50 protein-coding genes (2 of these 50 cut by a window edge) are annotated in these 57,671 nt (G+C 62.7%); 19 read left to right on the top strand and 31 right to left on the bottom strand.

The window, feature by feature from the left end; genetic code table 11:
• From glgA to FQ746_RS11110, 3 genes are all read right to left on the bottom strand, one after another.
• Positions 1–573: the 5' end (the start) of a glycogen synthase GlgA gene (gene glgA, locus FQ746_RS11100; RefSeq protein WP_144109374.1), read on the bottom strand. Its footprint begins 1,032 nt before the window's first position; the window shows 573 of its 1,605 coding nt (coding positions 1–573); the start codon lies at positions 571–573; its stop codon lies off the left edge, out of view.
• Positions 574–898: 325 nt separating this feature from the next.
• Positions 899–2,371 (bottom strand): sodium:solute symporter, encoded by a 1,473-nt coding sequence (locus tag FQ746_RS11105; RefSeq protein ID WP_144109376.1) that lies wholly within the window; start codon positions 2,369–2,371, stop codon positions 899–901.
• Positions 2,368–2,583, bottom strand: coding sequence for a DUF3311 domain-containing protein (locus tag FQ746_RS11110; protein ID WP_144109378.1), 216 nt, complete (start codon positions 2,581–2,583; stop codon positions 2,368–2,370). Before FQ746_RS11110 ends, FQ746_RS11105 begins: the two co-directional genes overlap by 4 nt.
• 329 nt (positions 2,584–2,912) lie before the next feature.
• Here FQ746_RS11110 and FQ746_RS11115 point away from each other — a divergent pair, with 329 nt between their 5' ends.
• Positions 2,913–3,593, top strand: coding sequence for a MarC family protein (locus tag FQ746_RS11115; protein WP_144109398.1), 681 nt, complete (start codon positions 2,913–2,915; stop codon positions 3,591–3,593).
• A 9-nt stretch (positions 3,594–3,602) separates the two neighbouring features.
• Here the strand turns inward: FQ746_RS11115 and FQ746_RS11120 are convergent, their stop codons facing one another.
• The 3 genes from FQ746_RS11120 to FQ746_RS11130 all read right to left on the bottom strand — a co-directional run bounded on the left by FQ746_RS11120 (position 3,603) and on the right by FQ746_RS11130 (position 9,046).
• Positions 3,603–5,348 carry a cobaltochelatase CobT-related protein gene (locus tag FQ746_RS11120; protein WP_144109400.1) on the bottom strand — a complete coding sequence of 582 codons (1,746 nt, stop codon included), beginning with the start codon at positions 5,346–5,348 and terminating at the stop codon, positions 3,603–3,605.
• Between the two features lie 19 nt (positions 5,349–5,367).
• A complete protein-coding gene (locus FQ746_RS11125; RefSeq protein WP_144109402.1) occupies positions 5,368–6,591 on the bottom strand; it encodes an AAA family ATPase in 1,224 nt (407 codons plus the stop codon).
• Between the two features lie 94 nt (positions 6,592–6,685).
• On the bottom strand, positions 6,686–9,046 hold the full coding sequence (locus tag FQ746_RS11130; RefSeq protein WP_144109404.1) for an FdhF/YdeP family oxidoreductase: 2,361 nt from the start codon (positions 9,044–9,046) through the stop codon (positions 6,686–6,688).
• 331 nt (positions 9,047–9,377) lie between these two features.
• Between FQ746_RS11130 and FQ746_RS11135 the strand changes: the two genes are divergently transcribed.
• On the top strand, positions 9,378–9,623 hold the full coding sequence (locus tag FQ746_RS11135; RefSeq protein WP_144109406.1) for a DUF6723 family protein: 246 nt from the start codon (positions 9,378–9,380) through the stop codon (positions 9,621–9,623).
• A 31-nt stretch (positions 9,624–9,654) separates the two neighbouring features.
• Here FQ746_RS11135 and FQ746_RS11140 read toward each other — a convergent pair whose 3' ends face one another.
• Entirely contained in the window at positions 9,655–9,891 is a 237-nt protein-coding gene (locus tag FQ746_RS11140; RefSeq protein WP_144109408.1) for a hypothetical protein, read from the bottom strand.
• Between the two features lie 160 nt (positions 9,892–10,051).
• Between FQ746_RS11140 and FQ746_RS11145 the strand changes: the two genes are divergently transcribed.
• Together FQ746_RS11145 and FQ746_RS11150 are read left to right on the top strand one after the other, a co-directional pair.
• The gene (locus FQ746_RS11145; RefSeq protein ID WP_144109410.1) at positions 10,052–10,294 is read left to right on the top strand and encodes a hypothetical protein; all 243 of its coding nucleotides are present in this window, start codon (positions 10,052–10,054) and stop codon (positions 10,292–10,294) included.
• 50 nt (positions 10,295–10,344) lie between these two features.
• Positions 10,345–10,902: a cupin domain-containing protein gene (locus FQ746_RS11150; RefSeq protein WP_144109412.1), complete on the top strand. Its 558-nt coding sequence runs from the start codon at positions 10,345–10,347 to the stop codon at positions 10,900–10,902.
• Position 10,903: 1 nt separating this feature from the next.
• Here FQ746_RS11150 and FQ746_RS11155 read toward each other — a convergent pair whose 3' ends face one another.
• From FQ746_RS11155 to FQ746_RS11180, 5 genes are all read right to left on the bottom strand, one after another.
• Entirely contained in the window at positions 10,904–11,998 is a 1,095-nt protein-coding gene (locus FQ746_RS11155; RefSeq protein WP_144109414.1) for a hypothetical protein, read from the bottom strand.
• A gap of 175 nt (positions 11,999–12,173) precedes the next feature.
• Positions 12,174–13,247, bottom strand: a complete 1,074-nt coding sequence (zapE, locus tag FQ746_RS11160; RefSeq protein ID WP_144109416.1) for a cell division protein ZapE — start codon at positions 13,245–13,247, stop codon at positions 12,174–12,176.
• Positions 13,248–13,249: 2 nt separating this feature from the next.
• On the bottom strand, positions 13,250–15,592 hold the full coding sequence (locus FQ746_RS11165; RefSeq protein ID WP_144109418.1) for a PAS domain S-box protein: 2,343 nt from the start codon (positions 15,590–15,592) through the stop codon (positions 13,250–13,252).
• Positions 15,593–15,596: 4 nt separating this feature from the next.
• Positions 15,597–16,400 (bottom strand): alpha/beta fold hydrolase, encoded by an 804-nt coding sequence (locus tag FQ746_RS11170; RefSeq protein ID WP_144109420.1) that lies wholly within the window; start codon positions 16,398–16,400, stop codon positions 15,597–15,599.
• Between the two features lie 254 nt (positions 16,401–16,654).
• Positions 16,655–17,557, bottom strand: a complete 903-nt coding sequence (locus FQ746_RS11180; RefSeq protein WP_144109422.1) for a YihY/virulence factor BrkB family protein — start codon at positions 17,555–17,557, stop codon at positions 16,655–16,657.
• Between the two features lie 196 nt (positions 17,558–17,753).
• On the opposite strand from FQ746_RS11180, the gene FQ746_RS11185 reads away from it, so the two are divergent.
• From FQ746_RS11185 to FQ746_RS11195, 3 genes are all read left to right on the top strand, one after another.
• Positions 17,754–18,830, top strand: coding sequence for a ligase-associated DNA damage response exonuclease (locus FQ746_RS11185; RefSeq protein ID WP_144109424.1), 1,077 nt, complete (start codon positions 17,754–17,756; stop codon positions 18,828–18,830).
• Positions 18,827–20,509, top strand: coding sequence for an ATP-dependent DNA ligase (locus FQ746_RS11190; RefSeq protein ID WP_144109425.1), 1,683 nt, complete (start codon positions 18,827–18,829; stop codon positions 20,507–20,509). Before FQ746_RS11185 ends, FQ746_RS11190 begins: the two co-directional genes overlap by 4 nt.
• A gap of 426 nt (positions 20,510–20,935) precedes the next feature.
• Complete coding sequence (locus tag FQ746_RS11195) at positions 20,936–21,406, top strand: response regulator (protein WP_409932395.1); 471 nt, start codon at positions 20,936–20,938, stop codon at positions 21,404–21,406.
• An 18-nt stretch (positions 21,407–21,424) separates the two neighbouring features.
• Here the strand turns inward: FQ746_RS11195 and FQ746_RS11200 are convergent, their stop codons facing one another.
• Complete coding sequence (locus tag FQ746_RS11200; protein ID WP_144109427.1) at positions 21,425–22,759, bottom strand: Gfo/Idh/MocA family protein; 1,335 nt, start codon at positions 22,757–22,759, stop codon at positions 21,425–21,427.
• A 262-nt stretch (positions 22,760–23,021) separates the two neighbouring features.
• Between FQ746_RS11200 and FQ746_RS11205 the strand changes: the two genes are divergently transcribed.
• A complete protein-coding gene (locus tag FQ746_RS11205; protein WP_144109428.1) occupies positions 23,022–23,288 on the top strand; it encodes a hypothetical protein in 267 nt (88 codons plus the stop codon).
• Positions 23,289–23,333: 45 nt separating this feature from the next.
• On the top strand, positions 23,334–23,594 hold the full coding sequence (locus FQ746_RS11210) for a hypothetical protein (protein ID WP_144109429.1): 261 nt from the start codon (positions 23,334–23,336) through the stop codon (positions 23,592–23,594).
• 14 nt (positions 23,595–23,608) lie between these two features.
• Here FQ746_RS11210 and FQ746_RS11215 read toward each other — a convergent pair whose 3' ends face one another.
• From FQ746_RS11215 to FQ746_RS11235, 5 genes are all read right to left on the bottom strand, one after another.
• Positions 23,609–24,571 carry an ABC transporter substrate-binding protein gene (locus FQ746_RS11215; protein ID WP_260853980.1) on the bottom strand — a complete coding sequence of 321 codons (963 nt, stop codon included), beginning with the start codon at positions 24,569–24,571 and terminating at the stop codon, positions 23,609–23,611.
• Positions 24,568–25,074, bottom strand: coding sequence for a flavin reductase family protein (locus tag FQ746_RS11220; protein ID WP_144109430.1), 507 nt, complete (start codon positions 25,072–25,074; stop codon positions 24,568–24,570). Before FQ746_RS11220 ends, FQ746_RS11215 begins: the two co-directional genes overlap by 4 nt.
• A 14-nt stretch (positions 25,075–25,088) precedes the next feature.
• Positions 25,089–26,411 (bottom strand): LLM class flavin-dependent oxidoreductase, encoded by a 1,323-nt coding sequence (locus FQ746_RS11225; protein ID WP_144109431.1) that lies wholly within the window; start codon positions 26,409–26,411, stop codon positions 25,089–25,091.
• Positions 26,412–26,473: 62 nt separating this feature from the next.
• Positions 26,474–27,280 (bottom strand): amino acid ABC transporter ATP-binding protein, encoded by an 807-nt coding sequence (locus FQ746_RS11230; protein WP_260853998.1) that lies wholly within the window; start codon positions 27,278–27,280, stop codon positions 26,474–26,476.
• Positions 27,280–28,203, bottom strand: coding sequence for an amino acid ABC transporter permease (locus FQ746_RS11235; RefSeq protein ID WP_144109432.1), 924 nt, complete (start codon positions 28,201–28,203; stop codon positions 27,280–27,282). The genes FQ746_RS11230 and FQ746_RS11235 overlap by 1 nt, the downstream gene beginning before the upstream one ends.
• Positions 28,204–28,379: 176 nt before the next feature.
• On the opposite strand from FQ746_RS11235, the gene FQ746_RS11240 reads away from it, so the two are divergent.
• Positions 28,380–29,318: a LysR substrate-binding domain-containing protein gene (locus FQ746_RS11240; protein ID WP_144109433.1), complete on the top strand. Its 939-nt coding sequence runs from the start codon at positions 28,380–28,382 to the stop codon at positions 29,316–29,318.
• Between the two features lie 27 nt (positions 29,319–29,345).
• Here the strand turns inward: FQ746_RS11240 and FQ746_RS11245 are convergent, their stop codons facing one another.
• Positions 29,346–29,750 (bottom strand): PRC-barrel domain-containing protein, encoded by a 405-nt coding sequence (locus tag FQ746_RS11245; protein ID WP_186310710.1) that lies wholly within the window; start codon positions 29,748–29,750, stop codon positions 29,346–29,348.
• A 417-nt stretch (positions 29,751–30,167) separates the two neighbouring features.
• On the opposite strand from FQ746_RS11245, the gene glgX reads away from it, so the two are divergent.
• A complete protein-coding gene (gene glgX / locus FQ746_RS11250) occupies positions 30,168–32,384 on the top strand; it encodes a glycogen debranching protein GlgX (protein WP_144109435.1) in 2,217 nt (738 codons plus the stop codon).
• A 97-nt stretch (positions 32,385–32,481) separates the two neighbouring features.
• Here the strand turns inward: glgX and FQ746_RS11255 are convergent, their stop codons facing one another.
• Genes FQ746_RS11255 through FQ746_RS11265 form a run of 3 tightly spaced genes read right to left on the bottom strand, consistent with a single transcriptional unit; the run spans position 32,482 to position 35,665 of the window.
• A complete protein-coding gene (locus tag FQ746_RS11255) occupies positions 32,482–33,294 on the bottom strand; it encodes an IclR family transcriptional regulator (RefSeq protein ID WP_144109436.1) in 813 nt (270 codons plus the stop codon).
• 58 nt (positions 33,295–33,352) lie between these two features.
• Complete coding sequence (locus FQ746_RS11260) at positions 33,353–34,696, bottom strand: MFS transporter (RefSeq protein ID WP_222105864.1); 1,344 nt, start codon at positions 34,694–34,696, stop codon at positions 33,353–33,355.
• 54 nt (positions 34,697–34,750) lie between these two features.
• Positions 34,751–35,665: a TauD/TfdA dioxygenase family protein gene (locus FQ746_RS11265; RefSeq protein WP_144109437.1), complete on the bottom strand. Its 915-nt coding sequence runs from the start codon at positions 35,663–35,665 to the stop codon at positions 34,751–34,753.
• A gap of 273 nt (positions 35,666–35,938) precedes the next feature.
• On the opposite strand from FQ746_RS11265, the gene FQ746_RS11270 reads away from it, so the two are divergent.
• A complete protein-coding gene (locus FQ746_RS11270; RefSeq protein ID WP_144109650.1) occupies positions 35,939–36,127 on the top strand; it encodes a DUF2934 domain-containing protein in 189 nt (62 codons plus the stop codon).
• A gap of 48 nt (positions 36,128–36,175) precedes the next feature.
• Complete coding sequence (locus tag FQ746_RS11275) at positions 36,176–38,317, top strand: AI-2E family transporter (RefSeq protein ID WP_144109438.1); 2,142 nt, start codon at positions 36,176–36,178, stop codon at positions 38,315–38,317.
• A 40-nt stretch (positions 38,318–38,357) separates the two neighbouring features.
• Here FQ746_RS11275 and FQ746_RS11280 read toward each other — a convergent pair whose 3' ends face one another.
• The 5 genes from FQ746_RS11280 to FQ746_RS11295 all read right to left on the bottom strand — a co-directional run bounded on the left by FQ746_RS11280 (position 38,358) and on the right by FQ746_RS11295 (position 44,883).
• On the bottom strand, positions 38,358–40,010 hold the full coding sequence (locus tag FQ746_RS11280; RefSeq protein WP_144109439.1) for an efflux transporter outer membrane subunit: 1,653 nt from the start codon (positions 40,008–40,010) through the stop codon (positions 38,358–38,360).
• 1 nt (position 40,011) lies between these two features.
• On the bottom strand, positions 40,012–41,598 hold the full coding sequence (locus FQ746_RS11285; RefSeq protein ID WP_144109440.1) for a DHA2 family efflux MFS transporter permease subunit: 1,587 nt from the start codon (positions 41,596–41,598) through the stop codon (positions 40,012–40,014).
• The gene (locus FQ746_RS11290) at positions 41,595–42,836 is read right to left on the bottom strand and encodes an HlyD family secretion protein (RefSeq protein ID WP_260853981.1); all 1,242 of its coding nucleotides are present in this window, start codon (positions 42,834–42,836) and stop codon (positions 41,595–41,597) included. Before FQ746_RS11290 ends, FQ746_RS11285 begins: the two co-directional genes overlap by 4 nt.
• A 237-nt stretch (positions 42,837–43,073) precedes the next feature.
• Positions 43,074–43,244, bottom strand: coding sequence for a hypothetical protein (locus FQ746_RS34760; RefSeq protein ID WP_186310694.1), 171 nt, complete (start codon positions 43,242–43,244; stop codon positions 43,074–43,076).
• 76 nt (positions 43,245–43,320) lie between these two features.
• On the bottom strand, positions 43,321–44,883 hold the full coding sequence (locus FQ746_RS11295; RefSeq protein WP_144109441.1) for an FAD-dependent oxidoreductase: 1,563 nt from the start codon (positions 44,881–44,883) through the stop codon (positions 43,321–43,323).
• A gap of 322 nt (positions 44,884–45,205) precedes the next feature.
• Here FQ746_RS11295 and FQ746_RS11300 point away from each other — a divergent pair, with 322 nt between their 5' ends.
• From FQ746_RS11300 to FQ746_RS11315, 4 genes are all read left to right on the top strand, one after another.
• Positions 45,206–47,359: a hybrid sensor histidine kinase/response regulator gene (locus FQ746_RS11300; RefSeq protein ID WP_186310695.1), complete on the top strand. Its 2,154-nt coding sequence runs from the start codon at positions 45,206–45,208 to the stop codon at positions 47,357–47,359.
• A gap of 176 nt (positions 47,360–47,535) precedes the next feature.
• Positions 47,536–47,817, top strand: a complete 282-nt coding sequence (locus FQ746_RS11305; RefSeq protein WP_144109443.1) for a hypothetical protein — start codon at positions 47,536–47,538, stop codon at positions 47,815–47,817.
• Between the two features lie 275 nt (positions 47,818–48,092).
• Positions 48,093–52,310, top strand: coding sequence for a CheR family methyltransferase (locus tag FQ746_RS11310; protein ID WP_144109444.1), 4,218 nt, complete (start codon positions 48,093–48,095; stop codon positions 52,308–52,310).
• A 152-nt stretch (positions 52,311–52,462) separates the two neighbouring features.
• Entirely contained in the window at positions 52,463–53,485 is a 1,023-nt protein-coding gene (locus FQ746_RS11315) for an alpha/beta hydrolase (RefSeq protein WP_144109445.1), read from the top strand.
• 103 nt (positions 53,486–53,588) lie between these two features.
• On the opposite strand, the gene FQ746_RS11320 is transcribed toward FQ746_RS11315, so the two are convergent.
• The 4 genes from FQ746_RS11320 to FQ746_RS35165 form a co-directional block, all read right to left on the bottom strand.
• Complete coding sequence (locus FQ746_RS11320; protein WP_144109446.1) at positions 53,589–54,608, bottom strand: class I fructose-bisphosphate aldolase; 1,020 nt, start codon at positions 54,606–54,608, stop codon at positions 53,589–53,591.
• Between the two features lie 150 nt (positions 54,609–54,758).
• Complete coding sequence (locus FQ746_RS11325) at positions 54,759–55,178, bottom strand: secondary thiamine-phosphate synthase enzyme YjbQ (protein WP_144109447.1); 420 nt, start codon at positions 55,176–55,178, stop codon at positions 54,759–54,761.
• Positions 55,179–55,187: 9 nt separating this feature from the next.
• Positions 55,188–55,508, bottom strand: a complete 321-nt coding sequence (locus FQ746_RS11330; protein WP_144109448.1) for a thioredoxin family protein — start codon at positions 55,506–55,508, stop codon at positions 55,188–55,190.
• 295 nt (positions 55,509–55,803) lie between these two features.
• Positions 55,804–56,001, bottom strand: coding sequence for a type II toxin-antitoxin system VapC family toxin (locus tag FQ746_RS35165; protein WP_144109652.1), 198 nt, complete (start codon positions 55,999–56,001; stop codon positions 55,804–55,806).
• Between the two features lie 107 nt (positions 56,002–56,108).
• On the opposite strand from FQ746_RS35165, the gene FQ746_RS11340 reads away from it, so the two are divergent.
• Positions 56,109–56,426 (top strand): DUF2628 domain-containing protein, encoded by a 318-nt coding sequence (locus tag FQ746_RS11340; RefSeq protein ID WP_144109449.1) that lies wholly within the window; start codon positions 56,109–56,111, stop codon positions 56,424–56,426.
• Positions 56,427–56,611: 185 nt separating this feature from the next.
• Positions 56,612–57,671 carry the 5' portion of a sugar efflux transporter gene (locus tag FQ746_RS11345; RefSeq protein WP_144109450.1) on the top strand. The gene runs 263 nt beyond the window's last position, so the window shows 1,060 of its 1,323 coding nt (coding positions 1–1,060); it begins with the start codon at positions 56,612–56,614; the stop codon falls past the right edge of the window.

The raw sequence follows: 57,671 nt of genomic DNA on the forward strand, positions 1-57,671 counted from the left end.
AGCCGGCGCGAGCAGTTCGGGCGGCACGCCGATCCACGCGCCCATCGCCAGCGGGTGATTCCCCTGAAACGCGAGGTTGTGAATCGTGAATACGCTTTTTGCTGCGACGCCCGCGAGCCGCATGTAAAGCGGCGTGAGCCCTGCATGCCAATCGTGCGCGTGCACGATGTCGGGGCGCTTCACGTTGCGCACCCCGCGCGCAATGCGCGTGGCCGCTGCGGCGAGCGAAGCGAAGCGGGTGAGGTTGTCGAGATAGTCGCGTCCCTGCGGATCGCGGTACAAGCCTTCACGTGCGAACAAATGATCCATCTGCAGCAGCAACACCGTGACGCCCGTATCGGGCATCTGGGCGCGCAGCAGTTTGGCATCGCCGCCGGGCAGACCGGTCATGCGTGCAACGTAAGTGACATCGACCGCCTGTTCGAGTGCGGCGGGATAGGCAGGCATCAGAATCGAGACGTCGACGCCGGCGTCGCGCAACGCGGCGGCGTAAGCACTGACCATGTCGCCGAGGCCGCCGGACTTGGCGAGCGGCAGCGCTTCGGAAGCGACAAGAAGAACGTTGAGCGACAAAATGGCCCCCCAGGGACGGGTTTTGTGCACTTGCACAGTGCAGTGGAATTCGCGAATGGCTTTATTTGAGCAAGGGGTGTGCCTGAGGGTGAGTTCTAATTATTTTTCGGCGCGAGGTTTGTGCTGCAGTGCAAAGCGAGGGTTTGCCCCGAGCACCCTTGAATAACACCCAGCGCTTTTTTGCATTGATGTGTAGATTTGACGTTCGACCAGCGGGCAAGACTGGCATACGCCGGATTGAAACGCGAAGACGTCGGGCGCAAAAGAGAAAAGGCCGTCGCTGCGAAGCGACGGCCTCTTTCAGGCGAATCTGCGGGAGCAGTTTTTAATGCGCTGCAGCAGGCTTCTGTTCGACCGGTTGAGCCTTCGTTACGGCGCTAACCACCACGAACACCACGATGTTCACGGCCAACGCCACGAAGCCGATATTGATGTCCTTGAGCGAATCCGACAGGAACGGCAGCATCTGCCCGACGCTCAGATGCATCGTGGTCGTTGCGGCCACAACGGCTACCCCTGCCAGAATCCCGCAAAACGCGCCTTGCTTGGTGGCGCGGTTATTTGGACGCAGGCTGCAGATCACCGCGGGCAGGAGTTGCGTGACGAAGCTGTAGCCCATCAGCAGCAACGCCACGATCGTTTCGCCGCCTTGCAGCGTGAAGCCCACGGCCACCAGCGCGACCACCGGCACCAGGAAACGCGCGAGGTTGGCGACCGACGCGTCGCTGGCCTTGCGGTTCAGCATGCCGCGGTACACGTCGTTGGCGAGCAGGGTAGAGGCGGAGGTCAGGATCATCGAGCCCGGCACCAGAGCGGTCAGAATGCCCGCCGCGCCGATCACGCCGACGAACCACGGATCGAAAGTCTGCAGCGACAGGCGGAACAGCGACAGGTCGATGTTGCCGCCGGTCAAACCCGGCACCTTCAGCGTGGCAGCGAAGCCGACGAAGAACACGAACAGCAGGATGAGCTGATAGAGCGGCAGCACCATCGCATTGCGGCGGAAAATGCGCTCGTCCTTCGCGGTGAAGATCGAACCGAAGGTGTGCGGCCACATGAAGAAGCCCAGCGCCGTCAGCAGCACGGTGGACTGGAACCAGATCACGCTCGAGCCTTTTGCCGGGAACGTAAGAAAGCCGGGTTTCGCGGCGTCGATGGCGCGGAACATGTTGCCGAAACCGCCGTAGTAGTGCAGCGGCATATAGATACCGAGGAACAGCACGATGGCGAGAATCATCAGGTCCTTCACCACCGAGTTCCACGCCGACCCACGCACGCCGGAGACGATCACATAGGCTGTCACCACCGCTGCGCCGATCCAGACCGCCGCCGTCGACGAAATCATCCCGTACGACGCGGTGGCGACGATGATGCCCAAGCCCTTCAGTTGCAGCACGAGATAGGGGATCAGCGCGGCCACGCCCACCAGCGCGACGAGGGTGCCGAGCGCCGGGCTGTCGTACTTGCGCGAGAAGAAGTGCGGTTGCGACACCAGCCGGTGAGTTTTCGCGTAACGCCAGATGGGCGGCAGCATCCAGTACGAGAGGATGTACGCGAGCGTGCCGTACGCGAGGATGTAGTAGACCGGCGCGCCCTTGCCATAAGCAAAGCCGCTGCCGCCGAGAAAGGTGAAGGTGGTGTAGATCTCGCCCGCCATCAGCAGGAACACGAAGGCAGTGCCGAAACTGCGGCCGCCCACGGTCCATTGCTCGAGGCTCATGTCGTGACCGCGCCGCGCGCGCACGCCGAGGTAGAGGGCGAACACCGTAATCGCCGCGATGATGATGAGTGCGCTCATGGGCGAGCCTCCTCGGCCTCGACGGCAAGTTGACGGTTGGTGGGGTCGAGCCAGTAGATGATCGCCATGATCACCGCGCTCAGCACGACCCAGAGAACGATCCAGGTCAGCACGAACGGCATGCCGAGCACCAGCGGCTCGACGCGATTCACGAACGGGACGCCGAGCAGAATGCCGATGAACGGCAGCGCGGCGAGAACACGAAGCAACATGGGGCAACTCCTCGGACGGTCGGTACGTTTCGTTGAAAGTGCAGCTTCGCTGGGCACTGTATGCCTGTTACTTCGTCCCCGTAAAGCTAGTCAAAATACTGTAGGGATATTGAAAGTTGCGCGCGCATCTTTCGTGGGAGGCTTGCTGCGACGCAACGTGGAGCGTTGTCGAGGCGTGTTTGCCGGTGCGTTCGGTGGGTTGGTGCTGCGGCGCGGCAGGCGGGCCGGTGCGACGCTTTTTTACGGTTGATAGAGGCGCCGCGCGATATCATCTGGCCACCTGAACGCCTGCCTGACGACAGGCGTACGCACGAACCTACGGAACGCATATGGTCGAAAGCCTGATCTCGGACATTCTGTTCGGCTTCACCGGACTGATCAGCATCATCAACCCCATTGGCATCGCCTTCGTCTTTCTCGATCGCACCGCTTCACTGACCACGGAAGAGCGCACCGCGCTCGCCAGAAAAATTGCCATCAACGTCTTATGCGTGCTGCTGGTGGCTTTTTTCATCGGTACGCCGATCCTGCACTTCTTCGGCATCTCAATGGAAGCGCTGCGCATTGGCGGCGGTCTGGCAGTCGCGGTGGGCGGCTGGCAAATGCTCAACGCGCCCGACACGCCTCAGCCCGCCGAACAGCCCGGCGTGAAGCGTGTAGATGCGGACAATGCGATGTCGAAGGCATTTTTCCCGTTCACCATTCCATTGACCACGGGGCCGGGTTCGATCGCCACCGCCATTGCGCTGACCGCGAACCGCACGCACAAGCTCTCGGCTTTCGTCCTGTCGAGCGTCGCGTCGGTAGTGATTTCGCTGGCGGTGGCGTTGACCGTGTATCTGGTCTATAGCCGGGCGATCGTTTTCGCGAGATATCTCGGCGTGGAAGGCACGAAGGTGGCGATGCGGGTGTCGTCGTTTCTGCTGTTGTGTATCGGCGTGCAGATTATCCTGACTGGCTTCTCGGAGTTCCTGATTCCGATTGCAACGCTGCAGGCACCGGTGAAATAGCCGTCACGCTCAGCGCGCGAGCAGCATCGTGCTCAACACCGAGAACACCGTCGTCGGCAATTCGGCAAGCCGGCTCACCACCACGTTGTGCGGATAGAAGTCTTCCACCGCATCGGTCAGCACGCCAATACCGACCATTTCGATGCCGCGTTTGCCGATTGCCGCCACCCGTTCGCGCAGGTCGCTGCGCAGGACTTGCGGGTCGCCATCGCCCGTCGACGGATAGCCGTCGGACAACACCATCAGGATGCGCCGCTCCGCCGGATGATCCGCAAGACGCGTAGCCGCCCAGGCGAGCGCTTCGCCGTCGGGATTTTCGTGACCGCAATCGATCTCGGCAATGCCGCTCAAATCCACCGCGCCGAAACGTTTATAGACTTTCAGATCGAGCTGCTCGATAAACCGGTTGTAGCGGCTCAAGTCGGCGCCGGCGGCAAGCTGCCGTTCGTAGAGCTGCTTCATTGGTGCGGATTCGCGGGAGCAGTAGCCGAGCACCTCGCAATCGAAGGACAGTTGCGTCAGCGCATCGCACAGCGCGCTCGCGCACAAACGCGCGAGGTCGATCTTGCGTCCGGCCATCGAGCCGCTGCGGTCGATCAGCAGGCACACGGCCACATCGCGTCCTTTGGCGGCGCGTTGCGTGCGAAACGGCGTGCGATAACCGGGCGACGTCGCGAGTCTGGCGAGCGCCGTGCGGTCGATTTCGCCGCGTTCCTGTTCGCGTCGCCAGCGGGTGCGTTCGTCGGCGCTCAACGCGCGTTCGAGCTTTTCCTTCAGCGGCGCGGTGTCGGCACGCGCCCGCACGCGCAGTTCGCGCCATGCGGCGCTGTCGCCGCGGCCGGTGAGGTCGGCGATCTCGTCGAACTCGGTGGCGAGCGGGATCGACATCGTCGGGCGCCGCGCGCTTGCGCCTGAACGTCCGGCGCTGTCGGATTGCGCGGAGGACATCTGCGCGTCCGCTAGAGACTGACCCATGCCGACCACGTCGTCCGCTTCAGCGCCGCCGCCTTGATCCGATGGCGACGAGGCGGCGTCGCCCTGATCGGCCAGCACGGTATCGTCATCGCCGAATGCGGTGGACGGGGCTGTCTGCGTGTCGATGTCTTCGAGCGGGTCGGCGGTGAACACCATGCTGTTCACGTCGCCTTTCGACAAAGCCCGTACCCGTGCCACCAATGCCTCGGCGGCCGCGATGCTATGCGCGGTCGAACGGCTCGCGCGCGCTTCGTCCAGCAGATCCTGCGAAGCGTGCAGCGCGGCCAGCAGGGAGTGACTCGATTCGGTCAGCGTTGGCTTTTCGTCCCACAGCGTGCGCTCCACGAGCCACACCAGCCGCTCGCGCCAATGCAGTTGCGGCCAGCGTTGCCGAACCCGTTCGGCTGCATGCAAACGCAGCTTGCCGATGAACCAGCGCGCCCCCGGATATTCGTCGAGCAGTTGCGCGCACACACGGCGGTCGTCGATCACCTGCGCGAGATTCGCGGTGACGCCTGCGGGCAGCGCGTCGAGTTGCGCGAGCGACGCGTGCTTCGCGCGCGCGACGAGCAGATCCAGATAGCCGATCATGACGTCGCGATCGACTTCGTCGTTCAGGTCGTAATCGGGAATCACGATGCGGCCGGGCTCGACGCGCGGGCCGTCCGGACTGAACACGACGGTCACACCGTATTGCCCGGTCAACACGCGCGCGACTTTGCTCAGCGTCGATTCGAACGCGAATCCTCGCGTGTCGCGCGGTACGTGTCTGGCGTTCATCTGCGTGGCGCTCCGTCGGTTACGCGGCCGGCGCGATGTGATGCCGGACGATGCCGCGAATCAGCGCGGCATCTTCGGGACTGACCTTCGCATAGATCGCAGGGCCGGCGGCGCGCTCCGGATCGCCGGTACGCAACATCAGTTCGGCCCAGTCGAGCAGACGGCGCGTCGAGAAAGCACTCGACAGATCTTCGCGCGCAAAAGCCGCACGGCAGTCGGCGGCGATCGCGGCGAGGGTGGTGGCGAGCGTGCGGGTCATGTGCGGGGCGAGCGTGCGCATCAGCACGTCGGCTTCTTCCGCCGGTGTCAGATAGTCGAGCAGATAAACGCGCCAGCGGTCGAGAAACGCCTCGTTCATCAGATTCGCGCCCTGGTACAGATGCCGGAACTGACCCATCGCACCGACCGCGTTCGCGGTGGCGAAGAGACGGAAGTCCGGATGCGGCGCGACGATCTCGTTGCCTTTCTCTTTGAGTACCAGACGGCCGTGCGGTTCGAGCACGGCGGTGAGGGCGGCGAGAATCGACGGCTCGGCAAAATCGATTTCATCGACAATCAGCCAGAGCCCTTCGCGCATGGCCGTGGGCAACACGCCGTCGACCCAGATGGTCTCACCGCCCTTGACGGTCCAGAAGCCGACGAAATCGCCGACGGTGGTCTGGCCGTTCATATTCGAGCGCAGGACGCCGTGCTGCGCTCGTGCGGCGACCTGTTCGATCAGACTGGTTTTGCCCGCGCCGGTGTGACCGATCAGCATCACGCGGCGATTCTCGACGATGTCGGCGACGATGTCGTTAAAGCGCTCGGAGAAGAGATAGGCGGGGTTGATGCGCGGGACGAGCGGGGTTTCGCTGCCACATGGCACGTCGATCTCGCCGATGCGTACGCTGGCGCTTCGCGGTGTGGAAGCTGGCCGCTTCGCTGCCGTGGCGAGCGCCGCCACGCGCTGCAATTCGGGCATGAAGGCGTCGCGTTTGGCCTCTTCCGAGTCGTCGTGCGCCTCGTCGGACTCGACGGCAAAGCCCTCACGCCGCCATTTTTTTAGTTTCGCGCGCAGGTTCTCGGCATCGACCACGAGGTCCATGTCGACCGCGCCGGCGTTTCCGCTATCGCCGAGGCCATGTTCGAGCCGGTAATTTTCCGGCCGGTCCGCGAGACTGACGCGCCACCATTCGGCGCCCTGTTCGGTGGCGCGTCGATAAAGGCCGAGATGTTCGTCAGTAGTCAGGTCAGGCGCGTTCATGGCGGGAAAGTAGGCGGGGGTCGAATGACCGGCTATCTTATCCCGACTCCCGTTCAATCGTCGCGTGACTGCCTTGCCTCGCCGCTCACACCGCTCACGCCGCGACCGCCGTCTGCTGCCGCGTCGATTTGCGCAAGCGCACGGGGATGGCTTTCGATGCCGGCACCTGACTTTCCTTCGCATGATGCGCGAGGGGAATCAGGCGATTGCACTCCGGGTAGTAGCCCATGATGCAACCCGGCGGAATGTCGTAGGCGTGCACGTGCATGCCGTCGACCTCGCGTGTCACGCCGTCTTGCGACACGGTCTCGATACAGACTGCGTCGCCTTCCACGAAGCCGAGACGGCTCAGGTCGTCGCGATGCATCAGCAGCACGTCGCGCGTGCCTTTTACGCCGCGAAAGCGGTCGTCGAGGCCGTACACGGTCGTATTGAACTGGTCGTCGCCGCGTGTGGTCATGAGGCGCAACACGTCCGGTCCGCGCGCCGGCATGTCGGCATCTTCGTCGAGCGTGTCGGGCACGATGAAAGTGGCTTTGCCACTCTCGGTTTTCCATTCCCGATGACACGCCGGCAATGGCCGATGAAAACCGCCGGGCTGCCTGAAGCGCGCGTCGAAGTCGGTGAACTGCTCGGGGTAGGTGCGCTCGATCGCATCGCGGATCGTCGCGTAATCGTCCACCCACGCATCCCAGTCGACTTTCGGGTTACGCGGCAGCAACGCCTTCGCAATGCCGGCGACGATCGCCGTCTCCGAAAGCAGCATTTCGCTGGCCGGCTCGGCGAGTCCATGCGAGCCGTGCACGCAGGCGGTGCTGTCCTCGACGCTGACCCACTGCTCGCCGCTGGCCTGCCGGTCGATCTCGATACGCCCGAGACAGGGCAGCAGATACGCCACCTCGCCATGCAGCAGATGGCTGCGATTCAGTTTGGTAGCTATCTGCACGGTCAAACGAAGACGGCGCCACGCCGGGTCCATCACATGATGGTCGGGAATCGCTACCTGGAAATTGCCGCCCAGTCCAATAAATGCCTTCACGCTGCCGTCGAGCACGCCTTGACACGCAGCGACGGTGCTCATGCCTTTAGCGCGCGGCGGCTCGAAATCGTAGAGCTCTTTCAGCTTGTCGAGCGGCGCGAGTTCCGGTTTTTCGGTGATGCCCACCGTGCGTTGCCCCTGCACGTTCGAATGGCCGCGAATCGGGCAGATACCCGCACCGGGCCGGCCGATATTGCCGCGTAGCAGGAGCAGGTTCGACAGCATCTGCACGTTGTGCACGCCGTTGCGGTGCTGCGTGATGCCCATGCCGTACAGCACCATTGCAGCTTTCGAATTAGCGTAGACCCGTGCCGCGTCTTCTAGCGCGGCGCGTGGCAGTTGCGCATGGCCTTCTATTTCTTCCCAGGTCAGCGCGCGCATCGCGGCGGCGAATGCTTCGAAGCCTTGCGTGTGTTCCGCGAGAAACTCCGCGTCGAGCACGCGTGGCGCGCCGTTACGCTGCGCCTCGTCGTCCCATTCGATCAGCAGTTTGCACAGACCGGCAATGGCCGCGGCATCGCCGCCGATCTTCACCTGGTGATACTGCGTGCTGATCAGCGTGTGTTCCGGCGTCAACATCTCCAGCGGCGATTGCGGATTGACGAAGGACACATGCCCGCGTTCCTTCAGCGGATTGAAGGTGATGATCTCCGCGCCGCGTTTGCGGGCGTCCTGCAGCTGATGCAGCATACGCGGCGCGTTCGTGCCGGTGTTATGGCCGAAGAACAGCATGCAGTCGGTGTGCTCGAAATCCTCGAGCGTGACGGTGCCGACCGGAATGCCGATGGTCTTGGGCAATCCCACCGATGTGCTTTCATGGCACATGTTCGAACTGTCCGGCAAATTGTTCGTGCCGTACATGCGGGCTAGCAGCGCGTAAAGGTACGAGGTTTCCAGCGACGCGCGGCCCGACGCGTAGAACACAGCGTCGTTGGGGGCGATGGCTTGCAACTCGCGGGCGATCTCCGCGAACGCATGCTCCCACGTAGTCTGCACATAACGGTCGGTGCTCGGGTCCCAACGCATGGGTGCCGTGAGGCGGCCGCGCGATTCGAGGTCGAGACCGCTCCACGACAGTAATTCGGTGAGCGTGTGTCCGGCGAAAAAGTCCGCGTCGATTCGCTTGTTAGTGATTTCCCACGCGGTTGCCTTGGCGCCGTTTTCGCAGAACTCGGCCAGATGCGGATCGGCTGGCTTGGCCCACGAGCAGCTCACGCATGCAAAGCCGTCGGCTTTGTTCTGCCTGGAGAGGAGGCGCGCGCCGCTCAGCGGCACGTGTTCCTTAAGAAGAATCGACGCTACGGCCTTCATCGACCCCCAGCCGCCGGATGCGTTCTTATACGGCTTGATTGGGGAGATGGCCGCCTCATCGTTGGCGGACGGCGTAGATTCAACGGGATCGGTAATCGGGTCCATGCGGAGGCTGCTCCTGACGGAAATATTGCCCGCCTGTGCAACTGCACCCGGCTGGTCTCGACAGGCAAGTCCGCAATTACCAGGCCAGTGTTTTCAAGGACGCTTACGGCTCAACTCGAGACAGGCGACTCAGAAATAGTCAGTTAGCCTCATTTTTCCCGTCTGCCAACGCCGTGCATTTCCCAGCCAGTGGACGTCCGCGCCGCGTGGAACAGTGCTTGCTCGGCTTTGATTCGGGAATCATGCAGGCGCCGATCATCGGTGCCGTGCATCCACACCGTTTGCAGCATTGAACACGACGCACTGAAGGTGCAGGGGCAAGGATAGAAACATGGCGCGACATAAGGCCGACGTGGCCGACGACGAATTCGAGATTTTTGCGAGCTACCACGGGACGGGCGACGGTCGTTACGTGGGCGGATTGAAGGTCGTCAGGAAAACAGACAAACGAATTCTGTTCCCCTTCGACGGTGCCCCCGAAATTGGACCGTACTCGACTGCGGACGAGGCCCGGCGGGCCGCAGTCGATTATGGACGGGAGATAGTCGCCGCGGACCGCGCGGCGCCGGAGCCCTGAAACGGGCGAGGTTCATCATGCGAGGGAGGCTTCAGGGCATCCCGCCAAGCGAAGGCGAAATCGTGCTGCCGCGGCTCGGATCGTCGGGATGTTCGTCGGGGACCGTAGGTCGCACCGACACCGGAGGATGACTGCGGTAGCAACTATCGACAGCGGTATCCACGAGGCAACGCTGGAATGCATCGGCGTCGGCCTTCTGTCCAAACGTGTAAAGCGTGCGTTCGACTTGAACTTCGGTGTCGGATACGCGAATGGTGGTGATTGACATCATCTTCTCCTTTTATATAAGGCAAGCCTCCTCGGGGTTGCCGCAACGGCCGTGCCACGGAGTGGGGCGGCTTCGACAGAAGGGACTCGACGAGAGGGACCGTATGTTGCTTCCGTTAAAGCTGTAGCCAATCCGCTTGGCGCATTTAAAGGAGAACGCCATGGACGACAGCAAGATCGAAATCTCGGAAGAAGTCAAAGCGCGAAACAAGCCCAGCGGCACGCGTTACGTCGAGCCGAGTCCGCTCGGCATCGAACCGGTGGTGCAGACTGGCGTCGACCAGGCGACCAATCCGCCGCGTTCGAGCGAGCGGCCGGTGCATTCGCCGGAAGTGCCGCTCGGCACCGGCACGCATGCCGAGCCGCCCGGCGGCGGCGGCCGTGAGTCGCAGAAGCAGGAATGACGACGCGGGGCCGCGAGTCGCGGGTCACGCTCTATCTACGGGAGCGAAGCATGCAGATCGATTTGAAGCACGCCCGGAAACACACGATTGAAGCAGCGCCGCGCGGCATCGATGCGTTTATGCTCGAGCCGCACGGTTGGGTGCCCAACAATCGTCGCCTGCCGGTCGTTATTTATCGTCAGGCGTTATCCCCGGGCGATGGCGATCTCGCCGCCTCGTTCGAAGATCTGTTCGAGCGCAACGAGTGGCCGCCGCAATGGCGCGACGGAATTTTCGACTATCACCATTTCCATGCAACGGCGCACGAGGTGTTGGGCGTCACGGATGGTTCCGCCGAGGTCATCATCGGCGGACCCGGCGGACGGGTGGTGCGGCTCGCGGCCGGGGATGCAATCTTGCTGCCGGCCGGCACGGGCCACTGTCTGCAATCTTTCGCACGCCATTTTCGCGTGGTGGCTGGCTACCCCGAAGGTCAGCAATGGGATATCCGCCGCGAAGCGCTCACACCGGAAGAACTTTCGAAGATGGACGTGCTGCCGTTCCCGCCGTTGGATCCGATAGAAGGCAAGGAAGGGCCGTTGGTGGAGCATTGGCTGCACGCCGCATGAGTCAGTTCGCGGGAATCGTCACCACGGGTGCTTTGCTGCTGGTATCCGATTCCGCGAGCGCCATGAGGTTTTGCACGACCGTAAAGGCGTATTTCGAATCGAAGTCGTTGCGATCCACCCAGTAGGTCGCCGACCCATATTCGACCATGACGTATGCGCCTTTCGGCGGCTTCTCGGCCGAGCGGACGATGATGGTCGGCCGCGTTTCACCGCCGATCAGCCCAACGGTCGGTTTGGTCGAACCATCGGCGATGCGTTCCACCGGCACCTGCACCTGCGCGCCGAGGTCGGTCAGGATGCCGAACACGGAGCGGGTCACCATCGGAATCTGGTCGCCCTTTTTCGATCCGGACGACGGCCCATAGACGATCTCGTAACTGCGCGTGGCCGTGGATAAGCGCAACAGCCTGCGCACCGTGGCGAGATCCGCGCCTGTTTGCGACGACTCGCCGCTGGTAGTCGCGCCAATCACCAGATACACGCCCATTGGGCTGGTCTTCGCGTCCTTGCCTTCGGCCTGACGCGTCTCGACGTTCAGCTCGCCGGCCAGTTGCAGCCGTCGTAATGCCTGCAGCAATTCGAAGAAGCCCGGCGCGCCCGCGCTGTTATCGCCGCCGAGTGCATTGCCGTTCTGCAGGCCGCCTACCGATTGCGCGGTGATCCGCAACAGTAGATCGATCGGCACGTTGCCTTCGGCAAGCGGCAATACCAGGGCGGGCGCAAGTGGCCGGATATAGGCGGAAGCGAAGGCCTCGCCGGTGGTCGGCGTGAACGTGAAGGTCGGGTGGTTCGAGTAGGAGACACTGCCAGTGGCGAGCGCATAGCTTGGCAGGCTGCCCGAGCCCACATTACCGGTCCCGCCGGCGGTCGCGTCGAACGTATAGGCGGCGATGATGCTGCTGACCGTCATGAATGCAGGCGCATCGCCGTAACGCAAGCCGACCACCGCCGCGAGAATCTCCCGTTTCTTGGCGTCCCCCAGCGCGCGCTCGTAGTCGACCTGATCGGCCTTGAGCCGGGCGGGGCCGATATGCACGCAAGCGGAAGTCAAGCATGCGGCGCATAGCGCGGCCGCGACGGAAGCGGTTCTGATCATGTCGGCAGGAGGGCGGAGGTAATCCGCTGAAGAATGGGCCCGCTACCGCGGTAGCAGAACGCATTCCCGGCGCCAGTGTAGGGACGGCTCGCCGACGCCTTTCTATAGCATCGTCCCGACCTGTCGGGGCATGACGGCTTTCCGGATTTTATGGTGCGGCTCATGCGACGGTCTGTCAGCGAACGGCCGACCCTTGCAACATTTGTGCACCCGGCACGCTTTCGCCCAGTGTGCTGCGGTAGCCGAGCGACTGCATCTCCGCCAGCCGACTCAATGTGCGCGACAGATCGTGCGCGCCTTCGAGGCCCGCGAGCGCTGCTTCGATCGGACGATCCGACGCGATGAAGAGCGCATGCTTGCGGTCGTAGAAGATATCGACGAGCCACACGAATCGCTGCAACGTGTGCGATTTGCCCAGCCAGGCGGTTTGCAGATGGTCGAGAATCAGCCCGTTCCAGTGACCCGCGAGATCGAGGTAATCATGATGAGAGCGGCTTGCGACGCACAAGGTTTCGAAGTCGGCCCATAGCAGCGGGGCCGAAGCCGCGCGGGCAAGCAGAGGGCGGCCCGCCGCGATCACCGTGACGGGCTCCTGCGGTTCGCTGCCGGTATGGCATTGGAAGATATCGTGCAGCGCCTCTGCGGTGGTCGCGTCCAGCGGCGCAAAAAATCGCGGCACCTCGGCCTGCTCGCGGCCGAAACGATAGTCACGCTCACCGTCGAATTCGATCACCGTGAAGTGTCGTTCGATCTGCCCGATGGTCGGCAGGAAACGATCGTGAAACTCCGGGTTGGACAGTAATGCGCGCGGCGCATAGTTCGAAGTCAGGACAATGCGCGTGCCGAGTTGGATAGCCGTATCGAGAAACCGTGCGAGCAGAAAGGCATCGGCAATGTCGTGCACGTGGAATTCGTCGAAGCAGAGCAGTTCGATGCCTTCGAGCCAACGTCGCGAGACCGATCCGAGCCGGTCGTCGCCACGCGGTTCGCTGACCAGCCGCCGGTTTATCTCGCGCAGAAATTCGTGGAAGTGCAGACGCCGTTTCGGACATTGGGCCAGTTCGAACACCGTGTCGACGACCAGACTCTTGCCGCGTCCGGGCAAGCCATGGCAATAGACGCCTTGAAGCGACGAACGGCCACGCGCGTCGAGCAACGCGACCAGCGCGGCGATGGCGGTGCGTTGGCTGGCATCGGGTGTGATGCCGCGTGCCGCGAGGGCATCGCAGACCTGACGCTGATCGAGCATGCCTAGCGTTGCCCCTCGGATTGCCGCAGGCCTAACACCCGCTGCAATTCGCGCGGGTCGACAGGTTTGGTGAAGTGGTAATCGAAGCCCGCTGCCATCGCTGCCTGCTTGTCCTGTTGCTGGCCCCAGCCGGTGACGGCAATCAGCAGGGTGTCCGCGTCGGGTTCGCGCTCGCGAATCCGGCGCGCCACTTCATAGCCGTTCAGGTTCGGCAGACCGATATCCAGAATCACCACGCGTGGTGCGAAGTCGGCGATCAGCGCCAGGCCCGCGACACCATCTCCCGCCGTGCGCACCTGATGTCCTTCCAGTTCGAGCACCATGGCCAGACTTTCGGCCGCGTCCGCGTTGTCGTCGACGATCACTACGCGCAAGCCCGCCGCACTGACCGGTTGCGCAGGCGGATGATCGACGGGCGCCACGCCGGCCTGGGAGACCGGCAGACGGATCACGAACTCGCTGCCGGTGCCCGGACCACCACTGAAAGCGGCGACGGTGCCGCCGTGCAATTCCGCCAGACCGCGAACCAGCGCGAGACCGATGCCGAGCCCGCCTTGCGACCGGTCGAGCGCCGGCGCCAGTTGCGAAAACATCTCGAACACATGATCCAGATGCTCGCCCGGAATGCCGATGCCGGAGTCGGCGACCGTAATCACCGCTTCGTCGCCTTCGCGCCGCGCGGCGAGTGCAATACGGCCGCCCGGCGGCGTGTATTTGGCTGCGTTGTTCAGCAGATTCAGGATCATCTGCGAGAGCCGGGTGGGATCGGCGTCGAGGTACAGCGGTTCGCGCGGCAGCGTCACGGTCAGGTGATGAGCCGATGCCTGCACAGTCGAGCGCGCCGCTTCCATAGCCGATTGCATCGCGCGCGCCAGCTCGAGTCGTTGCTTGCGCAACTCCAGCTTGCCTTGCGTGATGCGCGACACTTCCAGCAGGTCGTCCACCAGATGGGTCATATGCTGCAATTGCCGGTCGAATACATCGCGCGACCAGTTCAGTTGCGGATCGGCGAATTCCTTCATGCGCAGCACTTCGAGCACGTTACGCATCGGTGCGAGCGGATTACGCAATTCGTGCGCGAGCGTCGCGAGAAATTCGTCCTTGCGACGGTCCGCTTTCGACAACTCGAGGTTCAGACGTTGCAGTTGCTGCTCCGCGCGCAGACGTTCGGTGATGTCGCGATTCACGCTGACCGCGCCATAGATATCGCCCCGTGCATTCGCGAGCGGTTTGACGACGGTCTCGCAAACCCCTCTGGAGCCGTCGCGCCGCACGAAGGTCAGTTCGCCGCGCCAGGTGCCTTCGGCCGCGAGTCCGGCGAGCGCTTCGCGGCGAATGCGCAGCGCGTCCGCAGGCGGGTGGAAGATCGAGATCGGCTTGCCGAGAATTTCGCGCATGCGATAGCCGAGCATGCGCTCGCCGCCGACGTTGAAGTCGGTGATGTTGCCGCGCAGATCGGTGATGACGATTGCGTCGCTCAGATGCTCGAAAATCGCGGCCTGACGCAGCAGCACCGTCTGCGCTTCCTTCCGTTCGGTGATGTCGGTGCCCAAACCGTAGATGACGAGCGGCTCGCCATGCCGGTCGTAAGTCGCGCGGCCGCGACCTTCCATCCAGCACCAGTCGCCGCTGGCATGCAGGAAACGGAACTCGGCGACGTAATCGTCGTGAAACTGCACCGCATGATCGACCGCTTCGTTCAGCGCCAGCAGGTCGCCGGGATGAATGAGTTCGAAAAAACCCGCCGGCGTGTGCGCGAAGCGTCCTTCGGCGTAGCCCGCTAATGTTTCGAGCTCGCGGCTCCACCAGAACTTGCCCGACTTCGGTTCGTGCGACCACGCGCCCATGCGCGCGCCGCGCATCGCGAGGCTCAACACGTCGCGGCTTTCCTGCAATTCCTTTTGCGCCAGTTGATGCGCGGCCACCGATGCTTCCGCGTTACGGCGCGCCAGCAGCAATTCCTGCTCGTACTTGTGCCGGTCGGCGACGATCAGCACGGCGACTTCGAAATAGGTCGCATCGCCATGACGTCGGCGTACCGCGTTGAGCAGCATCGGCACCATGTGGCCGTCGCGATGCATCATGTTCAGCTTGACCTCGGCCACCGAGCCCTGCATTTGCAGGAGCGGCGCCCAGTGGGTCTGGTAGAACACCTTGCCGCCGGCGGTGAGCAGGTTCTGTAGCTGCATCCTGCCGGCGAGCGCGTCCGATTCATAGCCGAGCCAGCCGCAGAAGGTCGTGTTGACGCGCAGCATGCGGCCGTTGGCGTCGGTGACGAGCAGGCCGCAGGCGGCATGCTCGAACAGTGCGTCGGCGGAAGGCAGCGGACGGTCCTTGCTCTGCATTCGCTTACAGGCTCAACGGGCCAAGAAATTCATTCATGGCGAGTGCACTGGCTTCGGGTGCGCTCAGATGCGGACAGTGGCCGATGTTGTCGATGATCTGCAACGTGCTGCCGGGAATGGTACGCCGCAGGTACTCGCCGACTTCGCGTGGCGCGATGATGTCGTCGCTACATTGCAGAATCAGGGTGGGCGTCCTCGTGTGAGGGAGGTCGGAGCGTGAGTCGGACAGGAAGGTGACGCGCGCGAAATGCCGTGCTATCTCGGGGTCGGTACGGCACAGACTATTGGTCAGCTCGATGCCGAGTTCGGGGTGCTGGGGGGCGCCCATGATAACCGGCGCCATCGTGCTCGACCAGCCCAGATAGTTGCTTTCCAGCGTGCGCAGCAGGTCGTCGATATCTTCGCGGCTGAAACCGCCGACATAGTCGCCGTCGTTCACGTAGCAGGGCGACGGGCCCACCATGATCAGCGCGGCGAACAGCTCCGGCGCCTGAAGGCTCGCGATCAGGCCGATCATTGCGCTGACCGAGTGCCCGACGAAGACCACCGGCGCATCGGCGACTTCGCGGATGATTTCCAGCAGGTCGGCCGCGTAGCCGTGCAGGCTGCCGTATTTGTCGACGTCGTACGCGCTCAGGTCCGACGCGCCGCTGCCCACGTGGTCGAACACGACGGTCCGGTAATCGTCATGGAAGGCGGGCGCGAGCAGACGCCACATGCTCTGATCGCATCCGAAACCATGGGCGAGAATCATGGTCCGCTTGCCGCGGCCGGAGATATTGATGTTGTTGCGCTGAGTGAGGCTCATGGTCGACGTCCTGTGGCGTGCCGGAAAAAAGGCGGTGACACCCCGCGGCCGGCGCTGCCAGGCATGTTACCGCAGGTTGGAGGCGGGGTTGGGTTTGGGGGTGGGATGGGTTGGGGTTAACCGGCCGCCTGAATGTCTTTCAATGCGTCCGGATGTTTGACCGCTACACGCAAGAGCGTTTGCGCGGCCCCGCTGCAAGCACGGAATCGCGTTTTTCCAGCCTTGACTGGAACCTCATCGAACCAAACCCCGCCTTACCTCGTCTCGATCACCGGCTGCGGCGCCGCTACCGGCTCCGCGCCAAACCGCTCGTATTGTGAAATCACCTGCGCGCCGAACAGCAACAGCGTGGCGAGCCATTCGAGACTGAACAGAATCACGATCGCCATCGTCAACGAGCCATACACCACGCTGACCTGCGAGAGCGTGGCGAAGTACCAGACCAGCACATGCCGCGTGATCTCCCAGAGCGCCGCGGCGACAATGCCGCCGAACAGCGCATGCTTGAGCGAAGGCCGGCCCACCGGCATCACCAGATAGATGGACGTTAAAACGAAAACCTCGCCCGCGAGCCCCAGCAGATAGAGCACCACGCGCGCCAGACCTTGTAGCGAGACGTGCGCGCCGAAGAGGTCGATACCTTCGGCGCCGACGGCTTCCAGTCCGCTCGACACGAACGTGACGATCAGCAAACCGATGCCGAGAAACAGGATGTAGCAATAGGGCAGCAACGCGGAAAGCAGAAAATGCCGCCGCCTGACCACGACGCGATGCACGAAGATCAACGACATCGCGTTTTCCAGCACCGTGAAGGCAAGCGAGCTGAAAAAGATCATTGTGAGCAACAGCACCCAGCCGATCACCGCACGATGCGCGAGGAAATTGGCGAGTTCATGCACGAGCGCCTTCGACTGACCGGGCACGAGCCATTGTAAAAGGTGACCCAGTGCGGCCAGTAATACCGGTTGTGGGACTACCCGCGACAGGGCGATCACGATCAGGATCATCAACGGCACGATCGACAGCAGCGCGTAGTAGGCGACCGCGCCGGCCAGTAGCAAGCCCTGATTGGCGCGGAACGCCTTCAACGTCTGCAGCAGAAACCTGCCGGGATGTTTCGCGATATACAGCGCGTGTTCGTCGATAAAGGCGGGCATGGTGTCTCACGGCGCCGCGTTGGGATTAAAACGCGGCAAGGTCGAACGCAGTAGTGGGAACGCTTGTCATGGAATGAAGCAATATTGCCGCCACGTCGGACGGTTTCCATCTCGCCGCTCGCCGCTTCATGGTGACCCGGCGACTGGAATGCGGTTTGCTTGAACGCTTTGGCCAATTCCACTCCACGGATTCCCTTTGAACCTTGCCTCCGATCAGTCCGATCTCGTCGTCGCGCGACCCGAAGGACTTTATTGTCCGCCGGGCGACTTCTACATCGACCCATGGCGGCCGGTCGAACGCGCGGTGGTCACGCATGCGCATTCCGACCACGCGCGGTTCGGGCATCGGCATTACCTCGCGTCGGAGGCTGGGGCAGGTGTTCTGCTGTCCCGTCTCCCGGGTATTTCGTTGCAAACGCTCCCATATGGCGAGACGCTCGCGATCGGCGACACCACCGTTTCGTTGCATCCGGCCGGACATGTGCTGGGATCGTCCCAGGTACGCATCGAACATGCGGGCCGCGTGTGGGTCGCTTCGGGCGACTACAAGCTCGACCCCGACCCGACATGCGACGCGTTCGAACCGGTGCGCTGCGATACGTTCATCACCGAATCGACGTTCGGTCTGCCGATCTACCGATGGGACGAGCCGCGCACGCTTTTCGAAGGCGTCGATGCCTGGTGGCGGCATAACGCCTCCGAAGGCCGTGCGTCGGTGCTGTTCTGCTATTCGTTCGGCAAGGCGCAACGCGTGCTGGCCAGTGTCGATGCGGGTATCGGTCCGATCTTCTGTCACGGCGCGGTCGAGCCGCTCAATCGCGCGTATCGCGAGGCCGGTGTCCGCTTGCCGCCGGTACGTCCGGTCAGCGAAATCGCGGTCAAGGACAAAGCCATGTTCCGCGAGGCGCTGATCGTCGCGCCGCCCTCGGCGCAAGGCAGCACGTGGCTCAAACGTTTCGGCGACTACAGCGACGCGTTTGCGTCGGGCTGGATGCGTCTGCGCGGCGCGCGACGCCGACGCGGTGTGGACCGTGGCTTCGTGCTGTCCGATCACGCCGATTGGCCCGGCCTGCAAACCGCCATTCAGGCCACCGGCGCGCAGCGGGTGATCGTCACGCACGGGTCGGTGGAACCGATGGTGCGATGGTTGCGCGAGCAAGGACTCGAAGCGGGCGCGTTCGAAACGCAATACGGCGACGACACGGTCGAGGCAGACGCGGCCGGTGCGGACGAAGCCGCATCGACCGTCGCTGTCGAAGCGAACGCACCATGAAACGCTTCGCCGCGCTATACACGGCGCTCGACGCCACCACTTCAACGCACGACAAACTGGCCGCGCTCACCGCGTACTTCTCAGTGGCCGCGCCGGAAGACGCGGCGTGGGCGGCTTATTTTCTCGCCGGCGGCAAGCCGCGGCAGTCGGTGCCGACGCGGCTCCTGAGCGAGATCGCACGCGAACGGGCCGGTTTGCCGCCGTGGCTGTTCGAAGAGTCGTATCACGCGGTCGGCGATCTCGCCGAGACCATCGCGCACATTCTGCCGCCCGCGCAACGCGATTCCGAACTCGGCCTCACGCAATGGATCGAGCAACGTGTGCTGCCACTGCGCGGCGTCGCGCCGGAGACCTTGCGCGAGCGTCTGCTCGGCTATTGGGACGAACTCGACTGGGGCGGCCGGTTTCTGCTGACCAAACTGATTGGTGGAGGCTTCCGGGTTGGGGTGGCGCGACAACTCGTCGTGCGTGCTCTCGCAGAAGTTGCCGGCGTCGATCACAAACGGATTGCGCAACGGATGGTGGGCTGGACGGACGCGCGGCAGAAACCGGACGCGGCGCGTTATCTCCGGCTGATTGCGCCCGAGGTATCGAGTGCAGAAGGCGAAGCGCAATCCGGGGACGCGCTGCACGATAGCGATATCGGCTTACCGTATCCCTTCTTTCTGGCGCACCCGTTGCAGACCGAGCCGGCTACGCTCGGCGATCCATCGCATTGGCAGATCGAGTGGAAGTGGGATGGCATTCGCGCGCAGCTCGTCAAACGGGCGGGACGCGTGTGGTTGTGGTCGCGTGGTGAGGATCTGATTACCGAGCGTTTTCCCGAAGTCGCTTCGTTGGGTGAGGTCTTGCCCGACGGCTTCGTGATCGACGGTGAGATTCTGGCGTGGGAGCAGGGCGCGAGCGCGCCGTTGCCGTTTGCCCGATTGCAGCCGCGCATTGCCCGCAAGACATTGAGCAAAAAAATTCTCGCCGATTCGCCGGCGACTTTTCTCGCGTACGACCTGCTGGAAGCGCACGGAAAAGACTTGCGCATGACGCCGTTGGCGGATCGACGAGCGCAACTCGATGCTTTAGCCGGAGAACTGCGCGGCACGTCGATGCATGACCTCTTGCGCGTGTCTCCACTCGTCGAATCGAGCGACTGGCAAACGCTCGCCGCTTTGCGCGACGAGAGTCGGGGCCGCGGTGTGGAAGGGCTGATGCTCAAGGAACGCCAGTCGATGTATGGCGTCGGCCGTACCAAAGCGTCAGGCACGTGGTGGAAGTGGAAGGTCGAGCCTTATGCGATCGACGCCGTGCTGCTATATGCCCAGCGCGGTCACGGGCGCCGGGCAAGTCTTTATACCGACTTCACGTTTGCGGTCTGGGACGAAGCCGATGGTGTGCGCACGCTGGTACCGTTCGCCAAGGCCTATTCCGGCCTGACCGATGAAGAGATGCGCAAAGTGGATGCCATCGTGCGCAAAACCACGATCGAGAAGTTCGGTCCCGTGCGCAGCGTGACGCCGACGCTTGTTTTCGAAATCGGCTTCGAAGGTATTCAGGCGAGTCCACGACATAAGTCGGGCATCGCAGTCCGCTTTCCCCGCATGTTGCGCTGGCGCACCGATAAGGCAATTGAAGACGCCGACACGCTGACGATGCTGAAGGGCTTTATCGATGAGCATGCGGGATAACCCCAGCACGCGATTAGTTCGGCTTCCCGAAGTTTGGGTAGTGTCGTATTCACGCAAAACAATACGAACGTTGGACGTGCGACAGCGGCGCAATTATTTGCGCACCAAACCGATGTTTTAGTTGGGGCGTGCAATGCACGCGGCGCGGCGCCTTGCACCAATCGAGGGTGTTTTACGGGCCGGTCGCGCTGCATGCGTAATCGTCGGTTCATGGTCTGGAAGCGGGAAAACCCGCAGGCGCAACGACGTTCAGTAGGCTAAGGTGCTCAAAAGAGTACCTGTTGCGATGCCTCTCTGCGCAAACGTGCCGAACCGAAGTAAATCCCTAATAAAGAGTCGAGGCCAGCAATCCGGCAGGAGCGGATTTTGCGCGCTATCGCACAGCGTGCGCGGAAAAATGCAAGGCGCGGGGAATCAGCCAAGGAGATGAATGTGACGTTTAACGACAGCATGGACGATAGCGATAACGACGACGTCGTAGTATGGCGGCCGATTCAGTACGCCATGACATCGCATCGTCGCGTGCTGGTGGTGGACGATTACCGCGAGGCCGCCGACGCATTGCAGATGCTGCTCAATGCCGACGGCTTCGAATGCCGCGCGCTGGAAGACCCACTCGCGGTATGCGAACTGGCGTGCGAGTGGCAACCGTTCGCCGTGGTGCTCGACATCAGGATGCCCGGGCTCGACGGGCTTGAACTGGCGCGTCGACTGCGCGCCGATCCATCGACCAAAGACATGTTGCTGGTGGCCTGTACCGCTGCCGCGTCCAGCGACGACCGCGCGCGTGCCCGTGCAGTCGGTTTCGACGCACATTGCGCGAAGCCGCTGACGCCTGAACGGCTGCTACGTGTACTCGAATCGGCGGCGGCCGTGCACGAGGCCGGCCGTCCCTGAGCCGCCCGGCATAGCTCGCTAGAAGTTCTCCTCATCCGGCTCCGGACCGCGTGTCGGTCCGCTGGGCGCGGTGATCTTGACGGCGCGTCCCGTGCGCGCCGACTCGTAGATCGCTTCCACGATTTTCTGATCCTGCAGACCTTCTTCGCCCGGTGTATGCGGCGTTTGTCCCCGCACTACGCAGAGCGACATGTGATCGATCTCACGCGCAAACTGATCTACCGGATCGATACCGATCTGCGTCGTCGCATTTTTTCCTTCTATCAGTTCGCCGCGGCGTAGTTGCAAGCCGTTATAGCCGAATGCCGGATTCATTTCAGCCCAACTCTTGGCGCCTTGCAAACGGAAGAAGCGCGATTCGTGGCTGGCGTAGCTCGCCATGCAGGTCGCGGTCAAGCCGCTCGGAAAACGCAGCACGAAGTGCACGGACTGCTCGACTTCCTTGAAGCGTGGATCGTCGGTCGGTCGATACGTGCTGGCGATGACTTCATAAGGTTCTTCATTGCTGAGAAAGCGCGCAGCGTTCAGACAATAGATACCGACGTCGGGCAGGGGACCGCCGCCGGCGAGCGCGCGCTTCAGACGCCATTGAGTCGGGTCGCCGGCATTCTGCGAGTTTCCTGCGATAAATTCACGCAAGGGGCCCAGACGTTTTTCTTTCACCCACTTCGCGACCATCCGGTCCATCGGTTCGTACTGACTGCGATACGCGATCATCAGGAGGCGTTGCGCTTTCTTGCAGGCGTCGATCATCTGCTGACATTCGGCGCTGCTGATGGCCATCGGCTTTTCGCACAGCACGTGCTTGCCCATCGCGGCTGCACGCACGGTGTACTCGGCATGCATGCTGTTCGGCAGAACGATATAGATCACCTGGACTTCGGGGTTATCGGCGAGCTTTTCGTAGGTCGTGTAGTTGTAGATAGCCGATTCACGAACGCCGTATTGGTGGGCGATTTTGCTGGCCTTTTCGCGGTCGCCGCTGACGAGTGCGACGACCCGGGAGTATTTCGATGCAGAGAGAGCCGGCAAAATCTGATTGAGCGACAGTCGGCCTAGTCCGACTATCGCATAGCCGATGCGTCGGTCGGGCTCGGCATTCGCGTCGGGCGTGTTCTCGGCCTGGTCGGTCTCGGTGTCCTGAATGAGCGGCAGCTTGACGGTGTTCGGTGTGCCCGGCGTCGTGGCGGCGGCGAGCGCCTGACCGCTTGCGCCGGCCATTAACGCAGCCGCGACGCCGCTGCCGGTGCGTTGCAGGAAGTGGCGGCGTGGGTTGCCTGGGCGATCGGCTTCGGCGGGTTGGCTGTTTGGGGCGGGCGGGTCGTGCGGGTCGCGCTGATCGGTGGGCGTCATGCGGCTTTCTCCTGTGTAGGCATCGGGGAATCGTAGGATCGGGCGCGCAAGCGGTGTTCCTTGTCGATTGCGAAGAGGGATGTCTCTGACAGGTGATAGCAGGTTCTCTTACTTGGCGTTTCACTGTGTCCTATTTTCTGGCTGGTAAATGCAGTCTGGACGTGTTTTTTAGGAATTGTCGGATAGGCCGGGCTGTGAATCTCCGGAAGAGTTGTGCCGCTGTGGGTTGTTAGCGGACCAATAAACTCGAGGAGAGGGAAGGATGAGAGAGAGTGGGGTGAAGCGTTCTGTAATTCTGGACTACGACCAGAACAACGAAAGGCTCAACGTGCGGCTGATAGACCGGGCCGAGCTGGCTCCGTCATTGACCGGTCTATTCACAGTCCCGATCTTGCTGGATGACTTCGATTTCAAACTCGACGATGAATTCGCCCGTCGGCTCGGTGTAGCGATGCTCAACGCGATCGCTCTCGACCAACCGGACATCGAGAAATATATCAGTGTTACGAAGAACCCGATTGAACGCTGACCTGATAGCAGCGACGCTGCATCCTGAATTTTTTCTCAAAAGCAAATGCCCAAACATTCCCCCTATGCCATCATCGTGACTTATGTCGAGGATTGCCAGCAGCTTATGGTTCAGGCGGTCGATCCACAAAAGCTGCGCACCGTCGTTGCAGGCAAGCTCGAAATGCCTATCGAATTAGACGCATTCGATCTCAACCTGGACGACGAATTCGCACGAAGGCTCGGTGTAGCAATGCTTAATCTGATCGCACTGGGTCAGCCCGTCATAGAGCAATACATGAACGTCACTCAGCAGCCCATCGAATGACACTCCACAAACCCTCAATGAATCGGATCATCAATCGGAAAATCCGGCCTCGCATCTTTCGCCGCCAGTCCCCACTTCCTGATCAGCCCGTCATAGACACCGCTCTGCTTCAACTTCAGCAGCGCCTTCTGCACTGCACCGGCAAAGCGCTTTCCATTTTCATCGGTACCAAAACCAATCCCATACGACGAGTTGTAATAGAAGAACAACGCCTTATACCGGTTCGGAAACTTCTCGATGTTGTAACTCGCCGACGGCGAATCGATCCACACGACCTGACTCGCGCCATTCGTGAGCGATAAGAGCGTCATGTTCGTATCCGGATAGGTCGCGATGGTAATCGCCTTCTTGTCCTGCGCGACACATCTGGCGCTCAGGTCGGTCGCCTGTTGCATGGGTGCAGTGCCTCTCGGCAGAGCAATCTGCAAGCCACACAAGTCGTCCAGCGACTTGACGGTCAGCGCGCTTTTCGCCGTTGCAACGATAGTCTGCCCAATGTTGAGATAATCGACGAACGTCACCTTGCCATGCCGTGAAGGAAAGTCTCCTAGCGAGAGCAGTACATCGAATCGATTTGCGTTGAGACCAGGAATAAGCGAGTCGAACGACGCCTGCGCGAAGTTCAACTTGAGTCCGAGCACTTTAGCCGCAGCGGTAAGCAACTCAGGTGCGAAGCCAGCAATCTCACCATCGTCGTCGACGAACTTGATGGGCGCAATCTCCGGATTAACTGCGACCGTAATCGTCTTTCGCTGACGAAAAACTTCCGGTACCAGCGCGGCTAATGTCGGATCCGTCTGAACCGCGGCGAGTGCCGGTGAATCCGCAGCCTGAGCCAGCGGGACCACGCACGCAATACCGCCGAGCGCGATGGCAGAAGAGACCGCAGCCCGCGCAAGCAGATCGAAGCACCTGTTAGTCATTGGTTTGCCGTAGTGGAGGGTCAAAAAATACATTGAATTAAGAATGCCGCTCATCGCACTTCCAGTGCGGTCGAAGCAAAACTCCGTCGATGCCACAACAGGCAACTCGCGGCAGGATCGGCATGCACTTTCGTGGCGATGATTTCTCCCACGAAAATCGTATGCGAATAGCCGTTATGCTTTGCGAGCACTTTGCAATCGAGCGCCACGACGCTATCGATAAGAATCGGCGCACCGCTTTTCCCGGTAGTCCATCGCATCAAATCGAAACGCTCGGAGCCTTTCAGTTCCGCGAAACGCTGTGCGACGTCTTTCTGCTCCGCGGACAGTAGATTCACCGCGAATACCCCGGAGCGTGCAATCACATCGTGGGCACTAGCCGACCGGTTCACGCAGACGAGCAACGTCGGCGGATCGGCGGACAGGCTGCAGACCGAAGTCGCGATCAACCCGAATGGCAAGCGGTTCTCGGTGGTGGTAACCGCCGTGACGCCGTTGGTGAAGCGCGCCATCGCATTGCGAAAAAGGTCGGCTTGGGGATTGGTGTCGGTGCTCATGAAGGTACCTCGAATTAATGAGCGAACGTGCAACGCGGGAGGCCGAGATTGCCGCGCAACGTGCTGCTCTCGTATTCGGTGCGAAACAGGCCGCGTTTGCGCAATTCGGGAAGAACGAATTGCGCGAGGTCGTCCATGCCTTGCGGCAACGTAGGCGGGCAGATGTTGAAGCCGTCGGCAGCGCCGTCCCTGAACCACGCTTCCAGTTCATCGGTGATGTCGGCGGCGGTGCCGATCAATTGCCGGCTATTGCTCGACGCCACGCGTTTGAACAACTGGCGGATCGTCAGGTTCTCTTTTCGTGCCGTAGTCAGCAGGTTCTCTGCAATGCTGCGCACGCGCTGGTTGCCCACATCGGGAACGGGTCCGTCCAGGTCGTACCCGGAGAGGTCCCCGAGCACGCCGTACAGCATGGCCAGACCGCTGAGCGGATCGATCAGGTCCTGCAACTGGTCGAATTTATCCTGTGCTTCCTGACGTGTTTCGCCGACATAAAGCGTGACGCCCGGCATGATCAGAAGCTGATCCGGCGTGCGGTCATAGCGCGCCAGTCTGCCTTTGATGTCGTCGTAATACGCTTTGGCGCCTTCGAAATCGGCGGCATTGCTGTACACCACGTCGGCACTCTTGGCGGCGAGTTCGCGCCCGGCTTCGGCAGCGCCCGCTTGCACGATAATTGGCTGACCCTGCGGCGTGCGCGCGGAATTGAGTGGTCCGCGCACGCTGAAGTGCTTGCCTTTGTGATTCGGCACATGCAGCTTCGACGCGTCGTAAAACACACCGCTCTGCTTGTCGCGAATGAACGCGTCGTCTTCCCAACTGCTCCAGAGTTTCTTCACGACGTCGACGAATTCGTCCGCACGCTCATAACGCTCCTCATAGCCGAGATGTTCGTCGCGGCTGAAATTCCACGCTTCCTGCTGCGACCACGACGTCACGACGTTCCAGCCGGCCCGGCCGCCGCTGATATGGTCGATCGACGCATATTTGCGGGCGATATGAAACGGCTCGTTGTAGGTGGTCGATGCCGTGGCCACCAGACCGATGCGCTCGGTGTGCGAGCCAATGGCCGCGAGCAGCGTGAGCGGTTCGAGTTCGGCGTTCTTCGAGTCGCGTTCCAGCGAACCAGCCGGCTTGTCGTTTGCACGAATACCGATGCCGTCCGCGAAGAAGATCATGTCGAGCTTGGCGGCCTCGGCCTTTTTTGCGCTACTCAGAAAATAGTTGAAATCGATCGCGCCGTTCGCCGGCACATCGGGATGGCGCCAGGCCGCCATGTGGTAGCCCAGATAGCGCATCGAGAGCCCAAGTCTCATCTTGCTGTTGTTATCGGTCATGTTTCAATCTCGTTCAAATGTTCAGATATTCGTGAGGCGTGTCGGGGCAAAGTACGCACGCGTTATTCATGCAGGCTGGACAGGAAGCGCTTGCACCGCTCGGTACCGCCGCCGCCGAAAATATGCGCGGGCGTGCCTTGATCCACGATTCGCCCACCGTCCATCAACACCACGCGGCTGGCGACTTTGCGGGCAAACTCCATTTCGTGCGTGACGATCACCATGGTGGTGCCGTTCAGCGCGAGTTCCTTGATGACGTCGAGTACTTCATTGACGAGTTCGGGGTCGAGCGCGCTGGTCGGTTCGTCGAACAGCATCACCTCGGGGTCCATGGCGAGCGCCCGTGCAATCGCGACGCGCTGTTTCTGGCCGCCGGACAGCTGTGCCGGATAGTGGTTCATCCGGTCCGCGAGTCCGACACGGGCGAGCAGATAGCGGCCCCGTTCGAGCGCGTCTTTCTTCCGCTGGCCGCCGACAATGCAGGGTCCGGCGAGCACGTTGTCGAGTGCCGAGTAGTGCGGAAACAGGTGAAACCCCTGAAACACCATCCCAAAGTGACGGCGCTGGCGGTCCATCGTTTTCTTCGCGACGCGAATGCAACGCTTGCCGCGCATCTCGGTACCAAGGACTTCGCCTTTGAACGTAATCCGGCCGGCGTCGATCATCTCGAGCATGTTGATGCAGCGTAACAAGGTGCTTTTGCCCGAACCGGATGGCCCGATGATCGCGACGACTTCGCCTTTGCCGAGCGAGAAATCCACCGCGTCCAGCGCGGTGAAAGCGCCGAACCGTTTGGTGATGGAACGCATGTCAAGCAGGCGAGGGGTGTCGTTCGGCATGGACATGGGTGTGGCGGTGTCGAGTGTCATCACGACCGGACTCCTTTTCTGAAATGACGTTCCAGTAAGCTCTGTGCGCCCATGGCAAGACTCGTCAGCAGCAGATACCAGATACAGGCGACGGTCAGCAGCGGGATGGTTTCGAAATTGTTCGCGTAGATCAGCTGCACGGTGGTCAGCAATTCGACATAACCGATCACGGTGACGAGCGAGGTGTTCTTGAACATCGTGATGAGTTCGTTGGCGAGCGGCGGAATGATGATGCGGATGGCCTGCGGCACGACGATGTGCCACATCATGCGCAAATCGCTCATGCCGATCGCTTTGCACGCTTCGCGCTGACCGGGATCGACGGCGTTCACGCCGCCGCGGAAGATCTCCGCGCTATAACCGCCCAGATACAACGCAAGGCCAATCACCGCGGCGCTAAAACGCGAAATGATCCGGTTCGTGTCGAGGTCGAATAAGGTCGTGTGCAACAGCGGCAGCGGCAGATATAAACGCGGGACCAGCGCGGACAGAAAGAACAGGAACAGCAGCATCGCGAGCGGCGGCGTCGCGCGGATGATCCAGATATACAGATAACCCGCGCCTTGCAGAATCGGGTTGTCCGCCATCCGGCAAGCGGCCACCACTACGCCGAAGCACAGGCCGAGCGCGCTCGAGAGCACGGTGAGAATCAGCGTGTTGCCGAGTCCGGTGAGTACGCGTTTGTTGAAGAGGTAATGCGCGACGAGGTCCCACTGCCAGCGCGGATTCTCGATCACCAGTTCGACGAACAACACGACGAAGAGCGCCAGCATCGCGTACCAGAGCCAGTCCGATTTTTTCGGACGCGCATGGATGCGCAGGGGGGCCGCCGGTACCGCTTCGGGACCGGAAACGCTTCGCGCAAGCGGCTCTGGAAAAAACGTGGGGCTGTCTTGCAGGTCTTTTTGAGCTTCTAGGTTCACAGGGCCTGTCCTCATGGAGCGGTTTGTGAACTGACTATAGGCACCCAAAACTATTACATCTATTCGAATTTTGTTGGTTCAAACTAATCCCATGTAATACCCTTGCGCGGGCGGGCCGAGACCGGGAAGCTACCTTGACCCACCACACCGGCAGTTTCACATCTGAGGAAATCGAATTGGCCAGACTCAACGCGAAGCAGATGGAAGTGTTCGTGGCCGTCATGACGCACGGCTCCATCACAGCTGCGGCGACACAATTGAACGTCTCCCAGCCGGCGGTCAGCCGCATGATCGAGCGCTTCGAACACGAGGCCGGCTTCGTCGCTTTCGAACGACGCAGAGGCAAGCTCATGCCGACGCCGGAGGCGGAGATCTTCTTCGTCGAAGTCTCGCAAGTCTATCGGGGGCTCGATTATCTGAACGAAGTAGCGCGCGAAATCGGCGGGGCGCGGCGCGGCTATTTACGGGTCGGGGTCTTTCCGGCGTTCGCGGAAGGCTGGATCAGCCGGCGAATCGCGCAATACGTGGCTGGGCGCGAGGATCTACTCACGTCGCTGCTGCCGATGTCGACGGATGCGGTAATCGACGCGGTTTCGCGGCAAACCGTCGATCTCGGCATTGCGCTGCGCGCGTCGGATCGCGATGGCATTCATAGCGAGGAAATCTGCAATTCGGAACTGGTCTGCATCCTTCCCGAAGGACACAGACTAACGGGCCGTGAGTTGATCCAGCCGGCGGACCTGTCGGGCGAAGACTTCATTTCAATGGCCATGAAAGTGAAGTCGCGCACGTCGATCGATGCGATCTTCGACGCGCATGGCGTGGAACGCCGCGTTCGCGCGGAGACGCCGTGGGCGTCGTCGGTGTGCCATATGGTGGCCGAAGGTCTGGGCAGCGGCCTGGTGATGCGCGAAAGCGCAGAGGAGTTCGCGCATCTGGGCTATTACATCGCGGCGTTCAAACCGCGCGTGGAGTATCGCGCTTACCTGATCAGTTCGACGGCGCGACCTTTGCCCGCCGCCGCGCAGGGTTTTCGACGCATGCTGCTTGCGGACCACGAGCGCTCCAATGTTCTCGCCAGCAAGCGCAACAAGCCGCGCGCCGTCCAGACCTGACAGCGCGCGGCTATAAAGACAAGTCGATCAATCGGGCGCGTACTTGAATTCCGGCAACGCTTCCAGCGAATTCTTCGTGGCCTCCGGCAACACCACGCGCCGGTTATTGATCTGCAGATCGTTGAACGGAACGGCGACCAGATGCTTGCCTATGCCGAGGAACCCGCCCACTGACAGAATCGCGTAAGTGCCGCGGTCGCCGCTCGGCGAGACGATCAGATCGTCGAGCGTGCCGATGCTGTCCTTGCTTTTGTTGTACACGTCGGCGCCGCTCAGTTTCGAGGCGCGATAGCCACTCGCCAGTTGGACCACGTCGGTACGTTTTTCGGTAATGGCCTGCGGCGCACCTTGCGCGTAGGCATTGCCGTAACTGGCCAGCGCGCCGAGAAGGACTGCGGCGGTAAGCAGCGGTTTGAGTTGCAGGCTTCGCATCATGGATTCTCCTGTGGAAGTCGGCCGCCTGAATGACGGCACGTCGTCGGTCAGCTTTCACCAGGCTTGCTGCAATAGTTGTGCCTCGCGGGTGTGAAGGCGGTGGCGCGCCGTTGGTGAAAAAGTTTGAGAAAACTGGCGCAACCGCCGTCCGGCCTTGCCCGGCATCCCGTTCGCCGCCCTCGCACCGGCGACAGGCGGGCTCGGGTCTGGATATTGCTGATTCAGCACGCCCGTCGTTTGGAAGCGTGCGCGAGTTCTTTTCGCGATACCCGCGCACGCCGCGTGTTCGCACCGTCGCGCGGCACGCCTCATCCGTTTGAACGGAGCCTGACGACACTGCATCTTTGTATGACCTGTAGCATTGCCCACACTAAAACATGCGCGTCTGCGCTTCTTGCTTCCACAGGAATTCCTATGTCATCACAGGCCAACTATTCCACCCGCATCTCGGAAGGCACGCCTTTCCCGCTTGGCGCGACGTGGAACGGAAGCGGTGTCAATTTCGCGCTATTCTCGGCGCATGCCACCAAGGTCGAACTCTGTCTGTTCGACGAAACGGGCGAAACCGAAATCGAACGGATCGAACTGCCGGAATACACCGACGAGGTATGGCACGTATTCGTGCCGAATCTCAAGCCGGGCGCAGTGTATGGATACCGCGTGCATGGCCCGTACGAGCCGGAGAAAGGACACCGTTTCAACCCGAACAAGCTGCTGCTCGACCCCTACGCCAAGGCGCATATCGGCGAGCTGAAATGGGCACCGGAGATTTTCGGCTATACGCTCGATTCAGAAGAGGGCGATCTGTCCTTCGACGAACGCGACAGCGCGCCATTCGTGCCGAAGTGCAAAGTAGTGGATGCCAATTTCTCGTGGAGCCATCCGGAGCGCAATGCTCGGCCATGGGAGCGCGTGATTTTCTACGAGACCCATGTGCGCGGTTTTACCAAGCGTCATCCGGAGGTACCGGAAAATCTGCGCGGCACGTTTGCCGGACTTGGACAGCAGGTGGTGCTCGACTACATCAAAGGGCTGGGCGTGACCTCAGTCGAGTTGATGCCGATCCAGACCTTCGTGAACGACAGCTATCTGCTGGATAAAGGTCTGACGAACTACTGGGGCTACAACACGATCGGCTTTTTCGCGGCCGACCCGCGCTTCTTTGCGTCGTCGGTCGATTCGGTCGGCGAGTTCAAGGAGATGGTGGACCGCTTCCACACCGCCGATCTCGAGGTGATTCTCGACGTGGTCTACAACCACACCGCCGAAGGCAACGAACGCGGCCCGACGATCTCCTTCAAAGGCATCGACAACGCGTCGTACTACCGCCTCATGCCCGACGAGCCGCGTTACTACATCAACGACACGGGGACCGGCAATACGCTGAACCTGTCGCATCCGCGCGTGCTGCAAATGGTGACCGACAGCCTGCGCTACTGGGTGACGGAAATGAAGGTGGACGGTTTCCGCTTCGACCTCGCCACCATTCTGGGCCGCGAGTTGCATGGCTTCGACGAAGGCGGCGGCTTTCTCGACAGTTGCCGCCAGGACCCGGTGCTCTCCAGCGTGCGCCTGATTGCCGAGCCGTGGGACTGCGGTCCAGGCGGCTACCAGGTCGGCGGTTTCCCGCCAGGCTGGGCGGAATGGAACGACCGCTTCCGCGACACGGTGCGCGAGTACTGGAAGGGCGACGAAGGCAAGGTCGCCGATTTCGCCACCCGCGTGACGGGTTCGGGCGACAAGTTCAATCACCGTGGCCGGCGTCCGTGGGCCAGTGTGAACTTCATCACCGCGCACGACGGTTTCACGCTCAACGATCTGGTCTCGTACAACGACAAGCACAACGACGCCAACGGCGAGGACAACAAGGACGGCCACTCCGACAACAAGTCCTGGAACATGGGCGCGGAAGGCCCGACGTCGGACCTGGAAATCCGCCAGCAGCGCGAGCGTCAGAAGCGCAATCTGCTGGCTACGTTGCTGCTCTCGCAAGGCACGCCGATGATTCTCGCGGGCGACGAGTTCGGGCGCACGCAGAAGGGTAATAACAATGCGTATTGCCAGGACAACGAAATCAGTTGGGTGGATTGGGAAGGGATCGACGACGACGGTCGCGCGCTGACCGAGTTCGTCAAGAATCTGACCACGTTGCGGCACCGTTTGCCGGTGCTCCGGCGCGGACGTTTTCTCGCGGGCGAGTACAACGAGGCGCTGGACGTCACCGACGCGCGCTGGCTGTCGCCGTCCGGCACCGATCTCACGCAGGAGCAGTGGGACGATGCGTCGATGCGCTGCTTCGGCCTCGTGATCGACGGCCGCGCGCAGGAGAGCGGGATTCGCCGTCCGGCGTCGGACGCGACGTTGCTGCTGGTGTTCAACGCACACCATGACGTGGTCAATTTCACCTTGCCGGACATTCCCGAAGGCGAGAAGTGGACCTGCCTGCTGGATACCAACATGCCGGTGCGCCCGGAGTTGCCGCAGTTCAGCGCCGGCGACGAATATCAGGTCACCGCGCGTTCGCTGTTGCTGTTCGCACTCGATGCCCCTAATCGCGCGACGCAACGTGTGTTCGATCGTCTTGAAGCGCAACTCACGACGGACGAAACCGACACGCCGACCGGCGTTTAAACGACCGCAGCGCAACGGCCGGGCAACCGGCCCAGCGTTGACCGACCGCCCCGACACCTTCATCGGCCATCCGGCTCGTGAAAGTCCGGGGCGGTTTTTAATTGGCGCCGAGCACGACGTCGCCGGTCAGACGCTGCAATCGAACCGCGCACTGCACGAGGCGCGGCCCGATATGCTCGAGCACGGTTTCGGGCGAGAACAGAAACGCCGGTCCGCCGCAATTGATCGCGAAGCGCTCGCCGGACGGCGACACGATCGGCACGGCGACCGCGTTGATGTCGGTATGCCAGTCGCCGAATGCGCTGACAAAGCCTTTCTCCTGCAGATCCTTGGCCGCCTTGTTCACCATGGCTCGCAGATCGATGCCTTCGTTTGCGCCGGACAGGCGCAGCGATTCCAGCAGCGGATCGCGTTCCTCCGCGGGCAGGCTCGCCAGATGCGCGCGGCCGATGGCCGATCGCGCGAGCGCGAGCCGATCGCCGAGACCGAGTCGCACGGTGATGGGGCCGACCGAGGGCCGCACCGATTCGATTACCACCATATCCAGCCGGTTGCGCAGACAAAGATGAACCGCCGCGCCGCATTCTTCGGCCAGTTCGCGCAGGAACGGCTTGACCGCCTTGCGCATGTCGAAGTGCGCGAGAAACGTGTTGGCGAGTTCGAGAGAACGCGTGGTGGGAAAGAAGCGGTCCTTGCCGTCGAGTTGCCGGACATAGCCGGCGTTCACGAGCGTCGAGGCGATGCGCGCGACGGTGGGCCGCGGAATGCCCGTCATGTCGGCGAGTTCCTTGACGGTCACCGGATGCGGCGAGGCCGTGACGGCTTCGAGTACCGAGAGCCCACGCGATAGCGCGGAGACATCGTCGTCGGAGGCTTTCTGGCGAGTGTCGTCGGGTGGGGCAAGTGACATGTTCTGAGCGTAGGGAAGAAAAAACCGGCAGACGGGCCGCGCGCGTCGCCGCCGGAGATTAGCGATGCTGTTTCAGTAGCCGGTGCAGCACGCCGATTAACGCGCTGCCCGCAACGCAGGCAACCGCCACGGTGATGAAACCCGTCGTGAACGAGTGCGTCTGCATGCGCATCTGCCCGACGATCATCGGCATGATGGCGCCGCCGATGCTGCCCAGCATGCCGATCGCGCCGATCGCACCCGCCGCTGTCGAGCGATGCAGAAACGACTGCGGGATCGTCCAGAAGATGGCCTGGGTCGCCAGTATACCTACGGTGGCCAGCGTGAAGCCACTGAGCGTCAGCCATAGCGAATGTGCGCACGCGACCATCACGAAGCCTAGCGCCGACAGCAGAAACGCGAGAGACGTATGCAGGAACCGGTGTGGCCATCGATCCGATAGCCGGCCGAGCGTCAGCATGCCGACGAGTCCCGCGAGCGGCGGCACCGCCGATAACAGGCCGATGGTCGTGTACGACGAATGGTAGGTCTTGATCATCTGCGGTAGCCAGACTTGCGCCGAGGTCAGTCCGCAAAACAGCAACGTATTGCATAAGCCCATCGTCACGACGATCGGGTTGAGCAGCGCCCGCAACATCGACGTCCGCTCGAACACGCGACCGCTCGGCGGCCGCTCGTCGAGTGCCGTGACGAGCAGATGACGTTCGGCCGGCGAGAGCCATTGTGCGTCGGCCGGCCGGTTCGTCAGATAGACCGCGCCGACGATGCCGAGCAGGACAGCCGGCGCGCCTTCGATGACGAAAAGCCACTGCCAGCCGGCGAGTCCCCAGGTGCCGTCCATCGTCAGGATGGAGCCCGATACGACACCCGAGAGGATATAGGCGATCGGCACGGCAAGATTGAACACCGCGTTGTAACGCGCGCGCCACGCATACGGAAACCAGAAGCTGAGAAACAGCATGACGCCGGGGAAGAGCCCCGACTCGGCCGCGCCCAACGCCGCGCGCAACGACCAGAAACTCAGCGGACCGCTCGCCAGCGCCATCAGCATGGTGACGAATCCCCACAGAATCGCGATGCGTGTCAACGTTGCGCGCGCACCGATTCGGGCCAGCAGCAGGTTGCTGGGAATTTCGAACAGCGCATACGTGAAGAACATCGCTCCCACGCCGATGCCGAACGCTTTCGGCGAGAGGCCGATCGCGCCGTTCATGGTCAGCGCGGCGAACGAGATGTTGCTGCGGTCCATGATCGCGACGAGATACAGCGCGACCAGAAACCACATCAGCCGCCGTCCGACCTTGCTCACTACGCGATCGAGTTCGGCCGGGCGGGCCGAAGCCGCCACACCGGGTTGCGTCGCCACGCCGATAGAGTCGGCGTCTTCCATGCGGGTATTCATCGGGGTCTCCTCCAGTCGCGCCTGGGGTTATGTGTTGTCTGTATCGGCGGGATGCTAGGCGGTTTGCGCGCTGGGCTCTTCAGCGTGGGTCGCGTGGTCGCCCCCTGCATCGCCGTCCACGTCGAGTGTCGTGGTGCGTCGCATCTCGCGCCGCTCCGACAGGTCGTAACGGCGTCCGCGATGCAGCGTGCTGCGGTTGTCCCACATCACCAGATCGCCCGGCTGCCAGTGGTGGGCGTAGACGAACTCGCGCTGCGTCGCATGTTCCTGCAGATCCATCAGCAGCATGCGGCCTTCGGCCAGCGTCAGGCCGACCACTTCGCAGGCATGCGCGCCGACGAACAGCAGCTTGCGTTTCGAATCGGGATGCGTGCGGACGATAGGCCACGCCACGGGCGGCAGTTCGGCGCGCTGCTCGTCGGTGTAGTCGTCGTCGCCGAGGACGAAGCGCGAATGCAGCGCGTAGTGCAGCGCCTCCCGGCCTTCCAGTTCCCGTTTCCAGGCTTCCGGCAGCGCGTCGTAGGCCGCGCGGAGATCGCAGAATTCGGTGTCGCCGCCTTCTGATGCAACGGTGATGGCGGACAGCATCGAGTAGCGCGCGGCCGGTTTCTGAAACGAGCTGTCGCTGTGCCAGAGCTGGTTGGCCAGGTTGCTGACGACGCGCCGGGTATTGCGCGCGGCCACTTCTCCGTTGACGTCCACGTTGGAGATATCGAGCAGCTCGTCGTATCTGAAACGGCTGGCGGTTTTTTTCACACGCTTCAGCCCGAGGTCGAGCGGACCGAAGCTGCGAGCCAGCGCGATCTGCTGGTCCTGCGTGAGCGGCTGGTCGCGGAATACGAGCACGGCATGCTCGGCGATGGCGGCTTCGAGCGCCGCCCGCGTCCCTGACAAAAGCGGTTGCGACAGGTCGAGACCGCTGACAAAAGCGCCGAGTCGCGCGGTGGAGGGTTTTACGGAAAAATGCATGGCCAACCTCTTTAAAGTGGACGATGTGTCCGTTATTGGTAGATTGAGGCTCGCCGTAGAAACCGTAAATGCGGGTAAACGCCGGTACCTTGCTAAGGATGAATTCAAAAAACGAACTAAGAGTCCGATTCTGTGAATGCCAAGCCATGTTCGCTTCAATGCTCGGGTATAGCACTTGCTCCGTTTCAGCCAGCCGCACGCCAATCGACTCCTGCGAAGCATGCGGTTGCGACCGCTACCGGTCATCGTCAGGTCAACTCCATGGGTGATGAAATGGAACACGAACAGGCCTCGCAAGAGGAGCAGATCCGCACGCGCGCTTACTACTTGTGGGAACAGGCAGGCGAGCCGAAGGGCACGCCGGACGAGTACTGGGAACAGGCGCGCGCCGAGATCGAAAGCGAAGCACCGCCGGTCGAGAGCGGACCGGTTGCGGGCGCATCGACCGTATCGACTGAATAAGCCGGGTTAGCGAATCGCAGACACAGGAGCCTCGGACCTCCGGGCACCATGAAGGAACTCCCGAACTCTCACGGCGACCGACCCGCCACCCGCATTCAGGCGCCACCGACGGCGTTTGGGCTCGACACGCTGATCGCGTTGGCGATCGGCGTGACGGTGGTGGCCTGTCTGTACTTCGCGAGCGCCGTGCTGATTCCCATCACGCTCGCGGTGTTGCTGAGTTTCCTGGTCGCGCCGCTTGCCAATGCCTTGGGCCGCCTGAAACTCGGGCACGTTGCGTCGGTATTCGCGGCTGTAGTGATTTCGGTGTCGGTCATCGGCCTGCTGGGCGCGGTCATCGCGACCCAGCTCACCGATCTCGCCGCCGGCATGCCGCGCTATCAGGCGACTATCCAGCACAAGATGGACATCGCGCATCAACTGACCGTCGGCAAGCTCGACCGTTTCGCGAGCGCGGCGGGCCAGGCGCTGCAACATGCGACGATAGAACCGCCGCAGTCGTCGGCGCCGACCGATGCCGCATCGCCTGCCGGTGCGTCCGCGCCGGCTGCGATGCCGGTCGAAGTGCGCCAGCCGGTTCCAACGCCTTTCGAACTCGCACGGCGTGTGTTGTCGCCGGCCATCAGTCCGCTGGAAACCGCGTTTATCGTGTTCGTCGTGATGGTGGTAATCCTGCTGCAACGCGACGACTTGCGCGACCGGGCCATCCGTTTGTTCGGCTCGCGCGATCTGCACCGAACCACCACGGTGATGGACGAAGCGGCGCGACGCCTGAGCCGCTACTTCGTTTCGCAACTCGGATTGAATGCGGGCGTAGGTGTGGTGATCGGCACGGGACTGTTCATGATCGGCGTGCCGAGCCCGATCTTATGGGGCATTCTCGCCGCGCTGCTGCGGCTGGTGCCGTACGTAGGCATCTGGATTTCCGCGACGCTCGCAACGGCGCTCGCGGCCGCCGTCAGTCCGGGCTGGGCAATGGCCATCTGGTCGATCGCGCTGTTCGTAACAGTGGAAGGAGTGGTCGGGCAAATCGTCGAGCCGCTTCTGTATGGACGCAGCACGGGGCTTTCGCCGTTCTCGGTGGTTGTCGCCGCGATTTTCTGGAGCTGGATCTGGGGGCCGATTGGTCTGATTCTTTCGACGCCGCTTACGCTCTGTCTGCTCGTGCTCGGCCGTCATGTGCGACGGCTCGAATTTCTCGACGTCCTGCTCGGCGATCAGCCCGCGCTCACGCCAGTCGAAAACTTTTATCAACGCGCGTTGGCCGGCGATCCCGATGAAGCGATCGAGCAGGCCGAAGCGTTGTTGCGCGACCGTTCGCTATCCGCGTATTACGACGACGTGGCGATTCCGGGTTTGCAACTGGCCGCTAACGACGTGGTACGCGGCAGCGTGACGCCGGCGCAACTCGCGCGGATCGAAGCGACGACCAACGATCTGGTGGACGGACTGGACGGTTACGAAGATCGCGACCCGGCGCCCGTCAATGCCGACGAAGACTGGAGCGCGGTCGGCCCGATGGCGCCCACCGAGCCGCAACAGGAAGAGCACGCCGCGCAGCCGGGCGAAACTCTGCGCGGCGCGGCGGGCCACGCGAGCGACCCGAGCCGGATACGGACCGACGTGGACATGGTTGGCCCGCAGCGGGACCACGCGACTGTCACGAGCGCGACGACCAGGATCACCGCGTTGGCGCGTGACGCTGACGCAAACCCCGAAACCGCGCCTCGACAACGGGTGCTGTGCATTCCTGGCCGCGGTCCGCTCGACCCGCTGGCGACCACCATCCTGTTGCAACTGCTCGGCAAACACGGGTTCGTTTCGCGCGCACTGCCGCACGACGCTGCGTCGCGTGCCGCTATCGATACGCTCGATGCAGACGATGTCGGCATCGTCTGCATTCTCTATTTGCAGATCGACGGGATTCCGTCGCATCTGCGATATCTGGTGAAGCGGCTTCGCGCACGCCTGCCGAACGTGTCGATCGTAGTCGGACTGTGGGACGCGGAAGACACGGAGAAGTGGAGCGCGGACCTGCAAAGCGCGATGGGCGCCGAGTGCTATGCCAGCAGCTTGCAGGCGATGCTGGGCGCGTGCCGCCGTATCGAACAGGTCCGCGGCGAGCGGCCGCAAATTATGCCGCCGAGTCGCGACGAAGATGCGCTTCAAAGCGCCGAGCCGGCGCTTTGAAGCGGCGACGGTGATTGCCCGTCGTCGCTGGACAACGGTTTTATCCGCCAGCAGCACCGGTAGCATTCGCGGCACTCGCAGCCGCCGCCGGCGCATTTCCACCCGCATCCTGCCACCCACCGCCTAACGCCTTATACAGCGAGACCAGATCCGTACTGACCTGCACGGTTCCTTGCGCATATTGCTCGCGAGCCTGGGCCAGCTGCCGCTCGGCATCCAGCACGTTGATGAAACTGGTAATGCCTTTGCGATAACTGTCGCGCGCCAGATCGAACGAAGCTTGCTGCGCGCTCACACTGTCGCCGAGCGAATCGCGTCTGGCCTGATCGGTTCGATACACCACCAGCGCGTTGTCGACGTCACGCAGCGCCATCAGCACGGTCTTGCGGTAGTCGAGCGCGGCCTCGGCCTGCTGTGCTTTCGACATGCGCAGGTTGGCCACCAGCGCTCCGCCCTGAAAGATCGGCAACGACACGGTCGGTCCGAACGAATAGAACAGATGCGACCAGCGCGACAGGTCGCTCGCATTGGTCGCGCGCGTGCCGATCTGTCCGCTCAGCGATATGTCCGGATAGAACTGCGCGACCGCCACGCCGACACTTGCCGTCGCCGCATGCAGACTCGCTTCGGCACGACGAATATCGGGGCGCCGGCGCGCGAGCGTGGAGGGCAACCCGACCGGTACCGTGGGCGGCAGCGGCGGCACGATGCCCGGCGTGGACAACTGCGCTTCGAGCGCGCCGGGCGTCTCGCCGACCAGATAGGCGAGTCCGTTCGACGCCTGCGCGATCTGCTGCTCGTACTGCGGCAATTGCGACTGCGTCTGCGCGAGTTGCGCGGTTGCGCTTTTCACGTCCAACTGGCTGGCGAGCCCGACTTTCGCCTGGCTCTGCGTCAGGTCGACGATTTCGCGCTGCTGGTCGACCAGACTTTGGGCGATATCACGCAGGCTTTGCGCGCCGCGCAATTGCAGGTAGGTCTGCGCAACTTCGGCTTCGAGCGAGAGCAGCGCATCGTTGCGGCTTTCCACTGCGGCTTCGGTTTGCGCGTTTGCGGCTTCGACCGAACGGCGCACGCGGCCGAACAGATCGATCTCCCACGACGCGTCGAAGCCGACCTGCCACAGATTGATTGGCGAGGTCAGTTGATCCAGCACGTTGTTCGCGCCGTTTTGCAGCGTCGCGCCGGCGCCCGGCGCAATCGCGTTGACCGGCGAGTTCGCCGCGCCGAGTCGATCGACCTTGTCGTATACGCCGTCCGATTCGAGAAAGCCTTTGACGCCCAACTGCTCCCGCTGATAGCTGCCGCTCGCCCGCACGTTCGGCAGACCTTGCGCGGCGGCGGTCTGCACCTGGGTGCGGGCTTCGACGATACGCAGCACGGCTTCCTGCAGATCCAGGTTGCTGCGTGCCGCGCGCTCGACGAGCGCATCGAGCACAGGGTCCTGGAAATTGCGCCACCAGCGTGGATCGGGATCGGTGTCGAGTGTCGGTACCGAGGCGACCGGCGTCGCGGAAGCGGCCGTCGGCGCCGACGCGCGTGAAGCCGTCTGCTGCGTGTCGTGCCATTGCGCTGGCACGGCGGCGTCCGGGGCATGAAAGTCCGGCCCGACCGTGCAGGCGGCGAGGCCGAGTGCGGATGCCAGCGCCACGGCAATCGCCGAGAGACGCGGAGAAAAAGACTTGCGTGTCATATCAATGTCCCCCTGCGCCGCCGGCCGCTTTGGTCGGTGAAAAGAAGAAGGTCATGGGAATGCAGATGGCGCAGAAAATCGCGAGCATGGCGAAGACATCCACGTAAGCGAGAATCGTCGATTGGGAAATGAATTCCGTGTACATCCGTCCGGTCGCGGTCTGCATGGCCTGGGAAAACGGCACGCCGGACATATCGGCGATGGTCTGTGCATTGCGCTGCACGGTGTCGTTGTAGTTTTGCGAAAGCGTGGACATGTGTTCGGACAGGTGAGCCATGCGAGCCTGGGTACGCTCGCGGATCAGCGCGGTCGACAGCGAAATGCCGATCGACCCCGCCACGTTGCGGAACATCGTGAAAAGCGCCGACGCGTCGTCGTTGAGTTTCGGCGGCACGGTCAGATAGGCGAGGGTGGTGATCGGCACGAACAGGAAGCCGATGGCCAGCGACTGCGCACTGCGCATTTTCACGAGGGTCGCGTAGTCGATGTTGGGCACCAGCATGTGCGAATACGCGAGCGAACACGCCATCAACGCAAAGCCGGTCGCCACCAGAAAACGGGTTTGCACGTGTGGCATCAGCTTGCTGACTATCGGTATTTCCAGCGTGATGAGAATCGCGCCCGGCGATAACACTAGCCCCGCCAGCATCGCCGTATAACCGAGTTGCTGCTGCGCGAGTTGCGGCACCAGCACCGCACTGCCATACAGAATCATCGCGAACGCGCCGATCGTCATGCAGCCGAGCGCGAAATTGCGATCTTTCAGGCAGCGCAGATTCACCACTGGTTTCTTCGTGTACAGCAGCCAGAACGTCGCGCCGACGATGCCCGCGACGGCCAGCACCGCGAACAGCCGGATGAAGTTCGACGAGAACCAGTCGTCGTCCTCGCCGCGATCGAGCATCACCTGCAGGCAGCCGAGGCCGATCGCGATCAGCGTGATACCGATGTAGTCGATCGACACCTTGCTGCTGCCGCGCGCTTTGCCGGGTGGATCTTCCACCAGTTGCATGACGGCCAGCGTGGTGAGAATGCCGACCGGCACGTTCAGCAGAAACACCCAGCGCCACGAGAAGTTGTCGGTAATCCAGCCGCCGAGCGTAGGTCCGAGCACCGGCGCGACGACGATCGCCACCGCCGAAATCGAGAACGCGCGGCCGCGCTGTTCGGGCGGGAAGGTGTCGAGAATGATCGACTGCTGGTTCGGTTGCAGTCCGCCGCCGAAGAATCCCTGCAAGATGCGGAAGATGATCAACTGCCACAGATTGGTGGCGATCCCGCACAGAAACGAGCAGATCGTGAACGCGATGATGCACACCAGAAAGTAGCGCTTGCGGCCCATCAGCCGGCCGAGAAAACCGGAGATGGGCAGCACGATACCGTTGGCGACCAGATACGAGGTCAGCGTCCAGGTGGCTTCGTCGTAACTGGCCGACATGGTGCCGGCGATATGCGGCAGCGCGACGTTCACGATGGTGGTGTCGAGCACCTCCATGAACGCCGCGAGCGTCACGACGATGGCGATCAGCCACGGGTTTGCGGCGGGCTTCCAGTTCGACTGCGCGTCGTTGGCCGTGGCGGAACTCATTTCAGATACACCTTCGGTGTCACCGAGAGGCCGAGGCCGAGCGGCCGGTCGCGCGGCAAGCCGTCGTCGATCACGATTTTCACCGGCACGCGTTGCACGATTTTCACGAAGTTGCCGGTCGCGTTCTCCGACGGGAACGCCGAGAAGCGCGAGCCGCTGCCGAGCTGCACGCTATCGACGTGACCGTGCAGCGCGAGCGACGGATATGCGTCGACTTCCACTTTGACCTTGTCGCCGACCCGCATGCGCTCGAGTTGCGATTCCTTGAAGTTGGCCGTGACCCACACTTGCGGCGTAACGAGCGAGAACAGCGAAACGCCGGCTTGCAGGAAGCTGCCGAGTTGCACGTTGCGCCGGGTGATCCAGCCATCGGACGGCGCGCGGACTTCACAGTAAGACAGGTTCAGCTGGGCCTGCTCGAGCTGCGCGCGCGCCTGCTGCACCTGCTGGCGGCGTTCCTCGACCGCGGCTTCGGCCTGGCGGATCTGTTGCGGCACGAGGCTCGCGGTCTGCTGCTGCGCGCGCGCCTGTTCGACGCTGGCGCTGGCCGACTGACGCTGCGCGTCCGCGGTATCGACGTTCTGTTGCGAGGTGGCGCGTTGATCGACCGTATGCTGGCGCACGTAGGCCGCTTGCGCCTGCTTGTAATTCGCTTCGGCTGACGACGTTTGCGCTTTGGCCTGCCGATACTGCGCGGGATACTGGATTCGCGCGATATCGAGCTGGACCTGAGCCGCGTTCAGCTGCGCCTGCGCGAGACCGACCTGGGCTTGCGCCTGATCGACCTGCGCCTGGTAGTCGCGCTTGTCGATCACGACCAGCAGGTCGCCCTTGTGGACGTACACGTTGTCGTTGATCGCAAGCTGGACCACGTAGCCCGACACTTTCGGCGCCATGGTAATGGCGTTGCCGTCGGTGTATGCGTCGTCGGTGGTCACTTCGTTGCGGGTGGCGAACCACCAGATGAAGGCCACGATCGCCAGCAGGATGACTACGACCGCGAGAATGATCAGTGGCTTCTTTCCAGGCTTCTTGCGCTGGCCTTTGCCGTTGTCGTCCTTGTCGTCGTCGTCCTTGCCGTCTTTATCTTCGTCCTTGCCCTTGTTGTCGTTACTTTTGTCGTCCGCGTCGTCGCGGTCTTCGTTCTTCCCGGACTTGTTATCTGCGTCTCCGCGCGAGCGGTTCTGCGATTTGTCCTGATCTTGCTCGTCGTGAGCGGAGCCGGTCTCGTCTGGCATGGCGATTCTTTCCCGTCGTTCCGGAGTGTGGATAAAAGCGAAATTGGAAAAACCGCCCGGCGTGGTGAAAGCCGCCGGGCGGTGTGCTGCGAGTGCTGCGGAGCAGGCCGTGGATGCACGACTTCACGCGTGCATCCACGGCCCGGTGAATCAGCGGTGGCGCATCGGGCCGCCGCGTGGCCGTGCTATTCCTGCTGTTTATTCCGGCCGCTTAGTCCGGCCGCTTATTCCGGCCGCTTAGTCCTTCTTGTCCTGCTTGTGTTCTTTCGCGCCGTCCTTATCGGGCACGATCTTGGTGGTGCCGCCCGTCGAGGGCGGGTCGCTGGCCGGAAAGCTGTCTTCGACTTCCTTGTCGATCTGTTTTTCGCTCTTGTCGGCGTGCGGATGTTTTTCCTTGTGTTCTGTCATGGTGTTTCTCCTTCAAAAAACCGCTGGAGCGCGACGAATCGCGCGGGGTAATCCGGTATGGGTGACAAATAGCGCGTCAATGAGCCTCGGCTGCTTCCTGGACCAGAGCCAGCGCATCTGCGCGCGACAGCCCGCCGCCCATCGCATCGATCAAGCGCGCGGTGAGCGCTTCGCGTTCGCAAGCAAGAACGGCCACGACCTTGTCGTCCTTCACGTAAAGCGCGACGAACTGCTGCTGGTCCATGTCGCCGTCGACGACGATGTCGTCCCACTCGCTCGCATGGCCGAGATATTCGAAGCGATTGCCGAAGTGATAAGTCCAGAAATACGGCACGCCGACGTAACGGTTGCGTGCGCCGCACATGTTTTCGGCGGCAATCCGCGCATGTTGCTGCGCGACGCGCCAGTGTTCGACGCGCAACGGCTGCTCGCCTTCGTGTAGCGGAAACACGGCGAGATCGCCGGCGGCATAGAGTCCCGGCGCCGCCTGCATGCCCGCATTGACGATCACGCCGCCGTCGCCGTTCAACGCGAGGCCTTCGACGAAACCCGTTGCGGGCGCAACGCCGGTGCCGAGCAGCACGACGTCCGCGGGAACGTGCTCGCCGCTGTCGAGCATCACTTCATGCACGTTGCCTTCCTCGCCTTCGAGCGACGCGACCTTGGCGCCGAGTCGGAACACCACGCCATGGCTTTCGTGCAACGCGCGGAACATCGCGCCGGCGCGCTCGCCGAACTGCTTCGCGAACGGCACTGCCTCCGGTGCGACGACCGTCACCGACACGCCGCGGCCACGCAACGCCGAGGCCGTCTCCAGGCCGATAAAACTGCTGCCGAGAATCGCCACCTGTGTCTCGCGCGTGTCTTCGCCGATTGCTTCGAGCAGTGCGGTGGCGTCGTCGAGCGAGCGCAGCACCTGCACGCCGCCGAGTTCGACACCCGGGAACGAGGGGAGCGTCGGCAGACTGCCGGTGGCGAGCAGCGCAGTGTCGTAGGTCAATTCGCCACCGGTTTCGAAATGCAGGGTACGGCGCGGCACATCGAGCCGCTCGACTTTGGCGACGATCCGCTCGATCGCGTGTTGGGTCAGCCATTCCGGCGCAAGCAGCGGCGGCACGTCGGCGGGCGCCATATCCGCGGACGGCACGAATTTGCTGAGCGCCGTGCGATCGTAGGGCGCATGCGGTTCGTCGCCGACCAGCGTGATGCGGCCGGTAAAGCCGCTTTCGCGCAGGGCCGCGCAAGCGGCCGCGCCCGCGGCGCCGGCGCCGATCACGACGTAATGCGGCGTCGCCGTATACGCAGGAAGCGCAGGCGATGCCAGTTTTTCCGGCGAAACCAGCACGTTATCGCCGTCGAGGGTGACCGTATAACGATCGAGCGGATGGAGTGCGGGCGGTTCGAGCAATGCGCCGTTGCTAACGTCGAAGGCAGCCTTGTGCCATGGACAGATCATCCGGCCGTTGCACAACGCGCCTTTCTCCAGCGGTGCGCCGGCATGCGGACAATCGGCCGAAAATGCGTGCACGGTGTCGCCGTCGCGCACCAGCAGAATGTTTTCCTCGTCGATGACGACACGTTGCGCACGGTCTGCCCGCAGTTGCGAGAGTTGGGCGACGTGACGGGCGGCGGTCGGCATGGCGGAATTCCTCGTGGAGCGTAACGGTGCAAAGCCGCGGGTCGGGAGCAGCGCTCCCGGACATCGCGGCTCTCCGGGCGTGGGTCGGGCAGCAAACCGCATGCCCATGGGCGCCTGGCCGCATTGGAGGTGCAACGGGAGCACGCGGCGACGCGCTACAGGCTGGTCGGCGTGTCCGGGTGGACCGCGTCTTGCTGTCGCGAGGCTAGGGAGAACGGCGGAAGTGCGGTAAATTCTGGGCACAAGGAAATGGCGCTCGAACAGTGCGGTGCGCCACGCAAATGCCTTCAACCTCTCTTGACCTTTGATGGAGGTCGTGACCGTGCAACGTGCGGAACGTGTCGCAGTCGATTTCCCCATGCCGTCGCGCAATTTCGCGGCGACGCGGCGCATGCTGCTCATCGTGCTCGTCGTCTCCATCCTCTTTCCGCTGGGCTGTCTGGCGGGCTACGGCTATTTCGACTACCAGCGGCGCGTCGCCGATTCGAACGACATGATCGACCGCCTCGCGCGTGTGGCGCAGGAGCAGGCGGTCAAGGTGCTGGACCTGAACCAGCAGATGGCCTCACGCATCATCGATATGCTCGGCGACGAGAACGACGCGCAGATCCGGCAGCGCGAAGCCAGCCTGCATGCCGACCTCCGTAAGATCGGCGGAGATTTTCCGCAGGTCGCGTCTATCTACCTGTTGGGTGCGAACGGCGACCTGCTGGCATCGACCAACGCTTTCCCGGCCCCGCAGATATCGATCGCCCAGCGCGAGGACTTCGTCGCGGCTAAAACCGACCGCCCGCAGCCGTATTTTTCGCTTCCGTTGCGTGGTCCGCTGTCGCAAGCCAACGGTTTCTCCACGGCAATCGGCCGCTCCGACGCCAGCGGCCATTTTCTCGGCGTCGTGTCGGTCGCGCTGCGCACCGAGTACTTCTCCCGCTTCTATCAGGAACTGACCAACGGCGACGACTCGCTGTCGCTCGCGCTGTACCGTCAGGACGGCAATCTGCTGGTGCGTTATCCGGCCTGGCCGCCCGGCGCCAAACCCAGTACGCACAGCGCGTTTACCGCGGCGCTGCGGGACAAACAACTGTTTGGACATATCCGTTTGAAATCAACGGTGGACGGCAAGGAACGCTTGCTGGCGTTTCGCCGCGTAGGCGACTATCCGCTTTACGTGATGAGCGCCTACGACACGGCGGCCATCGCCGCCGCGTGGTGGCAGCACTTCCTGCTCATCCTGACGCTGACGGCGGTGCCGTGTCTCGCCATCTGGCTGCTGGTGCTGTATTCGCTGCGCCAGCTGGAAGGCGAGCGGCGTGCGTGGGAGCGCTGGCAGGGCGAAGTCGCCATGCGTCTGTCGGCCGAAGCATCGAGCCGGCAACTGCAGCGCATGGGAGCGCTCGGCAATCTGGTGGCCAACGTGGCGCACGATTTCAATAATCTGCTGATGGTCGTCTCGGCCAATATGGAACTGGCGCGGCTCAAACGCTTCAATAACCTGGAAAAAGAAGTGCTGGCGGTGGAGCGCGCCACGACCACGGCGGAATCGCTGACGCGGCGCCTGCTCAGCGTGTCGAGAAAGCAGCCGCTCAAACAGGAAAAGGTCGATCTCGCGCTGTGGCTGCCGGCCGCCGCGCCGCTGATCGACGCGGCGCTCGGCGACAACATCGAACTCGCGCTGAATATGGTCGATCACGTGTGGCCGGTGCTGGCCGACCCGACCGACCTCGAGTTCGCGATCATGAATCTGGCCGTCAACGCGCGCGATGCAATGCCGCGCGGCGGGCGGCTGGTGATCCGCTGCCAGAACCATCGGCTGGTGGGTAGCGACACGGCGTTGCCGGACGGCGAATACGTTTTGATCGCCTGTTCGGACGATGGCGAAGGCATGCCCGAAGCGGTGGCGCGACGCGCGTTCGAACCGTTGTTCACCACCAAGCTGCGCGGCTCGGGCACGGGGCTCGGCCTCGCGCAGGTGCTCTCGATGTGCGAGCAGGCGGGCGGCACTGCGAAAATAGATAGCGTGCCGGGCAGCGGCACGACCGTGCGTTTGTATCTGCCGCGCCATCGCGAACGGCAGAACCCGGCGGACGCGCAGGTCAAAACCGCGCCAGTGCCGGCCGCGACGCCCGTCGGTATCGTGCTGCTGGTGGAAGACAACGAAGACGTGGCGGCCGGCGTGGCGGCGGTGCTCGAGTCGTTCGGCTGCGAAGTCCGGCACGAACCGACGGCCGATCAGGCGCTCGACGTCCTTCGCGGTGGACACACGTTCGAACTCGTGCTGTCCGATATCCAGATGCCCGGCAAACTGAACGGCATCGACCTCGCGGAGAAAATCCGCAGCGGCTGGCCCGCGCAGAAAGTCGCGCTGATGACGGGCTACGCCGACGAACTCGAACGTGCACGGCGTCTCGGTGTCGCGATTCTCGCGAAGCCGTTCAACATCGACGAGTTGCACGCACTGGTTGCTTGCGAACCGTAAGCTTTGACGCGATTCATCCTTCCGGCTGGCGATTCACCTCGGCCCACAGTGCGTTTTCTTTGCGTTTGCCTACATTCGCTCGCGCTGCGGCACGAGCATTGCTGCGATGACGAAGACGTTTGCATTCGCGTCGGCATTCGCAGGCGTGACCGCATTTCATCTTGGAGAAAACCGTCATGAAGATCAAACACGCGTTGCTCGTATCGACTCTGCTCGCCGCATCCTCGCTGGCGATGGCTCAAGGCGCCGGTGGCGGCGGCGGCGGCCCGGCAGGCAACGATCCGAGCGGCAATACCAGCGCCGCGACGCGCGAAGGTGGCGACATGCAAGCCTCCGGCGCGACCGCGCACGCGAAGTCGAAGACCCACCATATGAAGAAGTCAAAGGCGAAAAAGCCGATGACCGACAGCACGAACACGCCGGGCGCCGATGCCAGCAGCGATACGAAAGGGCAATAACGCCTGATAAGGCGTGTAGGAAAGCAGGTAGGAAAGCGCGGCGGACTTTCCGCCGCGCGCCGTGTTTCCGACTGGTGCCACGCGCGTTTCCGGTTGGTGCCACGCAACGGTGCCATGCTACGGCGACGCGCGAGACGCGGCACAGACGCGTCACACGACGCCGGCCGGCCTTTGCAATGCGATGCAACACACGCGACAATGCGGGTCAAGACGGTTCGAGCCCACGCCACTCTGTGCGATGAGGCCGGCTGAGACGCAGCGCACAAAGGATCGGTATGAGTGGCAGTAAAGCAGGGGCGCCTCAGACAGTGACGCCGCCCGTCGAGCAGGTCGACGCGCGAGCGCAGTCATCAACAGAATCCCAGTCCGGCAACGCAGCCGGCACTGAGTCGGATCAAACATCACACGAGCCGAGCCCGCTCAGGTTTCCGGTGGTCGGCATCGGTGCATCGGCGGGTGGCGTGCAGGCGTTGCTGCGCTTCTTCGAGAATGCGCCCGCCGATATGGGGATGGCCTTCGTGGTCGTCCTGCATCTTTCCCCCGATCATGAAAGCAGCGCCGACCAGGTGCTGCAGCACGTGACGCGTATGCCGGTGCAGCAGGTGCAGCACACACTGGAAGTCGAAAAAAACCATATCTACGTCATCTCGCCGTCGAACGATATTCTGCTCGACGACGGCCACGTCACCGCTGCGGAAGCCGACCGTCCGCGCGGACGACCCATCGCCATCGACCTGTTGTTCCGCAGTCTCGCCGACACGCATCGCGAACGCGCGATTGCCATCGTGCTGTCCGGCACCGGCGCGGACGGCGCGACCGGTATCGGCAAGATCAAGGAACTCGGCGGCGTGACGCTCGCGCAGACGCCGGCCGATGCCGAGTACGCGGAAATGCCGCAGAACGCGATTGCGACCGGCATGGTCGATATCGTTCTGCCGGCCGCGGAGATGGCCCGCAAGCTCTGCGAACTGGCGGACAACGCGCGCGCCATTCGCTTGCCGCCGCCCGAAGACGAGGCCGAATCGCGCGCGGTGAAGCTGCCCGATCTCGCTTCCACGGCCGAGCGCGCATTGCTCGGCATTCTCGCCACATTGCGCGCACGCACCGGACACGACTTCCGTCATTACAAGCGCGCGACGATTCTGCGGCGCATCGAACGGCGTCTGCAGGTCAACGGCATTCCCGATCTGCAGGCGTACCAGGATTACGTACTGACGCATCCCGATGAAACGCCCGCGCTGCTGAAAGACATGCTGATCGGCGTGACGAATTTCTTCCGCGATAACGAGACCTTCCAGGTCGTCGAACGCGAGATCGTCCCGAAGCTGTTTCAGCGCAAATCCGAAGATGATCCGTTGCGCGTCTGGATCGCCGGTTGTTCGACGGGTGAAGAGGCGTATTCGCTCGCCATGCTGCTCGCGGAGCATCCTGAGCGCCACGAGGGCGTGCCGATCCAGCTATTTGCTACCGACATCGACGAACGCGCGATTGCGTTTGCTCGTGCGGGGCTGTATCCGGAATCGATTACAACCGATGTGCCCACCTCGCGCCTGCGGCAATTTTTCACGCCGGAACGCGCGCATTATCGCGTCACCAAGCCGATTCGCGAGCGCGTGCTGTTCGCCGTGCACAACGTCCTGCGCGATCCGCCGTTTTCACGCGTCGACCTCGTGTCGTGCCGCAATCTGCTGATCTACCTCGACCGCAGCGTGCAAACCCAGGTGCTGCAGATGTTCCACTTCGCGTTGCAGCCAGGCGGCTATCTGCTGCTCGGCAGTTCGGAGTCGGCGGAAGCGGCCGGCGATCTGTTCACGCCGGTCGACAAAAAAAACCGTATCTATCGCGCGAATGTCGTGACCAGCACGGTCCGTCCACCCATCAGCATGCCCGTGGTGCCGCAAAGCGGCGCCAGTGTGGCAAGCAGTGTCGGGCCCGTTCAGGCTTTGACGCAGTCTTTGCCTTTCTCTGCGCTGCATCATCGCATTCTCGAGATGTACGCACCGCCTAGCGTGGTGGTGGATACGGACGCGAACATCCTGCACATGTCCGAGCACGCCGGTCGCTTCTTGCGTTTCGTGCGCGGCGAGCCGTCCTACAACCTGATCATGCTGGTCAGCCCGTTATTACGGCTGCAATTGCGCGCGTCGCTGTTCCAGGCACTGCGCGGAAACCACGAGGTCATCACCGAAACCATCGCCTTCACGCCGGACGTGAACGTGCGGATGATCGTGCGGCCTTACCGGCGGACCGAAGACGCGCCCGAATTCGCGCTCGTGCTGTTCGAGGAAGTCGCGATGGATACGTTGACGACGCGTTTGGCCACGCGCAATCCGGCGGCGCAGGATTCGTTGCTGGTTCATCTGGAAGACGAGTTACATCGCACCAAGCAGGAGTTGCGTTCGACCGTCGAGCAGTCGGAGGCGTCCACCGAGGAGCTGAAAGCCTCGAACGAGGAACTCCAGGCGATTAACGAAGAACTGCGCGCCGCCACCGAAGAACTCGAAACCAGCAAGGAAGAACTGCAGTCGTTGAACGAGGAACTGTTCACCGTCAACGCCGAATTGCAGGTCAAGATCGAGGAAACCGGGAAAGCGAAAGACGATTTGCAGAACGTGATTGCGTCCACCGGGATCGCCACGCTGTTCGTCGATCGCGAGATGCGCATCAAGCGCTATACGCCGGCGGCGACCGAGCTGTTCAACGTGATTCCGTCCGACGTGGGCCGCCCGCTGCACGACATCACGCATCGGCTCGACTATCCGCAACTGGCCGATGATACGTCGACCGTGTTCGATTCGTTGCAGTTGATCGAGCGCGAGATTCGCAGCACCGACGGGCGTCACTTCCTGACCCGGCTCTCGCCGTATCGCACCACCGACGATCATATCGACGGCGCCGTGCTGACGATCGTCGATATCTCCGCGCTGCGGCGCGCCGAGCAACTGGTGCGTCTGAGCGAAGAGCGTCTGCATCTCGCGGCGCAAAGTACCAACGACTTCGCGATCATCGTGCAGGACATGGATGGCCGGGTGGTGACGTGGAACAAAGGCGCGGAACGCATCTTCGGCCATAGCGAGAGCGAGATGTCCGGGCAGTTGCTCGACCGTCTTTATCTGCCTGAAGAACGCGAGGCCAATGCGCCTTCCATCGAACGCTGGCGCGCGCAGAACGACGGCCGCGTCGAGGACGAGCGCTGGTACATCCACAAAAGCGGCGCGCGCCTGTATTGCAGCGGGGTGATTACGCCGGTCGCCTCGGAGCATTTCACCGGCTTCGCGAAGATCATGCGCGATCTGACCGAACGCAAAGGCAACGAAGCGCTCGAACAGCGCAAGATGTCGCTGGAACGTTCGGTGCGGCAGAAGGTCGAGGCGGCCAGCCGTTTGAAGGACGAGTTTCTCGCGGTCCTGTCGCACGAACTGAAAAACCCGCTGAACCTGATTCACGTGAAAGCCGACATGCTGGACCGCGCGCCGTCCGCGCAAGGCCTGCCGGTCGTGCGCGATGCCGCCGATGCGATTCGCCGCTCGGTCGTGAGCCTCGCCAAGATCATCGACGATCTGCTGGACCTGTCGCGCGTGCGCACCGGCAAGCTGACGCTCGAGCGTTCGCAGGTGGACATTGCGGCGATCGCGGCGATGGTGGGCAGCGCGATCGTCGGCGATGCGCTGGCGCAGCAGGTCAGCGTGAGCACGGTGGGCGCCGCGAACCCCTTCACGATTCTTGCGGACCCGGTGCGCTTCGAGCAGATCTTGTGGAACCTCATGAGCAACGCGGTGAAGTTCACGCCGCCCGGCGGGCACGTCACGCTCACGCTCTCACGCGACGACGGCTATGCGCTGATCGAAGTGCGTGACACGGGCCGCGGTATCGAACCGGTTTATCTGCCCGACGTGTTCGACATGTTCAGTCAGGCCGAAGGCTCGCACCGCCGGCATAGCGGTGGACTGGGCATCGGCCTCGCGCTCGTCAAACAGCTTGCCGAGATGCACGGCGGTCGGGTGAAGGCGGACTCGGCGGGGCTGGGTAAGGGCGCGTGTTTTCGCGTCTGGTTGCCGGCGAGCGAAACGACTCTGCCGGCCAGCCGCCAGGACACGCCGCCCGACGCCAGCATGCTCAAGGGCATGCGCATTCTGCTGGTGGACGATGCGGTCGAAAGTTTGCAGGCTTTCCAGGGCCTGCTCGAACTGGAAGGCGCACAGGTTTCGCCGCAAACCAACGGCGCTGCCGCGCTAGCGGCCGCGGGCGCGCAGACATTCGATCTGATCCTGTCGGACATCGGCATGCCCGGGATGGACGGCTACGAACTGATCGGCAAGCTGCGCAAGCTCGCGGCGACCGCCACCGTGCCGGCGCTCGCGTTGACCGGCTTCGGACGTCCGCAGGACGCGACCCGTGCGATTCGCGCGGGCTACGACGGGCACCTGGGCAAACCGGTGTCGTTGCCGGCCTTGCTCGATATGATCGCGCGGGTCACGGCGGCTAATCGCTAGGCGTTGGCGGATCGCTGGCGGGTCGCTTGCGGGCCGCCTCGCGACGGTTCACGGGTATAGCCCTTGCTGAAATAAACAGGCCAGCACGGCCGTCGAACGTTCGGAAGAATGCGTCGCCCGAGCCGTGCTTCATCCTCTAACAGGAGCCTGACATGACACTTGCCGATACCCTCAAAGGCATGGTCGGAATGGACCCGACGGGCCACGCCGATGCCGATATGAAAGCCGTGCTCGATGCGCTGGCGAGCCTCGAACCGAAGCCGATCGAAGACTGCACGGTCGAAGAGGCGAGAGCGCAGCCGACGCCCGCCGACGCCGTGAAGAAGCTGCTTGCCGATCCGGCTTTCAGTGCGCGGCCGTCGCCGGAACTCGAAGCGGTGCAAAGCGAAGACATCCTGATTCAAGGCGCCGTCGGCAGCCTTCGGGCGCGGGTCTATACGCCGCAAGGCGAGGGGCCGTTTCCGGTGATCCTGTATTTTCACGGCGGCGGCTGGGTGATTGCGGACCTCGATACCTACGATGCGACGCCGCGCTCGATCGCCGCGCAAAGCAAGGCCGTGGTGGTCTCGGCGCATTATCGTCAGGCACCGGAACATCCACTGCCGGCCGCTCATGAAGACGCATTCGCCGCGTGGCAGTGGGTGCTCGACCATGCCGAAAGCCTCGGCGGCGACCCGACGAAACTCGCCGTGATGGGCGAGAGCGCGGGCGGCAATCTGGCGATCAACGTGTCGATTCGCGCACGCGATGCGGGCATGCGTATGCCGCTGCATCAGGCGCTGGTCTATCCGGTCGCGAGCAACAATATCGTGTCGGTGTCGTACGAAGAGAATCGCAATGCGAAGCCGTTGAACAAGCCGATGATGCTGTGGTTCATCAACCAGGTGATCAACGACAAGGGCGATCTGACGAGTCCGTTGATCGACGTGGTGAGCGCCGACCTGACGAGTTTGCCGCCGACCGTGATCATCACGGCGGGCATCGATCCGCTGCGCTCCGACGGTGAGAAACTCGCGCAGAAGTTGCGTGAAGCGGACGTTGCGGTCGAGCATCGCAACTATCAGGGTGCGACGCACGAGTTCTTCGGGATGGCGGCGGTGGTGCAGGCTGCGCGCGAGGCGCAGGCCATGGTGTCGCTCGCGCAGCGCCAGGCATTCGGCGCCGCGCCGCTGTAGAACCGCTGGGAAGCGCGAGTAAACGGGAACGGGCGCCGCGCGGCGCCCGTTCCCGTTGCAATGACTCGTCGAGCCGGACCTTTGTTCGGTCCGGCTTGCGCATTTACTCCTTCTCTTGCGAAGCGTCGTACTTGCCGAGCGCCGCGGCGCTATTCAAACGAGCCCGCTTGAACAGCGCCTTCTGCGCCGCTGCGACGTTGCCCGGTTTGCCCTGCCACTCCTGCAGCGGCGGCTCCTGCAGCGCGCGGCCATACGAAAAGCTGAGATTCCACGGCAACGGTCCGAGGCGATTCATCGCGTCGAGATTGGCGGTGGCTTCTTCCGGCGTCTGACCGCCGGACAGAAACACGAGGCCCGGCACCGCCGAGGGCACCGTACGCTTCAGCACCCGCAGCGTGGCTTCGGCGATCTCGGCGGTCGACGACTGCTGCGCATGTTCGGAACCGGCCAGCACCATGCTCGGCTTTAGCAGAATGTGTTCGAGCACCACGTTATGCCGCGCGAGCGCGTTGAATACTTCGTGCAGAACGGCTTCGGTGACTGAGGCGCTGCGTTCGATGCTGTGGTCGCCGTCCATCAGTACTTCGGGCTCGACAATCGGCACGATGCCGGCTTCCTGGCTGATCGCCGCATAACGGGCCAGCGAATCGGCGTTGGCCTCGATGGCCAGCCGGCTCGGCAAGCTTGCCGTGATGTTGTAGACCGCACGCCATTTGGCGAAGCGCGCGCCCTGGCGTTTGTAGTCGACGTAGCGTTTGGCGAGGCCGTCGAGCCCTTCGGTAATCTCGTCGCCGGGCGCGAGCGCCAGTGGAATCTTGCCGAGATCCACCTTGATGCCGGGGACGACGCCGTTTTTCGCGGAGAGTTGCGGGAATGGCGTGCCGTCGTCGGCTTTCTGGCCGAGTGTTTCTTCGTAGAGAATCACGCCGCTCACATACTCGCCGAGGCCTGCGGTGCCGAGCAGCAGATTACGATAGGCGCGGCGGTTTTCTTCCGTGGATTCGAGCCCGATGGTCTTGAAGCGTTTGGCGATGGTGGGCCCGCTTTCGTCGGCCGCGAGAAGTCCCTTGCCGGGTTGAACCAATGCTTCGACGGTGGCTTGCAGTTCGCTACGGGTGTCCATGAGGCGTGCTCCCTTTGATCCGTTATGACGATTGACTTGTGTTCGACCTGTCCTGCATTTGAGTCGTGTGACTTCGGGTGTGACCGGTGCGGCGCTCGTTGAGTTCGCGCTGCTTCGTTTGTCGTTTCATCTGTCGCTTCATCTGCCGCTTCATTCTCCGATCAGATGCAGCACGATATCGCGCGCCTGGGTATGGCGGCGATGTTCGAACAGATACAGTCCTTGCCATGTGCCGAGCACCATGCGCCCATCTTCCACCGGCACGCTGAGTTGAACCTGCGTGAGCGCCGTGCGCAGATGCGCCGGCATGTCGTCCGGACCTTCGGCGTCGTGCTCGTAACGTTCGGCGTCTTCGGGCGCGAGACTCGCGAAGTAACGCTCGAGATCGCGTTGCACGGACGGGTCGGCGTTTTCCTGAATCAGCAGCGATGCGGAGGTGTGACGGCAGAAAAGCGTCAGCAGACCGACGCGGATGCCTTGAGCGGTGACGAAGCGCCGCGCTTCGTCGGTGAACTCGACGAGCCCGCGGCTTCGAGCCCGGACGCTGAGATGATGGATGGCCTGTCGCATGCGAGCGGCTCAGAACGATGCGAATGCGGTGCCGATCTCCGCCGCGCTGGTTGGCCGCACGATGCGGGCGAGTTCCACGCCGTCGCGCATGAAAATCAGCGTGGGCCACAGCTTGACCTTGAAGGAGCGGCCCAACGGACGGCCCGGGCCGTCCTCGACTTTCAGATGGCGGATGTCGGCATAAGGTTCGAAGGCCTGGGCAATCGACGCCTGCGCGCCCTGGCAGTAGCCGCACCAGTTGGTGCCGAATTCGATCACGGTGGCGCCCGGTAACGCGTCGAGTTCCGCGCGGCTGGGCGCCGTGGAGGAGTAGGCTGCCTGAGTGGCCATGAATGCTCCAGGTCGGGTTGCCCGAGCGGGCAAGGCATGGTGCAGAAGCACGTGGCGTGCCTCTGCACGGGAGGGGTAAGAGTAGCAGTTAAGCGGCGGGGCGTCAGCGAGGGCGGCTTTTTTGAAGGGCGCGGTATTTTGCTGTCCTCGTACCGCCAGTCATTCGATGGGGCTCGCGGGCAATCAGTCGCCGGTGGTTGGCGGCTGGTGGCGGTCTCATGACCTATTGCCGTAGAAGCCGGTTGCACTGGAAGTTCCGGATGCGCGACACCCAGTTGCAGGTGAACAAGGTCGGCTACCGGTCGAGCCAATTCTCGATGACGAGGCCGCGAACGCGGCTGAACTCTCTGGTATTGTCGGTCACGAGCGTGAGCCCCAATGCATGAGCGCAACCGTAACGAAGTTCCGATGCGACGACGATGCTCGTACAAATTGCTTTGGGATCGACCTGCTCGATGTGGAAACTGTGTGTGCCTGGATTTTGACCGTCAATAAAGCATTCTTGTCCTGTTCACCCTCTCGATCTGAGAACGTGTCAAACACATGGCAACATACCTTCGCCGCCATCCAAAGCCGCCAGACCCTCGCCTCAGGACCGCCATGCACGAACCGATTTACCTTCGACACCCCGAGCGCAACGATACCATCGCAGTGGCAACCGGCTTCAGCTGGGGCGCGCTGTTACTGGGCTTCGTCTGGGCGCTGTCGAAGAAAATGTGGTTCGCCGCCTTCGTCATGTTCGCGGTCAACATCATGCTGTTCTTCACCGACTCGTGGGGCGACGCCGGCGACATCATCGGGCTCGTGCTGTCGGTGCTATTCGGCGTCGGCTGCGGAATTTACGGCAATCGCTGGCATCGGTGGACGCTGGAACAGCGGGGCTACGTGGTTCAAACAATGCCAATCGGATCGTCCTAAGTCGCGGCAATCAGCGGGCGAGCATCGGCAAGCATCGGCGACCATCCTCCAGTTAAATTTGGGACGACCTGTTACAGGTTTACGCATCCGCAAGCCAGGTCGATAATGCTCCGATCAATCCGGCCACGAAGTCGACGGTGCGCAGCGCGTATCGCTGGCTTGCTCCTCCTAGCCCACCGCCATCCGTGTTAAAGCCCTCCCGTTTTTTCGAGCTCCTGCGCATTCCCGGCTTCAAGCCGCTTGCCGCGGCCACTCTCATGCTCGGCGTCGCCATGTCGTTCACCGCGCCGTACCTGTCGCTGTTCGGCGTGGAGCGCGCCGGCATGACGCCGCTCAGGCTCGGCATTTTCATGACGCTGATCGCCGCGAGCGGGGTGCTCGCGAGCACCTTCGCGGGGCGCTGGAGCGACGCCAGCGGCCGGCACCGGCCGCTGCTGCTGGCGGCACTGGTGGCCGCGGCGCTCGGTTATCTGTGTCTGTGCGTCGTGCGCGACTACCGGCTGCTGCTGGCGGTCGGCATCGTGTTCATCGGCGCCGGCGGGTCGGCCATCTCGATGGTGTTCTCGTTCAGCCGCGCCGCGCTGCCGGTGCCGGACCCGGCCGAGCGCGCGTTCGCCAGTGCGACCTTGCGGACCATTTTGTCGGCGGCGTGGGTGTTTGGGCCGTCGGTCGGCGCGCTGGTGCTGGCCGCCAGCAGCTTCTATGGGCTCTTCCTGTTTGCCGCGGCGAGCTTCGCGGCCTGCGCGACGATCGTCTGGCGCATGCGCGAGCCGCAAGGCCATCTCGGCGATCACACCGTGGAAGACACGGCGTCGGAGCCGTCCGCGTCGATCACCGTGCCACCGCTTACGGCACCGGAAGAAGAAGCGAACCTGCATGCATCGGGTGTTGCCTCGCCGAACGACATCCGTCGCGCAGTGGCCGCACTCACGCTCCTCGGTCTTGCCGCGAATGCGACGATGATCGTGCTGCCTCTATACATCGTGCACGGCCTGAACGGCACGCATCTCGACGTGTCGATCATGCTCGGGCTCGGCGCGCTGATGGAAATCCCCATGATGCTCGCGCTCGGCGCGAAGTCGTCCACGCTGCACAAGCCCAACTGGCTGGCGGCATGCGCGGCCGTCCACGCGGTCTATTTCGTGGGCATGGCGCTGGCGGGTGGCGTGCACGTGCTGATCCCCATGCAGATGCTCAATGCGTTCGTGGTCGCCGTCACGTCGTGTCTGGGCATGACCTACGTAC

Source organism: Paraburkholderia sp. BCC1886, assembly GCF_900996245.1.
Classification (GTDB): Bacteria; Pseudomonadota; Gammaproteobacteria; order Burkholderiales; family Burkholderiaceae; genus Paraburkholderia.

Bases quoted from the DNA above. Each gene is read 5' to 3' on its own strand.
- FQ746_RS11105 (WP_144109376.1), bottom strand. From the start codon at position 2,371: ATGAGCGCACTCATCATCATCGCGGCGATTACGGTGTTCGCCCTCTAC.
- FQ746_RS11110 (WP_144109378.1), bottom strand. From the start codon at position 2,583: ATGTTGCTTCGTGTTCTCGCCGCGCTGCCGTTCATCGGCATTCTGCTC.
- FQ746_RS11115 (WP_144109398.1), top strand. From the start codon at position 2,913: ATGGTCGAAAGCCTGATCTCGGACATTCTGTTCGGCTTCACCGGACTG.
- FQ746_RS11120 (WP_144109400.1), bottom strand. From the start codon at position 5,348: ATGAACGCCAGACACGTACCGCGCGACACGCGAGGATTCGCGTTCGAA.
- FQ746_RS11125 (WP_144109402.1), bottom strand. From the start codon at position 6,591: ATGAACGCGCCTGACCTGACTACTGACGAACATCTCGGCCTTTATCGA.
- FQ746_RS11130 (WP_144109404.1), bottom strand. From the start codon at position 9,046: ATGGACCCGATTACCGATCCCGTTGAATCTACGCCGTCCGCCAACGAT.
- FQ746_RS11135 (WP_144109406.1), top strand. From the start codon at position 9,378: ATGGCGCGACATAAGGCCGACGTGGCCGACGACGAATTCGAGATTTTT.
- FQ746_RS11140 (WP_144109408.1), bottom strand. From the start codon at position 9,891: ATGTCAATCACCACCATTCGCGTATCCGACACCGAAGTTCAAGTCGAA.
- FQ746_RS11145 (WP_144109410.1), top strand. From the start codon at position 10,052: ATGGACGACAGCAAGATCGAAATCTCGGAAGAAGTCAAAGCGCGAAAC.
- FQ746_RS11150 (WP_144109412.1), top strand. From the start codon at position 10,345: ATGCAGATCGATTTGAAGCACGCCCGGAAACACACGATTGAAGCAGCG.
- FQ746_RS11155 (WP_144109414.1), bottom strand. From the start codon at position 11,998: ATGATCAGAACCGCTTCCGTCGCGGCCGCGCTATGCGCCGCATGCTTG.
- zapE (WP_144109416.1), bottom strand. From the start codon at position 13,247: ATGCTCGATCAGCGTCAGGTCTGCGATGCCCTCGCGGCACGCGGCATC.
- FQ746_RS11165 (WP_144109418.1), bottom strand. From the start codon at position 15,592: ATGCAGAGCAAGGACCGTCCGCTGCCTTCCGCCGACGCACTGTTCGAG.
- FQ746_RS11170 (WP_144109420.1), bottom strand. From the start codon at position 16,400: ATGAGCCTCACTCAGCGCAACAACATCAATATCTCCGGCCGCGGCAAG.
- FQ746_RS11180 (WP_144109422.1), bottom strand. From the start codon at position 17,557: ATGCCCGCCTTTATCGACGAACACGCGCTGTATATCGCGAAACATCCC.
- FQ746_RS11190 (WP_144109425.1), top strand. From the start codon at position 18,827: ATGAAACGCTTCGCCGCGCTATACACGGCGCTCGACGCCACCACTTCA.
- FQ746_RS11195 (WP_409932395.1), top strand. From the start codon at position 20,936: ATGAATGTGACGTTTAACGACAGCATGGACGATAGCGATAACGACGAC.
- FQ746_RS11200 (WP_144109427.1), bottom strand. From the start codon at position 22,759: ATGACGCCCACCGATCAGCGCGACCCGCACGACCCGCCCGCCCCAAAC.
- FQ746_RS11205 (WP_144109428.1), top strand. From the start codon at position 23,022: ATGAGAGAGAGTGGGGTGAAGCGTTCTGTAATTCTGGACTACGACCAG.
- FQ746_RS11210 (WP_144109429.1), top strand. From the start codon at position 23,334: ATGCCCAAACATTCCCCCTATGCCATCATCGTGACTTATGTCGAGGAT.
- FQ746_RS11215 (WP_260853980.1), bottom strand. From the start codon at position 24,571: ATGAGCGGCATTCTTAATTCAATGTATTTTTTGACCCTCCACTACGGC.
- FQ746_RS11220 (WP_144109430.1), bottom strand. From the start codon at position 25,074: ATGAGCACCGACACCAATCCCCAAGCCGACCTTTTTCGCAATGCGATG.
- FQ746_RS11225 (WP_144109431.1), bottom strand. From the start codon at position 26,411: ATGACCGATAACAACAGCAAGATGAGACTTGGGCTCTCGATGCGCTAT.
- FQ746_RS11230 (WP_260853998.1), bottom strand. From the start codon at position 27,280: ATGACACTCGACACCGCCACACCCATGTCCATGCCGAACGACACCCCT.
- FQ746_RS11245 (WP_186310710.1), bottom strand. From the start codon at position 29,750: ATGCGAAGCCTGCAACTCAAACCGCTGCTTACCGCCGCAGTCCTTCTC.
- glgX (WP_144109435.1), top strand. From the start codon at position 30,168: ATGTCATCACAGGCCAACTATTCCACCCGCATCTCGGAAGGCACGCCT.
- FQ746_RS11255 (WP_144109436.1), bottom strand. From the start codon at position 33,294: ATGTCACTTGCCCCACCCGACGACACTCGCCAGAAAGCCTCCGACGAC.
- FQ746_RS11260 (WP_222105864.1), bottom strand. From the start codon at position 34,696: ATGAATACCCGCATGGAAGACGCCGACTCTATCGGCGTGGCGACGCAA.
- FQ746_RS11265 (WP_144109437.1), bottom strand. From the start codon at position 35,665: ATGCATTTTTCCGTAAAACCCTCCACCGCGCGACTCGGCGCTTTTGTC.
- FQ746_RS11270 (WP_144109650.1), top strand. From the start codon at position 35,939: ATGGAACACGAACAGGCCTCGCAAGAGGAGCAGATCCGCACGCGCGCT.
- FQ746_RS11275 (WP_144109438.1), top strand. From the start codon at position 36,176: ATGAAGGAACTCCCGAACTCTCACGGCGACCGACCCGCCACCCGCATT.
- FQ746_RS11280 (WP_144109439.1), bottom strand. From the start codon at position 40,010: ATGACACGCAAGTCTTTTTCTCCGCGTCTCTCGGCGATTGCCGTGGCG.
- FQ746_RS11285 (WP_144109440.1), bottom strand. From the start codon at position 41,598: ATGAGTTCCGCCACGGCCAACGACGCGCAGTCGAACTGGAAGCCCGCC.
- FQ746_RS11290 (WP_260853981.1), bottom strand. From the start codon at position 42,836: ATGCCAGACGAGACCGGCTCCGCTCACGACGAGCAAGATCAGGACAAA.
- FQ746_RS34760 (WP_186310694.1), bottom strand. From the start codon at position 43,244: ATGACAGAACACAAGGAAAAACATCCGCACGCCGACAAGAGCGAAAAA.
- FQ746_RS11295 (WP_144109441.1), bottom strand. From the start codon at position 44,883: ATGCCGACCGCCGCCCGTCACGTCGCCCAACTCTCGCAACTGCGGGCA.
- FQ746_RS11305 (WP_144109443.1), top strand. From the start codon at position 47,536: ATGAAGATCAAACACGCGTTGCTCGTATCGACTCTGCTCGCCGCATCC.
- FQ746_RS11310 (WP_144109444.1), top strand. From the start codon at position 48,093: ATGAGTGGCAGTAAAGCAGGGGCGCCTCAGACAGTGACGCCGCCCGTC.
- FQ746_RS11315 (WP_144109445.1), top strand. From the start codon at position 52,463: ATGACACTTGCCGATACCCTCAAAGGCATGGTCGGAATGGACCCGACG.
- FQ746_RS11320 (WP_144109446.1), bottom strand. From the start codon at position 54,608: ATGGACACCCGTAGCGAACTGCAAGCCACCGTCGAAGCATTGGTTCAA.
- FQ746_RS11325 (WP_144109447.1), bottom strand. From the start codon at position 55,178: ATGCGACAGGCCATCCATCATCTCAGCGTCCGGGCTCGAAGCCGCGGG.
- FQ746_RS11330 (WP_144109448.1), bottom strand. From the start codon at position 55,508: ATGGCCACTCAGGCAGCCTACTCCTCCACGGCGCCCAGCCGCGCGGAA.
- FQ746_RS11340 (WP_144109449.1), top strand. From the start codon at position 56,109: ATGCACGAACCGATTTACCTTCGACACCCCGAGCGCAACGATACCATC.